Origin of the sequence: Microcoleus sp. bin38.metabat.b11b12b14.051, assembly GCF_013299165.1 — a bacterium.
GTDB lineage: Bacteria > Cyanobacteriota > Cyanobacteriia > Cyanobacteriales > Microcoleaceae > Microcoleus.
On record NZ_JAAFKD010000003.1, the window covers coordinates 234,395 to 292,065 of the forward strand.

The window sequence follows — 57,671 nt, forward strand, 5'->3', positions numbered from 1 at the left end:
ACATTACCAAAAGCGGTCAAGTTCAACTCACCGCCAAAATGCTCGACGAAAAAGGAAAAATTGAACAACAATTTACAACCACCGCCAGCGTTCAAGCCAAATTAATTCAAACAGTAAAATTGCAGTGGAACTGGCCCAATCCCCGCCTGTGGGATGTCGGCAAACCCAACCTCTACACCATGCAATTAGAAGTAAAAGGCAGCGGCATTGACACGCAATACGACCAACCTTTCGGCTTCCGCGAATTTTGGATTGAAGGCCGCAAATTTTTCTTAAACGGCACAGAATTGCGCCTGCGCCCCACCTTGCACGCAGACGGTGCTTGGGAAAGCGGCACAGTAGAAGTTACCGACAAATTAATTGAAGGCTACACAAAAGCAGGTTTTAACATCGCAGAAACCTGGCCTTGGGATCACGACGAACGCGGCAGGTGGCACTTTCGAGAACTCCTGTGCGAAAGGGCAGACATCAAAGGTTTTCCGATTATGGCCCCCACATTAAACGTTACATCTATCGCTTGGAACGGCAAGTGGAAAAACCCCAACTTTCTTAACCAGTGGAAATCGCGAATGGCAACAGAAATGCGCCGCTATCGCAATCATCCATCAGTATTAATGTGGGCGACAAGTCCCAATTTTTTCGGCAACGCTGACGACCAAAATCCGCGCCGCATCGGCAAAAGAACAATCGAAGGAACTCTCGGTAAGCTAGAAGACGAGCGATTGCGCGGCAACACTCCCTTGGGAAACGAGACTGTAGCTGCGATTAAATCGGCAGATCCAACCAGACCAGTGATGGTACACCAAGGAGCAAATTTCGGCGACGTTTATGCGCTAAATTCTTATTTAAATATGATTCCCCTCCAAGAACGGGAAGAATGGATTTCCGAGTGGAGCAAAACCGGGGATATGCCCTACATGATCGTCGAGTTTGGCACGCCGCTGTTCGCGACAATGATGCGAAATCGCGAAGGTTTCAATCAAGTGATTGTCAGCGAACCTTTGATGACAGAATTTGCCGCAATTTATTTCGGCAAGCAGGCCTACGAGTTGGAAAGTGCGGCTTATAAAGCAAAAATTCGCGAGCAATTTGTCAAGGATCAAAAGTACGAAAGCTGGCACCTGAAAAAAGAGTTAGATTTTGCACCAGCTTTTCAAAAGTTGCAGCATTTATTCAGTACCAACACCTGGCGGAGTTGGCGGACTTTTGGAATGTCTGGGGGGATGATTCCTTGGAGTGACGGACACGGCTGGGAAGTTTCCGAAGCTGGCAAAGTTAAGGTGGATATGGGGGGATTTCAAGCGGGACAGCGAGGAGTTTATTTGAAGCTTATCCCTAACCATTTTTTAAATTATTTTCAGCCGGAAGGTTACACTATTCATCCCGGCGGTGAGGCGATTATGAATAATAATAGCTCGACTTTGGCTTGGATTGCTGGCGCTAGTCCGGTGTTTACAGCCAAAGACCACAATTTTTTTGCAGGCGGCAAACTTGCCAAGCAAGTAGTCTTAATTAACGATACGCGAGATCCCCAAGAATTTGCCTTTAATTGGCGAGTTTCGGTGGGAGGGAAAGAAGTACGCAAAGGCGAATATAAAGGGACTATTCAGCCAGCAGAGACGCAGTTTTTCCCAATTGATGCAAAATTGCCAAATAATATTTTTAGCAAGACTGACGGCGAAATTAGCTTAATGGCACGAGTTGGCGATCGCCCGCATTCCGATACATTTGCTTTCCGGGTGTTTGCTAACCCAGTCAAAATCAAGGATTCCGTAGCAATCTTTGACCCTGTAGGCAAAACATCAGCAATGTTAAAACAGTTAGGTCATCAGCTTGTCCCGTGGAACGGTTCGCAAGTTTCATCCGTATTAATTATCGGGAGAGAAGCCTTTTCCAGCGGTCAAAAATTGCCGGGAAGTTTAGAAGATTTTGTGCGTAAAGGCGGCAAAGCAATCGTGTTTTCCCAGCGTCCAGAATGGCTGCAAAACACAGGTTTCCGGGTGGGCGGCCACGTCAGCCGCCGCGCTTATCCCGTTGACAGCAACCATCCGGCAATTATCGGTTTAGACAGCGAAGATATGCGCGATTGGATCGGAGAAAGCACGCTGGTTGAAGCTTATCCAAATACCCTGGAAAACAGGGCAAACTTTAGTCCGGCAAATATGCCTTGGTACGGATGGCATTGGGGAAATCGCGGCGGTGTTAGTAGCGCCACAATTGAGAAGCCGCACCGCAGCAGTTGGCGGCCAATTTTGGAATCTGAGTTTGATTTAGCTTATTCCCCGCTGATGGAATTAGATTATGGAAAAGGGCACCTAATTTTAAACCAATTGGATTTGGAAGACCATTATGCTGTAGATGGCGGGGCGACGCAATTAGTCCAGCAACTAATCGGTTACGGGATGAATGCTGCGGTGGCGGGAAAGGTGGATAAGGTAGTGTTAATTGGGGGAGATAAAGATGCACAGAAGTTGGACAGTTTGGGCGTAATTTATCAGCGGGCTAACGCGCTATCTCAGGATATTGGTTTAGCAATTGTGGGGCGGGAAGCTAATCTGAAAGATGCCGATTTGCGCGGTTATTTGAATGCTGGCGGGAAGGCATTTTTCTTGCCACGTCAAGCCCCCGTCGCGGGTTTGGGGGTAGGTTTGGAGCAAGCGAAGGATTTCGGGGGTTCCCTGGCGGTTCCAAGTTGGGATGAGGTGAGGGGGCTGAGCATTTCAGATTTGCGATCGCGCTCTTTTTATGATACTTGGTTGATTAAGTCTGGGGGACAAATCGGTGCTGAGGGTTTATTAAGCCGGGTTGCTGTAGGTAAAGGCGTGGCGATTTTCTCTCAGATTGACCCGGAAAGTTTGAATGCAGATGCTAAGACTTATTTGCGTTTTACTCGCTGGCGGCAAACGCGGGCAAATGCTCAAATTTTAGCTAATTTAGGGGCGAGTTTTAAGGCAGATGGCTCTATTTTTAACGGTGCGAGTCGGGATTTTTATCACTGGGATTACAAGACGGATTTCGAGAATGGTGACGATCCTTATCGGTATTATCGATGGTAAAATTTATAAGGTTTGTAGTGAGGACTTTAGTCCGCATTGAGGCAAAATTGTTAAGAACGGACTGAAGTCTGCACTACAAACGTTAAGAACGGACTGAAGTCCGCACTACAAACGTTAAGAACGGACTGAAGTCCGCACTACAAACGTTAAGAACGGACTGAAGTCCGCACTACAAACTGTCATTTCTATCTCGCTCAAACTAATATTACAGGTCAAAGTGTCGCTTAAAGCGCGGGTCTAATTTGTCGGTTTTCCTTTGGTTGCAGGTGCGGCAGAGGGTTTGCAGGTTGCTGATGTCGTTGCTGCCGCTGCGCGCTAGGGGGATGATATGATCGATCGTCAGTTCTGCTTCTAGTTTGGTTTGGCCGCAGCTTTGGCACTGGTATTTGTTGCGAGTGAATACGTATTTTCTGACTTCTGGGGGGATGCGAATTCTGGGGGTTTTAGTCATGATGTATTTTAACCGCAGATGTTTGATGGATTAACTGGCTGAGTTTTCGCGATCGAGAAGTTGGCGGCGCAAATCATCGAGGGGGGATTCTGGCTGGCTAGTTTCTGACTCGTTGTTTTCTGGTATTTCTTCTACTTCTGGTTCGTCGGGGCAAAACTCTATAGTGACATTGAGTTTGAGCTTCATCTTTCCTTTCTGCCAACCCTGAGCACCCACTCTGAGAATTTCACAATCTATACCTTCTCGAAACCATTGTTGGTATAAATAACTTCCTTTATTCTTATCATAATCTAAACCAATATCTAGTTTCTGCTCGCTTAACGACTTATTGAGTTTCTCTCCTAACGCATCTTCAGACAAAACTCGATTTACTGTTTCCTTGAGTTTTTCTACTTTAAGCATTGCGTTACCGAAAGAGAAAGCATCATCATTGTCGCAGTTGTGAAAATCAAATTTATCTTCCATATTAATATTTAAAACTTTTCAAATGTCATCCTAACTATTTTAAAGTAGTATCTCTATTTTTGCAAGAATCCCGGCGAATAGAATTCGCGGCTATACAAACAATGTCCGCACTTCGACAAGCTCAGCGACCACCTCCGCGGACTAAGAATCTCTCATTTCTTCAACCCGCGGAGACGGGTTTTGTCTGTGTAGTCACGATTTCCAATCGCCGTAATTTATAATTTTTGGGCAAGAATCCCGGCGACTAGAATTCGCGGCTATACAAACAATGTCCGCACTTCGACAAGCTCAGCGACCACCTCCGCGGACTAAGAATCTCTCATTTCTTCAACCCGCGGAGACGGGTTTTGTCTGTGTCGCCGCGAATTCTATTCGCCGGGTTCCTAATCGCCGCGAATTCTATTCGCCCGGTTTCCAATCGCCGCGGTTCCTATTCGCCACGATTTCCAATCGCCCGGTTCCTAATCATTCACAATCCACAACAACACTACTATTCTCTCCAATTACAGGCAACAAATGCTCGTGCAACTTCATCGCCTGCAAACAACTATTAATCCCAGAAACTGCCCGATCGTACTCTTGAATCTTGCCTTCATTCTCAGCTTGCAATCGCAAATTCTTAGCAATCTTCTCCTCAGCTTCCTGTGCTAAAGTTTGCTCCAAATAATCGCGAGCTTGACTGTATTTCTGCAAAATATCATCAGCTTGCTGTTCCGCCATCGGTAACAAATGCTCTTTCAGCGTTTGATTCACAGTTTGGCGGAAAGTTTGCCGAATAGTTCGAGATACTTTAGGCTCAAAATCTAGCCTCAACAATTGCCGAATTGCTGGTTGCGCGTCTACCATATTTTCGCAGTCAAAACCTTGGGATGTTTGCTGCAATGTTTCCCGGAATTGGTAAATCGAAAACGTGCCTTCATCGTAAAAACGCGGACTTTCTCGCACGTAGCGATCGCACTCCACGCCCGCTGCATTCACCAAAGCACGAGAAACCCGCTGCGATAACTCCTCCAATTGCTGTTCAATTCCGCCATCATTCCCCAACAACCGATAAAGCAATCGATAGTATTCCGATTTGCGAACACTGTCTTTCAAATACTGGAAATAATTATCAACCAGTGACTTAGTAGCCTCTATTAAAATATCTTCCAACTGATTCGCTAAATAATAAAGCGCTTCCACTAAAACCGCGATTAAAGGTGCTGTAGCATTGCGCGGATGAGCGATCAAAGTGCGTCCGTAAGCCGCCTCAACCGAAAAACCATCTAGCAATTCATCCAAACGGCGAATCATTCGAGATTGGAGTTGGCGAAAATCTGTATCGAAAATATCGCATCGGTTCATAATCATATCATTGACTTCTTTGGCGATATGTTCACGAAATTCCTGTCCGACTTGTTGCAATTCTTGATTTAGCCGCAAAAGTTCTTGGGCTTTCATCGCTTCAATTTCGCGCGGCTGGCTGTCCAAATTCCGCTGGATTGTTTGGTATTGTTTCCGCAGTTGAATGCACAAATCCTCTAAATCGTCAGCGAGATTTCTGAACAGTTGCGGGCGCTTTTCTTTTGTGAGATAATCAGTGATGGCTGTGCGGAAATCTTCGATACCGCTATCTTGAATTAATTGCTGGATTAATGGTTGACCTTGTTCCGCCAGAATCCGCACATAATTTTCGCTGGGCGTTTCGTAGCTGTTAACTGAAATCCGAAATTTGCTGGGAGATAGTTTACCGGAATTCGCACAGTAGCGGTTAAATTCGTTGACAAATTGCGGTGTTTCTTCACTATTTTCGCTGCGATTAACCGCCTTCGTGTCTGCATCAATCCGATCGCGATTCACGACAAATATGCTATCCAAACCAAAACGATCGCGCCCGGTAGTTTCTTTTTTAATCAAACTCCCGTAAAATCCCAACAATCCGCTGGTTTTGTACACTCTGGCGGTGTCGCGAAAGTCGGAATTAATCAGATTTTCTAGGCGCTGTCGCAGTTGCGCGTTGTACCAAGTTTCGTCAATGCGGTTGAAAATGTAAAACAGGCGATCGCGAATTCCGGGATTCGATCGCGTTTTCTCCATCAACTCCGTCTCTTCCGTCGTCATTTCCCCAGACGACGCAGCCTTCAACACGCAGACAACCGCCGAAGTATCAGGGCTTTCAATCTTATCATAGGTCAATTCCGCATCTTGTTTGACAGGCGCGTCAATTCCCGGCGTATCGATAATAATATTGCCATCTTGTAGCAGCGGATGGTAACAATAATATTCAACTCGCTTGAGTACAGCACTATTGCTACCGCGCCGCGCATAACTAGCAGCTTCCTTGAGATTGGAAAAATTAAACTGTTCCATCGAATAAGTAGCGTTTTCGACAGTTTGAATGCGATCGCGATTTGCTGCAAATCCTTCTAAAAGCAGAGTCAAAGCCTTCGCTTGTTTAGCTCGTTCCGATTTGTTTTCTCCACCTTCCTTTTCAATAATTATGCTGCATCCCTGAGCTAAAATTTTGACTACATCTGTGAGATTAATGTCAATTTCAGTTGTTAAATTCAACTGCTCGCAAAGAGCATAAGCTTGCTGGCGAATCTCAACTTCACTCAAAAAAGTGAGGACAACACGCTCTTTTTCAGGCGCTTCAGCGTAGGCGATATAACACTCAGTACCAGTGGCGTGTCCTTCTGCACTGTAGAGCAATTCTCGCTCCAGCAAAGCATTAATCAACATCGATTTTCCCGCACTAAAAGCACCTGCAAATACAATCTCAAATTCTGGAGAAATTGCCTTTTTTAGAGAAGCTTGTACCGCCGTGATATCTTGTTGTCGCAAAGACGATTCCTGACGCAGCAGTTGTAGTAGAGAATCAACTTGCTCTTGGAGATTTTTGCATTGAGGGGGCATTTGAGTCATCGCGGCAGAATGCTCCTGATTGTGGGAAAATTAGATTAAGGTTAATTTTCCGCTAATTCAGGAATAATTGCAACAGTAATTTTACTTATGTTATAGCATTTATAAAAACTCTTGCTACCAAACAAGTGTTGGGCTTGTTTTCTCAAGCCGAAGCGTAAGGTGCGTCGCTATCAAATTGTTGCTTTTTTTTGAGGGATTGTCTGTGGCGACGCACCCTACAAAAGACTGTTGCATAACTTTTTAAAATTGGTACGATCCAGGATTGCTCAAAATAATTAGTAGAAGGTGCGCCGAAGAGCACCCTACTACATTAAACCGACAAATCTTGACGCGGTTTGAAAGTCTCAATTTGCCGCAACTTCTCGTACAATTCCCGTTCTTCGTCGCTAATTTCCTTGGGAATTAACACCTGAATTTCTACTAGCTGATCGCCCCGATCGCCATTTCCCGTCGGATATCCCTTATTCGCCATCCGCAACCGCTTCCCAGACGTGACTCCAGGTGGGAGTTTCATCTTCACCAAGCCGTCTAGAGTCGGCACTTCAATATCCCCCCCCAGCACCGCTTCGCAGGGCGTCAGAGGCAATTCGCAGCAAATATCCGACATTTCCAAGCGGAAAAAAGGATGGGGAGAAACGGTGATTTTTAAGTACAAATCGCCGCCGCCAATACCTTGATTTCGCAGGCGAATTCGCTGGCCCGATACCATCGCGGCGGGCATATTTACCTCGATCCACCGCCCGTCATCTAACCGGATGCGCTCGGTACCGCCGGAATAAGCCCTTTCCAAAGGCAGAGTCAGCCTCGCGTCAATGTCTTGTCTGATTTCGCGATCGTCAATTTCTCTGGTTTCGCGTCGAATTTCGCGATCGTCCAAATCCCTCCGATCTTCTCTCCGATCTTCGCGAGAATTAGCAACATAACTCGTTTTCTTAGAAGCCGTACTCCACGGTTCCGAATCAGGAACTCGCGGTGCATCATTCTCTGTCGCCATCCTCACTTCCCGGCGTCTTCCCAGCACTTGGTCGAGAAATTTATTAAAATCTGAGTAATCGCTAAAATCGATGTCTTCCGATGATTTACGGCGGCTAGTTTTGTTGTTTCCCCAAGTCTTAAAATTAGGGATTTTGACGCCTTGTTTGCCTTGAAATCCTTTTTGTTTCCAGAATTTACTAAATTGGTCGTATTGAGCGCGCTTTTCGATGTCGGAAAGAATATCGTAAGCTTCATTAATATCTTTAAAGTTATCTTCGGCAGATTTGTCGCCCGGATTTACATCGGGGTGCAACTGTCTCGCTAGCCTTCGATAGGCTTTCTTGATTTCATCAGCCGTAGCGTCTCTGGGTACTCCCAGTATTTGATAGTAATTACGAAAGTTTTCCATTTTTTGAAGAAGAAGGAAGAAGGAAGAAGGAAGAAGGAAGAAGGAAGAAGGAAGAGGGAAGAAGGAAGAGGGAAGAAGGAAGAGGGAAGAGGTGTTATTCTGGTTTCAGTTTATTGATAGTGCTGACAATTAGTCGTGTGACTTCATCTACTTCTTTGACAACAGGTGATATTTGCTCGTGTTTTCCTAACCCCACTTTTTCCGAAATCACTAAATGAGTATCCAGTTCTCTCAGCGAACCGAGGGCTATTTGTAAATATCGAATATACTCTTTCGTGCTCACACGTCCATATCCCTCAGCAATATTAGCTGGTACTGATACAGATGCACGGCGAATTTGACTGGTAAGACCATATAGTTCAGATTGATGAAAAGATTTGGTTAATTCGTAGCAAAGTTGACAAAGATAAATACCCCGCTGCCAGATGTATTGTTCTCTATGGCTCATAAGATATACTTTTCTGCCTATCTGTGATAGTAACTGCAATTTAATTAAAAGAATTTTAGTCCTAGGCATAGGGAATAAAAATATTGGAGAAGTTGCAGGAAAGAGCAGTCATATATTCTTAGAATTAAAACCTGCTCTTTTCCTTCTTACTTCTTCCTTCTTCCTTCTTCCTTCTTCCTTCTTCCTTCAATTACAGCCAATCGTCGTCATCATCCCAGTCGTCGCTTTGATTTTGATAGGGGCGAGTCGGGCGGTTATTGCTGGTTCTGCGATCGGGCGTGCGATCGGGTGTGCGATCGTAAGATCGATCGTAGGATCGATCGCGATCGCCCATACGTTCACCCTGACGATCGTAGGGGCGATCGGGCATTGGATCGACAGTCGATCGCCTGTACGGCTTAGCATTTTGATAATAATTATTATCATCGGTGCGCCGCTTTGTGCTATCGCCCGTAAAAGTCCGCTTCACAGACTCAAAGAAATCATCATCATCGTCATCATCAGCAAAAGCAGAAACTTCGCGGTTCAAATCATAAAGAGCATCCTGTAAATCCGAGCCAACTTGATCGACTCCGCGCTCGTCGTTGCGCTCCAAACTGTCTCGCAATTCCCGAATTAACGTTTCAATCCGCTGGCGGCTTCTTTGAGCAAACTGCATTCCGCGATCGAGCGCCACCTCCCGCAACTGCCGCTCGGCCTGATAAGCCAAAGCCTCAGCGCGATTGCGTTTTTCCACCCTTTCTCGCTGCAACTTATCAGCTTGAGCAAACTGTTCCGCATCGCGAATCATTTGATTGACTTCCTGCTGGCTCAGAGTCGAAGCACCTTGCACAGTAATGCTTTGTTCCCTACCAGTAGTTTTATCCAAAGCAGTCACCAACAGCATCCCGTTAGCATCAATATCAAAAGCTACCTGTACCTGCGGAATCCCTCGCGGTGCTGGCGGAATTCCATTTAATTTAAACCGTCCCAAAGACTTATTATCTCTGCCTAATTCCCGTTCTCCTTGGATGATGTGAACTTCTACCACAGTTTGGTTGTTTTCCGCAGTCGAAAAAATGTCCGATCGCCTAACTGGAATAGTAGTATTGCGAGGAATCAGTTTTTTCATCACCCCGCCGATCGTTTCCAAGCCCAGCGAGAGCGGCGTCACATCCAACAACAGCACATCGCGGACATCCCCGCCCAAAATCCCCGCCTGAATAGCAGCACCCACCGCCACAACCTCATCAGGATTCACATTTTGATTCGGCTCGCGATCGATCAAACTGCGAACAATTTGCTGTACCAAAGGAATCCGAGTCGAACCACCCACCAACACAACTTCATCAATTCGAGAAGGACTCATATTGGCATCAGCCAAAGCTTGTTTCACCGGACGGCGCAGCCGCTGCACCAAATCGGTACACAGCCCCTCAAATTGACCGCGAGTCAGCCGCGTCTCCAAATGCAAAGGCCCATCTTCATTTGCATCAATAAACGGCAAATTAATCTCAGTGACACCGACTCCCGATAGCTCTATTTTTGCTTTTTCAGAAGCTTCAATCAATCGCTGCAAAGCTTGGCGATTTTTGCGTAAATCCACGCCTTCTTTTTCTATGAATTGTTCGGCTAACCAATCAACAATTTTCTGGTCAAAATCATTGCCTCCCAATTGAGTATCGCCGCTAGTTGCCTTAACTTCAAATACTCCATCTCCAACGTCTAAAATAGATACATCAAAAGTACCGCCGCCCAAATCAAAAACTAAAATAGTTTGACTTTCTCGCCGTTCCAAACCGTAGGCCAAAGAAGCCGCAGTCGGCTCATTTAAAATCCGCTTTACATCAAGTCCGGCAATTCTGCCAGCATCCCGCGTCGCCTGTCGCTGCGAGTCGTTAAAATAAGCCGGAACAGTGATCACAGCCCCCGTCACTTCTTGTCCCAGATAGCGGCTGGCTTCATCGGCCAACTTCCGCAACACCATCGCCGAAATTTCCTCTGGGGCGAAATCTTTTTTCAGGCGAGGGCATTTAATTTTGATGTTTCCGTTGTCGTCGCGGCGAGTTGTGTAAGGGACGCGCTTTGCTTCTGAAGTCAGTTCGGTATATTTGCGTCCGATGTACCGCTTGACGGCGTAAAAGGTGTTTTGGGGGTTCAGAACATTTTGCCGTCTGGCCATTTGTCCGACAAGGCGTTCTCCTTCCTTGGTGAAAGCAACCACCGAAGGAGTTGTCCGCATCCCTTCTGCGTTGGCAATCACAACCGGTTTGCCCCCTTCCATGACGGCTACTACTGAGTTTGTCGTTCCGAGGTCAATGCCAACTACTTTTCCCATACGTCCGTTGTCTCCTGTGGCGTTGTGTCTAGCTTTTTCAATATAAGCGTTAAGTTCGATCGCATTTATTGTACCTTGTCGAGCAACGGGGCTGCGGGGGGTTCTCTCACTCCGGGGCCCAAACGGTTCGTAGTACGGACTTCAGTCCGTAACAGGCTGCGGACTGAAGTCCGCACTACAAACGCGCGGCGGGTTGCAGGTGAGTGTAGGTTGGATTTGTGTGAACCGGCAGCTTTGTCGAATCAGCTTGATGTGTTGGGTTGCGTTTCAACGGCCCAAGCTAGGTTCTTTAAACTAGAATAGAAAGTAAATTTAGCGGGTTAATTATTATGCAAAGTATTAAAGTGCGATCGCGCGTCGGTGCGGACGGGATGCTGCATTTGCAAATCCCCAGTGGTATCAAAGATACAGATTTGGAAGTTATTGTAATTTTCCAGCCCATTGTACCTGCAACTGAGGCTAAAACACCAGGAAATTTAGGCTGGTCACCCGGTTTTTTTGAGAGAACTTTTGGGTGCTTTAGAGATGAACCTTTAGCGCGGGGAGAACAAGGGGAATTTGAGGAACGGGAGGAATTGCTGTGATTTATTTACTGGATACCAATACTTGCATCTGTTTGTTAAATCCAGACCGCAACTCAACTGAACAAGAGCCGCAAAGAGCCGATCGCACTCAGCAAGAATTAGAGCAATTGCGATCGCCAGGTTTGTAGTGAGGACTTTAGTCCTCTTCTCTAAAAGTTTCAGGACTTTAGTCATGACTGCGAACTTTATTTATAGCAATCCTAAATCATTATCCAGTCCGTTCATCAGTGTAATTCTTGTAGGGGCAACCCCCCGTGGTTGCCCTCTTTAGTTGACGCTCTTGGTAGGCCCGCACCATCCACTACCCCTACAAATATGTACAAATCATTTAGGATTGCTATATACGCAATTATCATAACATAAAAAAACCATGCCACGCATCTTTGACAACATCGAACTTCCCCTACTTCCCGCACTCCGAGAAACCATCAAACTCTCCTATCGAGCAGATTTTTGCGTTGGCTATTTTAACCTCAGAGGATGGCGGAAAATTAGCGAATCAATCCAAGCATATATGGGAAATCAAGGAGCGTGCTGCCGCCTTTTAGTCGGAATGCAAAGATTGCCCTCCGATGAATTAAATGCTAGTTTTAGCCTCCGTTCTCATCACAGCGGAATTGACAATAGTGAAATTAATCTGCTCAAAAAGCGAATAGCAGAAGAATTTCGGCAACAGTTGACAATCGGCGCTCCCAACGATGCAGACGAGAAGGGTTTGCAACAATTGAGCTATCAAATTAAAAGCGGAAAAGTCATTGTCAAATTATTCTTAGCTTATCCCCTACACGCTAAACTCTATCTCGTCCACCGTCACGATCCAAACAGTCCGATTGTGGGATTTTTGGGTAGCAGCAATCTAACTTTATCGGGACTTTCCAAACAAGGCGAATTGAATATTGATATTTTAGATAATGATGCTTGTAATAAATTGCAAAAATGGTTTGATAACCGCTGGGAAGAATACGGCTGCATTGATATTTCCAAAGAACTCGCAGAAATTATCGATCGCAGTTGGGCGAGAACCGAAACAATTCCACCCTACCACATTTACCTCAACATAGTCTATCACCTATCCCGCGAAGCCATTGCCGGTCTGGCAGAATTTCGCATCCCCAAGGAATTTAAGGGCTTATTTAGGTTTCAAGAAGAATCTGTAAAGTTGGCCGCCCGTCACATCACCAAACGAGGTGGCGTAATTATTGGCGACGTTGTGGGTTTGGGAAAAACTTTAGTAGGTACTGCAATAGCTAAAATCTTACAAGAAGATTGTCTGCTGGAAACCCTGATTATTTGTCCGAAAAACTTAGTAATAATGTGGCAGGAATATGCAGACAGATATCGCTTACTTGCCAAGGTTTTATCCATCAGCCTGGTGCAACAAGAATTACCTGAATTGCGTCGCTATCGAGTTGTATTGATTGATGAAAGTCACAACCTCAGAAACCGAGACGGGAAGCGTTATCGAGCCATTCAGGAATATATTAAAACCAACGAAAGTAAATGTATTCTACTTTCGGCAACTCCTTACAACAAAAGCTATTTAGATTTATCATCCCAGTTGCGGTTGTTTGTTCCAGAAGACGAAAATTTAGGATTGCGGCCCGAAGCTTTGCTGAATGAATTGGGTGGTGGGAGTCAAGGAGAATTGGAATTTATCAAACGCCATCAATGTTCGGTGCGCTCTTTAGCAGCCTTTGAAAAAAGCGAACATCCCGATGATTGGCGAGACTTGATGAAGCGCTATATGGTGAGACGAACTCGCTCGTTTATTAAAGATAATTATGCCGTAACTGATGCAGAAACCGATCGCAAATATCTAGAGTTTCCAGATCGCACTCGCTCCTATTTTCCCAGCCGCATCCCAAAAACCATCAAGTTTAGCTTAGACAACTCCGCAGCCAGCTTGTCGCCCCAGCCTGACTTTCAGGAAATTGTCGCAGTCATTAATGCCCTGAATCTGCCGCGTTACGGGCTGGGAAACTACATCGCCAAAAAGCCCAAACCAGCACCGACAGAAGCCGAACAGCGACAGTTAAATGCCCTTTCCCGCGCCGGCCGCCGCTTAATGGGTTTTTCGCGCACGAACTTGTTTAAACGGCTGGAAAGCAGCGGTAGTGCGTTTATTCAGTCACTTGAGCGACATATCTTGCGGAATTTTGTGTACTTATATGCGATCGACAATCAGTTAAATATCCCGATCGGCACCCAGGATGCAGACTTGCTAGATATTCGTAACATCGATGAAGATGCAGATTCTGTGATTGCTAACAGTTTTGAGACCGAAGAAATCGACGACGAGGCAGGCGAAACCTTAGATATCGAAGCCCAATTGCTATTAAGCGAAAAAGCTTTCAAACAGCGAGCAGAAGTTGTCTACCAAGAATATCAAAATCGTTACCAGCGCAGATTTAAATGGCTCAGAACCCACTTGTTCGACACCAAGAAGCTAAAACGGGATTTGCTAGCAGATGCTAGCTCTGTCATGCAAATTTTGCAAAAATGTGGCAACTGGCACTCTCAACCAGATGAAAAATTAGCAGCTTTAGTTAAATTGATCGCAGAAACTCATCCCGATGAAAAAGTATTAATCTTCACTCAATTTGCCGATACAGTGCGGTACATAACCGATAACTTGAAAGCCTTAAATATTACCAGAGTTGCTGCGGTGACAGGTCAAACAAAAGACCCCACAGAACTTACATTGAGGTTTAGCCCTGGTAGCAGCGGTAAGCGGCATACAATCTCGCCCGATCGAGAATTACGGATCTTAATTGCTACGGATATTCTCAGTGAAGGTCATAATTTGCAAGACTGCGGCATCATTGTTAATTATGACTTACCTTGGGCAATTATTCGGTTAATTCAGCGGGCGGGAAGAGTCGATCGCATCGGACAACAAGCTGAGCAAATTTTGTGTTATTCATTTTTGCCTGCGGAGGGAGTAGAAAAGATTATTAATCTGCGGGAAAGACTGCGGCGCCGATTGCAAGAAAATGCCGAAGTTGTGGGAACCGATGAATCATTTTTTGAAGATGATGCACCTCAAGTTATACTCGACATTTATAATGAAAAATCTGGCATCTTAGACGGAGAAGAAGATGCCGAAGTTGATTTGACTTCCGAAGCTTTTCAAATTTGGAAAAATGCGACTGACAACAATCCAACTTTGAAAAAAACCATTGAATCAATGCCGAATGTAGTTTATTCAACTCGCGCCCACACTCCCGCACCGATGCAGCCAGAAGGCGTTTTATTGTACATGAAAACAGCCGAGGGAAATGATTCGTTAGTTTGGGTCGATCGCAATGGAAATAGTGTCACTCAGTCGCAACTCGCCATCTTGAGAATTGCAGCTTGCGATGAATCTACGCCAGCCATTCCTAGAGATAAACAACATCACGAATTAGTCAAAAAAGGGGCAGAATTAATCGCAGAAGAAGAACAAAGTGCTGGCGGACAATTGGGGCGGCCTTCCGGTGCTCGGTTCCGAACTTACGATCGCCTAAAAAAATATGCACAGCAAATGCAGGGTACAATATTTGCATCAGAGGAATTGGTAAAGGCGATCGACCAAATCTACGGCTATCCCCTGCGCCAGTCAGCCATTGACACATTAAACCGACAGCTAAAAAGCGGTATTAGCGACAACCAGTTGGCAGAATTAGTCGTAAGTATGCGCCGCGATGACCGTTTGTGCATCGTCAGCGAAGACGACGAAAAACGCGAACCGATGATTATTTGTTCCTTAGGTTTGTTCGAGGGAACAGAAAGCTAGACTCAAGAAACCGGGTTTTTTACCTAATCTCGTGACTCCGCCCAAAATTCTGGGAAAAACCCGGTTTCTGGCCACCCCTACAAACCTAAACTCAAGAAACCGGGTTTTTTACCTAATCTCCCGACTCCGCCCAAAATTTTCGTAAAAACCCGGTTTCTGGCCACCACTACTAACCTTTAATCCCAAATCTTAAATCATATTATGTCCCTAAACATTCAACAAGCCCGCCAACTCATCCAAGACTTTGACTTTAGCAACTTATTCATCCGCGAACTCGGTTGGTCAAATCCAGCTTCCCATAAAACCGCATCCTTATCAGTAGACGGCGACACCTACACCCGCAAGCAAATCGCCCAACTTTTAGGAGTAGTTGTATTTGAAATTACCGCAGCCAACGGTCAAATTCCTAATAGCACCAAAAGACTCACAATTTATCGTGAAATCGTCCAAATATCCGGCGAAAACCTCTTGATATTTGTAGACAAAAACCGCACCCAAAGCCTGTGGTATTGGGTGAAGCGAGAGGGAACAAAACTGTATCCCCGCGATCATGTATATGTCAAGCGCGAACCCTGCGATTTGCTGTTGAGTAAAATCAGCAGTTTGAAAATTTACTTAGCTGAATTAGAAACTGTTTCGGTAATTGATATTGCCCAAAGATTGCAAGCTGGACTGGATGTCGAACGAGTTACTAAGAAGTTTTTTGAAGACTTTCAAAAGCAGCACATTGAATTTTTGAAAGTTATTCAAGGCATTGACAAAGAAAGCGATAGACGCTGGTATACTTCCGTTTTGCTCAACCGCTTGATGTTTGTTTATTTCTTGCAGCGCAAAGGATTTATTGACAACGGAAAAATGCTGTATTTGCAGGAAAAGTTAGCCGCCAGCAAGCAGCGGGGAACCGATTTATTTTACTCGGAATTTCTGAACGCACTGTTTTTTGAAGGATTTGCCAAACCCCTTGATTTGCGGCAGCCTGATGCTCAAAACTTGATTGGGGAAATTAAATATTTGAACGGCGGACTGTTTCTGCAACATTCCATCGAACAAGATTATCCCAATATTGCTATCCCCGATGCTGCTTTTGAGAAAATATTTGATTTATTTGAGCGATACTCTTGGAATCTCGACGATACAGTGGGCGGGAAAGAAAACGAAATTAATCCGGCCGTTTTAGGATACATCTTTGAAAAATACATTAACCAAAAAGCTTTTGGTGCTTATTACACGCGGCCGGAAATCACCGAATATTTGTGCGACAGGACAATTAATAAACTAATTCTCGATAAAATCAACCATGCCCTTAACTCTTCTTCCCATGCCCAATCCCCCATGCCCGATGCCCAATTCCCGATTACCCGTCAATTTGAAACAATCACCGAACTCCTGACTAATTTAGACGCGAATCTCTGCCGCCGCTTGCTAGAAGAAATATTACCAAACTTAAGTTTATTAGACCCAGCTTGCGGTTCCGGCGCGTTTTTAGTCGCGGCGATGAAAACGCTAATTTACATCTATTCAACTGTCATAGCGAGCAGCATTTTTGTAGCAGACGATTACCTCAAAAACTTACTCAAACAAATAGAGTCCGAACATTTGTCGCTCAACTATTATATCAAAAAACGAATTATTAGCGACAATCTCTACGGCGTGGATATCATGCCCGAAGCCGTGGAAATTGCTAAACTGCGCTTGTTTTTAGCTTTGGTTTCGGCGGCGCACGATGTCAGCGAGTTGGAACCGCTGCCGAATATTGATTTTAATATTATGTCGGGCAATTCCTTAATTGGATTGATTCGGGTAGACGAAGCAAGATTTGATACGGTGGGAGGTTCGCTGCAAGGAAATTTGTTGCAACCTTTAGCAGCCCAGGATTATCAGAAAATTTTAGCCGAGAAGAATCAATCGATTGATTTGTACAAAAAACACGCTTTTTTGTCGGGGGAAGAAGAGGGAACTTCTCAAGAATCGCGGCTGTTAAATTTGCGGCCGCATATTGAACAGTTAAATCGGGAGTCGCAAGCTAAGTTAAATCAGTTGTTGTTGAATGACTTTATCCGGCTGGGAATTAAGTATGAAGATGTGCAGTTATCGGGGAAACCTAAGAAACGAGCTTTGACGATTGATGATATTGCAAAGTTGCAACCGTTTCATTGGGGATATCATTTTGATCGAGTGTTAGCACGGGGCGGGTTTGATGCGATTATTGCTAATCCGCCTTGGGAAACTTTTAAGCCAATTGCTAAAGAGTTTTGCTATAAATTCGATCCTAATATTGAAAGACGCAACACTAATATTAAAGATTTTGAATCAAGATTTGCTGAGCTTATCAAAAATCCTAAAATTAAGCAGCAATACTTAGAATATCAAAGCAAATTTCCTCATCTCAGTGCTTACTATCGGTGTGCTGAACAGTACAAAAATCAGATTTCAATTGTTAATGGCAAAAAAGCAGGAACAGATATTAATTTGTATAAGTTGTTTGTAGAACTATGCTTTAATTTACTTCGCGATGGTGGTGACTGTGGGATTGTGATTCCTAGCGGTATCTACACCGATTTGGGGACTAAGCAACTGCGAGAAATGTTGTTTGAGCAAACTAACGTCACGGGTTTATTTTGTTTGGAAAATCGGCACACAATTTTTGAAGGTGTTCATCGCAGTTTTAAAATTGTTGTTCTCACTTTTGAAAAAGGTGGGATAACAACCGAGTTTCCGTCGGCTTTTATGCGGCTAGATGTGCAGGAACTTCAAGGATTTCCCAATGACGAGAGTTTAAAAATTAGCGTTGAATTGGTGCGGAAGCTATCTCCTGACTCTCTGTCGGTGATGGAGTTTAAAAATCTGGGAGATATTCGGATTGCTGAGAAAATGCTCCAATTCCCTTTACTTGGTGAAAAGATTGATGGTAAGTGGAATCTGCGGCTGACTCGTGAATTTGACATGACTAATGACAGTCATTTATTTAAGCAAGAAGCGGGGAATGGGAGACTGCCACTTTATGAAGGAAAGATGATTCATCAGTTTACCCACCTATATGCCGATCCCAGATACTGGGTGGATGAACAGGAAAGTAGAAAGGCTTTATTAGGGCGAGGTGGTACTGATGACAATCAAAAATTAGATTATCAATATTACCGTTTAGGTTTTAGAGCAATTACTGGTAAGACTAATACCAGAAGTCTTATTGTCGGAGCCATTCCAAAAAATGTATTTTGTGGTAATTCCATCCTAGTATCATCCGACATGGATAAAATATCTAGCCAAGAAATTATATTAGCTCAAACAGTTTTTAATTCTTTTGTGCTTGATTTTTATATTAGACAAATGATATCTACGAATATCAATATGTTCTACATATACCAGCTACCGATGCCGAGATTGAGTGCAGGCGATAAATACTTCTGGGACATCGTACAACGCGCCGCCAAACTCATCTGCACTACGCCAGAGTTTGACGAATTAGCGGCAGAAGTCGGCTTAACTTCCCACAAAGAAGGCGCTACCGATGAAACAGAACGGGCTAAATTGCGAGCAGAATTAGACGGAATTATTGCTCACCTTTACGGCTTAACAGAAGCGGAATTTGCTCACATTCTTACCACTTTTCCGATTGTGGAAGAAACCGTCAAACAAGCAGCTTTAGAAGCTTATCGCACCTTTGCACTGAAAACCGCTTGGGGATGAGATTTCTGATTTGTCGTTGCGTGGCCGAGAAACCGGGTTTTTTACCAAGTTTGTGGGTGAAAACGCCAGATTGTCGGAAAAACCAGGTTTCTGATTTGTCGTTGCGTGGCCGAGAAACCGGGTTTTTTGCGAAGTTTGTGGGTGAAAACGCCAGATTGTGGGAAAAACCAGGTTTCTGGTTTGTCGTTGCGTGGCCGAGAAACCGGGTTTTTTGCGAAGTTTGTGGGTGAAAACGCCAGATTGTGGGAAAAACCAGGTTTCTGATTTGTCGTTGCGTGGCCGAGAAACCGGGTTTTTTACCAAGTTTGTGGGTGAAAACGCCAGATTGTCGCAAAACCCGGTTTCTGATTTGTCGTTGCGTGGCCGAGAAAATGTAACGAGTTGTAACGTATAATTAAGGCGAAGCGAACAGAGGGCAGTAGTATTAAATGCGAGTTGCGATCGCCGGAGCCGGCCTAGCAGGGTTATCCTGTGCAAAATATCTCACCGATGCGGGCCACACCCCCATCCTCTTAGAAAGTCGGGACGTACTCGGCGGTAAAGTGGCCGCCTGGAAAGATGCAGACGGCGACTGGTACGAAACCGGCCTCCACATCTTTTTTGGTGCATACCCCAATATGCTCCAATTATTCAAAGAACTTGACATCGAAGACAGGCTGCAATGGAAACAGCACTCGATGATTTTCAATCAGCCAGAAACGCCCGGAACCTATTCCCGCTTTGATTTTCCCAATATTCCGGCTCCGTTAAATGGCCTTGTGGCTATCCTCAGAAACAACGATATGCTCACCTGGGGCGAAAAAATCAGTTTCGGCCTCGGTTTGCTTCCGGCGATACTTCAGGGCCAAAAATACGTCGAAGAAATGGATAAATACTCGTTCTCCGACTGGCTGAAAAAGCAAAATGTCCCCCCCAGAGTCGAAAAAGAAGTATTCATCGCCATGTCTAAGGCGCTGAATTTTATCGACCCTCACGAAATATCTGCAACCATTCTGCTGACAGCCCTCAACCGTTTCTTGCAAGAGACAAAAGGCTCGAAAATGGCCTTTTTAGACGGTTCCCCTACGGAGAGGTTGTGCCAGCCGATGGTAGACTACATAACTGAACGCGGTGGCGAAGTTCGGCTGAATGCACCCATCAGAGAGTTTTTGCTCAACGATGACAATACGGTGCGCGGTTTCCAGATTGGTGGGATCAAAGGGGCAGAGTCAGAAGTTCTGACGGCTGATCTTTACGTTTCGGCGATGCCGGTTGATCCGCTAAAGTTGATGATGCCGAAACCTTGGGGCGAAATGAATTATTTCAAAAAGCTCGAAGGTTTGGAGGGAGTACCGGTGATTAATGTACACTTGTGGTTCGATCGCAAGCTGACAGATATCGACCATTTGCTGTTCTCGCGATCGCCCTTACTCAGCGTCTATGCCGACATGAGCAACACCTGCCGCGAGTATGCCAACCCAGACAAATCAATGCTGGAACTGGTTTTAGCACCGGCCAAAGACTGGATCGGCAAATCTGACGAAGATATTGTCGCAGCCACAATGGTCGAGTTAGAAAAGCTCTTTCCCGATCAAATCCCAGAACCGGCCAAAGTGCTCAAATATCACGTAGTCAAAACCCCACGTTCCGTCTACAAAGCCACTCCGGGCCGTCAAGAGTGTCGTCCCTCCCAAACAACTCCGATTAGTAATTTCTATCTAACGGGGGATTATACAATGCAGCGTTATCTTGCGAGTATGGAAGGTGCCGTGCTTTCTGGTAAGCTGACAGCGCAGGCTATTTCAACGGCCAATAAAAAATGAAAAATTAAGAATTTTTCATAAAGACTGGGACTGACGCACGGGCGACCAGAAACCGGGTTTTGAGCCAAAATATTTGCTTAAAACCCTCAATCTCGGTTCAAAAACCCGGTTTCTTTGTTCAGATGCGTAAGTCCTCAAGACGTAAAAGAATCTCCCGTTGTCTCAACGAGAGAATGTCAGTTCTAATCTTTAAATTTCTTATTCTCGGATGCTGCAACTGTCAAAACTCCAGTGCATGAGAACTCTGGCCTCTTTGGATGAATCCTACGAACTGTGCCGCCAAGTCACAGCGAGTTATGCCAAGAATTTTTATTTAGGCACTCAACTCATGCCCGAAGCCAAGCGTCGGGCAATCTGGGCGATTTATGTCTGGTGCCGCCGCACCGACGAACTCGTAGATGGGCCGGGTTCTGAGGCTACGACTCCTGAAACTCTAAATTTGTGGGAAAAACGTCTAGAATCGGTGTTTGCGGGCCATCCCCACGACGATTATGATGTGGCGTTGGTAGATACGTTGTCTCGTTTCCCGATCGACATTGGGCCGTTTCGAGAGATGATTGCGGGCCAACAAATGGACTTGTACCGCAGCCGCTACGAAACTTTTGAAGAGCTCAATCTTTACTGTTATCGAGTAGCCGGCACTGTGGGGATGATGTCAATGTCTGTGATGGGCGTAGACGAATCGAACTCCGCCGCTAGCTGGAATTGGCACTGGGGAAACAAAATTCCCAAAGAAGAAGCGATATCTCTCGGTATTGCCAAGCAGTTAACTAACATTCTGCGGGATGTCGGAGAAGATGCGCGTCGCGGCCGGATTTACCTTCCTTTAGAAGACTTAGCGCTGTTTAACTACACCGAAGAAGATTTATTTAACGGTGTAATTGACGAACGCTGGCGGGAATTGATGAAGTTTCAGATTCAGCGAGCTCGCAAATTATACACCAGCGCCGAACCGGGAATTAAAGTGCTCAGTCCCGATATCCGCTGGACAGTTTGGGCTGCGACGATGTTGTACAGTAAGATCTTAAATGCGATCGAACGCAATCAGTACGACGTGTTTCAGAAGCGGGCCTATGTTACCAATTCTCAGAAACTGCTGTGTCTCCCCGCAGCTTGGATGAAGTCAAAAGTGCTTTAGCAGCGGGCAATTTGGCTGGCGATTCGGCAACAGGTAAGGGGTCTTTGTCAAGTTACAAATTATGTCATGTCCAGCAAATTGCATATTAGATGTGTAGGGACGCGGCAGTGCCGTGTCCTTAACTGTCGCGTGTTAATCTAAGTCAAGTTGGTGGTGTAGTGGGTGAATTTTTCAATTGGGCGATCGCGCGATCGAGCAATTCCTTTTCCTGTTGTAGTTTTGCCTCTAAATTTTGAATTTGTTCGCGGCGGGCTTCAACTTCTACCGATCGGCGAGACAATTCTTGACTCTGCAAAGTGAGAGATTGCCGCCACTTTTCGGCGTTGTGGGCTTCTTGCTGCAAAAAATCGGGAGTAAAACCCGTTGTTAAATACTTCTGAACTAATTCTAGCACCCAGTTTGTAGCTAATTGAATATCCAAGACCTGGCTATTTTTGCCAATATCTGCTAATACTAGCATCCCTTCATTTAAAATATTTTGAGCCAAATCTGGCGGTAGCCTCAACACAGTTTCTTCAAGAAGCATAGTCCAAGTATCATCAGAATTTTGGCAAGCCAGTAATTGCAGACTTGTCTCACCTGAAATTTCCTTTTTTTGGACTTGGGCAAAATATAGCATCACGGTAATTGGGAATTCCTAATTGGTGATTGGTGATTGGTAATTTCGGCAATAACCTCAGAAACCGGGTTTCTTTCGAGATGTCTCGTGACTCAACAGAAAATTTCTCAGAAACCCGGTTTCTCACCCCACCCGTGAATGAGTGGGCTGTCATAACCTCAGAAACCGGGTTTCTTTCGAGATGTCTCGTGACTCAACAGAAAATTTCTCAAAAACCCGGTTTCTCACCCCACCCGTGAATGAGTGGGCTGTAATAACCTCAGAAACCGGGTTTCTTTCGAGATTTCTCGTGACTCAACAGAAAATTTCTCAAAAACCCGGTTTCTCACCCCACCCGCCAATGAGTGGGCTGTCATAACCTCAGAAACCGGGTTTCTTTCGAGATTTCTCGTGACTCAACAGAAAATTTCTCAGAAACCCGGTTTCTCACCCCACCCGCGACAACTGCCAACAGTCAACAGTCAACCGTCAACAGTCAACTGCCAAATAACTCCTTAAAACAACTTTAGTCGATCGCGCAAAATCTCAGCTTGTTTTTCCGATTCAGCCAAAGCATCCCTCGCGCCCTGAACCACATCAGGAGTAGCCTTATCCACAAACTTCTGATTAGTCAAACGCGCCGCAGTGTGCTTAACTTCAGCTTCCACCTTCGCCAGCTTCTTCTCCAACTTACCACGCAAAGCCACCAAATCAACCACTCCAGCCAAAGGAATCAAAACTTGGACAGTACCGACAACCCCAGCAATTGACCCCCCTTGCCCCCCCTTACCAAAGGGGGAATTAAGGGGGGGTTCTGCATCCAAACTAGCTGTCACCGTCAGATTTTCGACTTTCGCCAAATCTTTGATATAAACGCTTCCATCCAAGAGAATTTGGCATTCCTTCTCATTTTCGCTTTGCAAAATCGCCGTCACCTTCACACTCGGTTTGATATCAGAATCTGCCCGCAAATTGCGAATAGTGCGAATTGTCCCGAACAATAACTCAAACTGCTGTTCTAATTCAGGATTAATTAGCGATGTCTCTGGTTCAGGATAAGCCTGCAAAGCCAAACATTGATCGTCACCTGTTTGAGTCAGAGTGTGCCAAATCTCCTCAGTAATGTGCGGCATAAAAGGATGCAGTAGTTTTAGAATCCCTTCCAACACAAAAGCAAAAGTTTGCTGCGCTACTTTCTTAGAATTGGGTTCAGCATCTTGTTGGAGGCGAGACTTGACTAACTCAATATACCAGTCACAAAAATCGCCCCAAATAAACTCGTAAAGTCCCTTCGCCGCTTCTCCCAAACCGTAATTTTCCAAAGAAGTGCGAGTTTGTTGTACAACTTGATAGTAGCGAGAAAGAATCCAGCGATCGCTAAGGTTTGTAGTAAGGTTTGTAGTAAGGACTTCAGTCCTTCCTAAATGCGGACTAAAGTCCTCACTACGAACCTGGTTTGTAGTAAGGACTTCAGTCCTATCGCCCTGCGGACTAAAGTCCTCACTACGAACCTGAGTGAAGGGTTTACCCAACTGCTGCGGAGTCTGTCCCTCCAGATTCATCATCACAAACCGGGCTGCATTCCACAACTTATTCGTGAAATTCCGGGAAGTCTCGACTGATTTAGATTCATCAGTTTTGCGATCGTACTCCATGCGAATATTCTGCCCGGCCCCAATCACTTCCTTAACCAAAGTGTAGCGCAAAGCATCAGTTCCGTACTTCGCAATCAACAACAGCGGATCGATACCGTTATTTTTGCTCTTAGACATTTTATGACCGTTTTCATCCAACACCAAACCGTGAATGTAAACAGTCTCAAACGGCATCTTTCCGGTAAAATGTCCAGCCATCATCGTCATTCTAGCCACCCAGAAAAAGATGATATCAAAACCTGTCACTAAAGTAGTTGTCGGATAGTAAAAATCCAAATCTTTAGTTTCGTCCGGCCATCCGAAAGTTGAGAAAGGCCACAATCCAGACGAAAACCAAGTATCTAATACGTCTGGATCTCTTGCTAATTCGACATCCTTACCAAACTTAGCCTCTGCTTTTTCCCTAGCTTCAGCATCAGTTTTTGCCACCACAAACGGCGTCGTATCAGTAATTTCGCCCTTAGTTTCGCTAACAGCATACCAAGCTGGGATTTGATGTCCCCACCACAATTGCCTAGAAATACACCAATCTTTTAGCTTCACCAACCAATCGCGATAAACCTTTGTCCATCTGTCAGGAACAAACACTGGTGAGTTACTTTGATCTAAGGCTTCCAAAGCGCGTTGAGAAAGCGGATCGATCTTCACAAACCATTGCGTAGATAGCAATGGTTCGACGGGAACTTTGCCACGTTCGCTGTAGGGAACTGTATGTTTGTAATCTTCGATTTTAACTAAAACACCGTCAGATTCTAAACGTTTGATGACATTTTTTCTGGCAACAAATCGGTCTTGTCCGTTGAACTCTCCGGCATTTTCATTTAAAGTGCCGTCCTTATTCATGATATTGATAAACGGCAAATTGTGACGCTTACCCATCTCGAAGTCATTCGGATCGTGGGCGGGAGTCACCTTGACACAGCCGGTTCCGAAAGTCGCATCAACTAACTCATCGGCAAAAATGGGAATTTCGCGATTGGCGATCGGCAAAGTGACAGTTTTACCGATAAGATGCTTATAGCGATCGTCCTGTGGATTCACAGCCACCCCAGTATCGCCCAACATCGTCTCCGGCCGAGTCGTCGCCACCTCCAAATAACCAGAACCATCCGTCAAAGGATAGCGGAAATGCCACAAATGCCCTTCAACTTCCTGCTGGTCAACCTCCAAATCCGACACAGCAGACTGACTCGCCGGACACCAATTCACCAAGTAATTGCCGCGATAAATCAGTCCCTCATCGTAGAGGCGGACAAAAGCTTCTAAAACCGCAGCGGATAAACCTTCATCCATCGTAAAGCGTTCCCGCGACCAATCGACAGACACGCCCAAACTGCGGAGTTGATTAGTAATAGTATTACCAGACTCAGCTTTCCATTCCCAAGCCCGTTCTAAGAATTTTTCTCGACCTAAATCGTGGCGAGTTTTGCCTTCTGCTTTGAGTTGTTTTTCGAGAATAGTTTGAACTGCGATACTAGCATGATCCGTTCCCGGCAACCACAGAGTATTGCGTCCAATCATGCGGTGATAGCGGACGAGGACATCGATGAGGGTTTCTTCAAAAGCGTGTCCCATGTGGAGGCTGCCGGTCACGTTGGGCGGCGGAATAACGACGCAGTAGGGTTCGCCGCCTGCTTCGGGGTCTGCTTTGAAGGTTTGGTTGTCTTCCCAGTATTTTTGCCACTTGGTTTCGGTGGCGCAGGGGTCGTATTGGGGCGGTAGGTTTGCGGTCATGGTGGCTTTGGATTTGTCTCTTATCCAGATTGTGCCACATCGGGGGGGGAAGAGAAGAGTTTTTAACCGCAGAGGGCGCAGAGGGCGCAGAGGGAAGAGTGTTGCGAGGGTTTTGGGTTATTATTTTGATATTGGTTTGAGAAGAGGATGGAAGAGTGTTGGAAGAGAATCTGAATGAGTTGACTTATGCTGTGATTGGGGCGGCTATGGAGGTTCACAAGGAGTTGGGGCCGGGGTTTTTGGAAGCGGTATATGAGAATTCGTTGCGTGAAGAACTCGCTCTCCGGGGAATTCCTTTTGATCCTCAACCTACAGTGAATGTCCATTACAAGGGTGTTGTGGTTGGGGAAGGCAGATATGATATGCTGGTTGCCAACACTCTGGTTGTTGAATTAAAGTCAGTCCAAACCATACTTCCTATCCATGAAGCTCAAGTTATATCATATCTGAAAATGACTGGTCATCCTCTAGCCCTTCTCATCAACTTCAACGTCCGCTTTTTAAAAGAAGGAATCCGCCGCCTCATCCTCTCCTAACAAACCTTCTAATCCCTCTCCCCTCTGCGCTCTCTGCGCCCTCTGCGGTAAAATCCTCTTAATCTCTATTTCACCTCTTTATAATCCACAGTTTCTCTCGTTTTGCTCGAATTGTATTAAATTGTGCAACAGGTGAGGGAAGAGAAGAGTTTTTAACCGCAGAGGGCGCAGAGGGCGCAGAGGGAAGAGTGTTGGAAGAGAATCTTAATGAATTAACTTATTCCGCCGCCTCATCCTCTCCCCTCTGTGCTCTCTGCGCCCTCTGCGGTAAAATCCTCTTAATCTCTACTTCACCTCTTTATAATCCACCCCATAACTCGTATCTCTCCCCGACAGATAAGTAGTTTTCCCCGTTAAAGTCTCTAAAGTTTCTCTCGTTTTACTCGAAGTAATCGTATTCAGCGGCACTCCCAACTTGCTAGCCAAACCCGCCGCCACGCCCACGCCTTGTCCTTGATAAATATTCACTGTGGCAATTCGCCCGACTGATACCGCCATACCGACATATCCGGACGATCGCCCGACGATCGCCAAATTACTCACTTTACTAGCCAAAGCGCTCTCTATCCCAAAATTATACGTCGGCAGTGGCGGAATTCTCGAACCTAAATCCTTGACTCCGCCCCGCAAGTCGAAATCATAGGAAAAACTGCCGATCGACTTTTCAGGTAATGTTCCCCCTTGAATAATCTCCTTCCCCGTCAGCGGATCTACTACATCGCGGACATTCAATGTTTGTCTGATATAAATCTCTTCCGGGATAAACACTCTGGCATCTTTACCAGACTTCTTTTGTAGCCATTCTTGGAGGTGCGACATTTCTTTCACCATCTCGGGAGTCGGTTTTCTGCCGTTAGCTTCCATCTTCATCAATTCGTCAACTTGGTATTTAAATAAAAACCCGTTCCACGACATGGAATTATCTTTGTAAACACAAACATTGGCTTTGTCAAAGAAGAATCCTTTATCTTGAGTAAAGGGCAAGTTTCTGTCTACGTGATATGCTGCTCCTATCGCTACACTTCTGATATTGTAGCCATCTTGATACGCTTGATAGATTGGACTCAAGAAATTTCTCATCCAGAATTCTGTACTTGCTGGATCTTTATATTTGGCAATGCTTTGTTTAATCTTTTCTACTAAAGGAGTATTGTAGAGAATCTCATCTTCTATTTTGCGGAAATCTCCCATTGTTAGCCCCGTAATAGTCGGCACTACAGATACTGCTAAAGTTTCATTTTTTGATTTGATATTTTGCGATTCATATCCTGTATAATAAGATAATCCTGCTTTTCTGGCAAGTTCCGCGTCTTGAGTTACATCAATGAAAGAGTTAGCTTGAATTTTGATATTGCTCTCTTTGACTTCGGCATATTCTATTTTTTGATTGACTACATGAGGAGTAAGAGTTGAATGGGAAATAACTTTAACTCCGGCTTCCGCCAGCATTTCTTTAAGAGCTTTGTCTGCAGTTTTTGGTTCCAAGCAAGATTCAGGAACATTTGCTTTATCTAGGAATTCCCGGAAACATTGGGCGTAGGGTTGGCGGTACCAATCGGGGATTTTATCTAAATCGACGTAGCCTAAGCCGCCGCGGGTGAGTACGCCGCCTAACATTGCGGTTTCATGGTTCGATCGCACAACAGCAACTTTACCCTTTTCACCTAAAGTCTTTTTTGCCCATATAGCCGCGCATATCCCCGGCACTTCATCACCATATACTACTACATCGAACTTTTGATCCGGTGATTTCTGCGGTTCTGTGGTGGCGGGGCTGCTGGCTTTTTGTCGCAGAGTTTCGGTATCTGATGTGGCATTTGCTGGGTTTCTGTGTGTGATATCATTGGCAGCTTTTTGGAACTGCGGAGAGTCAACTAAAAGTTTTATGACTACGAAGAAGATTGCGATCGAAGCTAATTTCTTGAAAGTAAAGGGCATTTAGTTGACTCGTTGATAATTTTGGCATACCTGAAGGCGCTGTTCAGGGTTTACGCAGTTGAATATAGCACTTTTAGGTAAGTTTGGCATAACTTTCGGATGTTTGTCAGGCTGCGTGCTTGTGGTTTGAGAAGGCAAGTCGTGGCGGTGGAGGCGATCGCACTTTTGACTCTCTGACTCCCCAATTTACTGGTAATGTGATATGTAGTGGCATAAAAGGGCGATCGCGACTTAGCTCAATACTGTCTAATAATGCAGCTACCTGATTAATTTGAGAGAACCGTAAGACAATGACAAAATATATACAGATAACGATCCAAGAAATTGACCATACATCCCCCCATTTAGAAACTGTTATAGCCCTAGGTGATGCCAATAAAAAAACTCTGGGCTTTTTTACAGAAGGTGCTTTTCGCGAAAGTGCAAGAGATCGCGTGATACTTATAGCACTCAATCCTCAAAAAAATTGCATTGGCTATCTGCTTTACCGACCAGTGCGTCGCAGCAACATTATTGTTATGGTTCATCTCTGCGTCGATCCTGCATATCGCGGTCGGGGTGTTACTAAACAGCTAGTCAATTCCCTCAGCCAAAAAACTCAGAATTTTTATGGAATTCAACTCAAATGCCGTCGCGATTATGGAATAGACAGAATGTGGGAAACACTGGGTTTTATTCCTCTCAACGATCGGCCTGGAAGAAGTAAGGAGGGTAAACTGCTTACTGTTTGGTGGCTAGAACACAATCATCCTACCATATTTTCTTATGCTGCTAATCAGAAGCTTGAATCTAAACTTTGTGCAGTCATTGATACCAGCGTTTTCTTTGAATTGCATGAAGATGAAGAGCTTAAAACTACAGAATCGGATTCTCTGCTCGCTGATTGGTTGCAGGATGACTTGGAGTTGTGCATTACCGATGAAATATTTAAATCAATAAACAAAATTGATTGTGCTAGCTTAAGAGATAGCAAGCGTTGGCTGGCCAATAGTTTTACTCAGTTAGTACATAATAAAACCCGAATAGAAGGTATTTTAAATACTCTCAATCAAGTGTTTGCAAAGCAAGCTTCAACTCGCGACGTATCCCTAATAAATCAGTTAGCTATAACCATCGCTTCTGATGCTCAAGTTTTTGTCACTCGTAACATAGAAGTCTTGAATTTAGCTGATGAAATTTATAAAAAATTCACACTGGAAGTAATTAGTCCAACAAATTTAATTTTAAAATTCGATGATATTCGCACAAATGTTGAATATCAACCTGTTCGCTTGGCAGGTACATCTATAAAGCTGAAACTCATCCAGAGATTTGAACAATCTCGCTTGATTGATAGTTTTAATGCTAGTGAAAAGGGCGAAATAGAGGGAGAGTTTCAACAACGGCTGCGCCACATTATTGCTAATCCCGATAAGTTTCAATGTTATGTTTTTTTAGAAAATGAAAATACACCCCTTGCTTTAATTGTTTTTGATCGACAGCAAACTTACGAACTAAAAGTGACAATTATGCGAGTTCGTCCAGGCGCTATAGCGGCTACGCTGGCACGGTATTTGGTTTTCTATTCTATATCACTCTCAGCCGATGAAAAGCGACAATTTACCAGAATTATTGACCCCTATCTGGAAGAAACTGTTTTACAAGCTATTCAAGAAGATGCTTTTGTTCGAGTCGATAATGGGTATTTGAAGGCGAATCTTGCTGTTGCACAAACATCCACAGAACTATCTAAGTACCTTACGGAATTAGGTAAGATGGGATCAGAATATAATTTTTGCATTCAGCTCGCAGAAACTCTTACTATCAGCGAATCAACTCAAGATATAAAGACTATATCAGAGATAGAACGTCACCTTTGGCCTGCTAAAGTTATTAATGCTGACTTGCCTACATTCATTATTCCTATTCAACCCAGATGGGCAAAAGATTTGTTCGACAAAGAGTTGGCTAACCAGTACCTCTTGGAATCTCAAACTGATCTAGCACTAAGACGCGAACTGGTGTACTATAAGCGAAATAATGGCAGTCTAAAACCTGGTGTTATTGGTAGAATTTTATGGTATGTTAGCTCCGATACAGCATTTACTGGGACACAAGAGGTTAAAGCTTGCTCTAAGTTAGATGAAGTTATCATAGACAAACCAGAAAAACTATATAGACAGTTCCGCCACCTAGGTGTATATAAATTAAAAAATTTAATGACAATAGCAAACAACAAACCGGATGAAGATATTATGGCTCTAAGATTTAGTTACACCGAAATTTTCAATAAACCGCTGACATTAAAGAGGATTCGAGAAATACGGGAAAATCAAACAACGGTTCAAAGTTTATTTAAGATTTCAAAGGAACAATTCGCAATCATATATAATGAAGGAACCGCGACCTAAATAAAGGATTGTAACCCATGTCAAGCATCTTGCTATTATCTATTCGACCGGAATACGCCAACCAAATATTCGACAGTAATAAAACTGTTGAATTGCGGCGCGTCCGCCCTCGATTATTGAACGAAGGCGATTTGGTATTAATTTACATTTCTTCCCCGACTAAAGCTGTATTCGGTTCATTCAAAGTGGATACTATCATAGAAAAACCAATTGCGGAACTTTGGGAGGAAGTTGAAGACAAAGCGGGCATTTCATCTGAAAAATTTTATGATTATTATCAAGGTACAAAAACAGGTATTGGAATTTTTCTTAAAGATATTCACAGGTTTAGCCAACCAGTAGACTTACACCGTTTAAGAAAAAAGTTGCCTGAGCTTAAACCACCACAAAGTTATCGTTACATCACGGATAAACAGTTGAGAATAGTCTATTCTCTAGGAGAGTGTTCGAGATAAATATTTACCACAATAATTTAGTAATCAATAGTTGGCAAGAGCAGTATGCTAGCGGAAAAAAAAGCTGAGTTCGTCAGGCTATTTCAGGAATTTGTCAGTTCATATCCCTACACTCCAGATGGGTTACGTCATAGGGCGGCTTACGACGAGCAGCGTCAGCAGGGACGTAGAAATTTTGAAGCGATCGCTTCTGCTGCTGAGTCTGGAAAAGATGTGACGGAATCCGTAATCTGGCAACTTCTACCTTACGAAGACTCTCATACTAATAGACAAAAAGGGGCCTGGGTTCATATTAATCCGTGCACAACACAAGGGTTATTATGGACTTCAAAATTGTCTAAAGATTTGTCATTAATAACACCAGTAAGAATTTCCCAATTAATTATCTATTTAGTCTGCTGTTGTAACGACGATCCGAGTCAGCTATCTTCTGCCTGTAGAAACTTTTCCGAAGAAATGCCAGCCTCCTTGTTCGGCGAGATAGGAATCTTAACACCTATCCTGAATGCTCTCCGTCCCGATGACTTTCTTGCGATTAATCACAAGTCAATACAGGTTATTAACTATTTCGCCAATACTTCGTATAGCAAAAAGCTAATAGACTACTCCTCTGCTAACTTCACCGGACACGAGCTGATTGAAGAATTAACCAAAGAAATGCACCAAAATGGCGCTCCATCTATTCGAGATGACGATCTATTTGATATGTTCTGCCACTGGCTTGTCGAAATAAAAAAATATGACTTTCCTTGTAACGAAGTGCCACTCGTAGATGAGGAAATTGTGTTTGAATACGCAGTAGAAGAAGTAAAGTTACAGCCGGAATATTCTTTGAACCAATGTGCCGAAGAAACTGGTTTTCAAACAACCCAACTAGCCCAATGGATACACACCATTAACCGCAAAGGCCAAACCATCATCCAAGGCCCGCCCGGAACCGGAAAAACATTCCTCGCCCAAAAACTTGCCCAACACTTAATCGGCGGCGGTGACGGTTTCTCAGACATTATCCAATTTCATCCAGCTTATACTTACGAAGACTTTATCGAAGGCCTCCGCCCAATAACTCAAAACGGACAATTAACCTACTCCATAGTTCCCGGTAGATTCCTCGAATTTTGCAAAAAAGCCGAAGCCCGTGAAGATACTTGCGTTCTCATTATTGATGAAATTAATCGCGCAAATTTATCTCAAGTCTTTGGCGAGTTAATGTATCTTCTAGATGACCGACAAGATACAAAACGTTTTATTACACTAGCTAGCGGTCAAAAGTTTAGAATCCCTACAAATGTCCGCATCATCGGTACAATGAACACCGCAGACCGTTCTATTGCCCTAGTCGATCAAGCCCTCCGCCGCCGCTTTGCATTCATCTCTCTTTCTCCTAACTATGAACTGCTACAAAACTATCATAGTAGAGAAGAAACAGGTTTTCCAGTTGATAAATTAATTCGTATTCTAGAAAATGTCAATCGGGCCATTAACAACAAACATTATGAACTAGGCATCTCTTTCTTTTTGACAAAAACCTTAGCTGGAGATATCCAAGACATTTGGAAAATGGAAATTGAGCCATACCTTGAAGAATATTTCTTTGATAATCAGGAAAAAATGGATGAGTTTCTCTGGGATAATGTGGCTCTCCTGATTTTGTGGTGATAAGCAAACCGCATATCCTTACTCAGAGCGCATCACAAAATCGCGAACAATTATGCTTTATACCGTATACACCATAAACCCAGGAGAGCCGATAAAGTCAAAGAGAAATTGAGCGATTGAGAATCTAACGCTATTATCAATAATACGGCGTCACAGCATCTATGAAACAATACGGGTAAGTTTAAGACAGTTCTTGAGGGAAAAATGTGTGAAAAATAGATACTGCGATTGCTTCGTTCCTCGCAATGACAACTACTAACTTAATCGTATTCCTATGAAACGAGAATTACCCCTAATTATTGAACTCACAGAATATCAATTAGCAATCTTTGACAGAGAGGCAATCCCGGAATTGGTAGGAGAGAAAATCTACCAGAATTATGCCAAGGAAATAGATATAGAGTTTCCCAACCCTAAAACTAAATATAAATGGCAATTAAAATCTAGAGGCGTTGTTGGCAATATTCCCATCACTCCAGAATTTCACATTGTCATCAAGCCAAAAGTTCCGATCGCAAATTTATTCGGAATGCTTGAGTATGCCTACGAACTTAAGATAAATTTTCCGAAAGGACAGATAGAGTGCGAATCTTTGGAACAAGTATATGAACGATTAGCTAACATCCTTGCTCATAAAATTCTCGAACGCTGTCGCAAAGGATTATATCGCGATTACTTACCCAAAAGAGAAAACCTTTCCTATATTCGCGGTCGGATTGATGTCCGGGAAGCTGTGCAAAAACCTTGGGAAGTTAAACTAAAATGCCACTATAACGAACAAACAGGCGATATCGAAGATAATCAAATTATGGCTTGGACACTTTTCATTATTGGGCGTAGCGGTTTGTGCCGCGAATCTGTCTCATCGACGGTGCGAAAAGCTTTTCATGCACTTCAAGGATTTGTTACTCTAAAATCTTTTAAACCTCAAGCTTGTATCGATAGAAATTATCACCGTTTGAATCAAGATTATCAAATATTACACGCCCTCTGTCGCTTCTTTCTGGAAAATACTGGGCCAAGTCATGAAAAAGGCGATCGCGAAATGCTACCTTTTCTGATAAACATGGCTAGTTTATACGAACAATTTGTCGCTGAATGGCTCAAGGCAAATACACCAAAAGGCTTTTTTGTCCAGCAACAACGGCGAGTCATACATGACGAAAATTATTCCGATCGCATTGACTTACTTCTGTGCGATATTGAAACAGCACAAGTTCAATACGTCCTCGATACCAAATACAAAGCTCCCGATCGAGTAGCCAGTAGTGACCGTCATCAAATAATTGCCTACGCAACAGCAGTAAACTGTAAAAATGCAATTCTCATTTACCCGCAAGACCTCAAACAGCCACTAGACAAGAAATTTGGGGATATCCAAGTTCGCAGTCTAAAATTTTCCCTAGATGACGATCTCAATGAAGCCGGAAAAACATTCTTAACCTTTCTACGTTGAAACATTCTCTCCTAATACCATTTTTATAAAGATGTGCTGATGAAGTCTTAGCCCCCCCAAAGCATCGGGGGGGTTGGGGGGGTAATATCTAGCGCTACTTTATGAAATTGGTATAACTCTTCTCTGCGCCCTCTGCGCCCTCTGCGCCCTCTGCGGTTCATTTTCTCACAAAAAAAGAGGCGCACTGGCGCCTCTCAAATCTTTCATGTCAGAGTTCTAAACACTAACAGCTACTTTTGATTCCTTCGCAGTCAACTTCTCGTAAGTCGCCCGCATCTTCAATCCCACCAATACTTGGAACAAACCAGTTCCATTGTTGGAACCGGGATATTCGCGGTGTTGGAGTAACAGGTGAGTCAACTCGCCTTCGTATTTCGCAGAAGTCTTGCTCAAATGGCTTTCGATGTAAATCACTTCTTCGAGATTCTCGAACTGGCCGTCTACTTCCAAAATCGAGACTTCGTGGCCGTAGAAAGCATCTGGGCCGTAGTACATCTTAATTCCGGGATAGGAACAAGTCAGTTTGCGGCCGCAAGGAACCCAGTTGATTGTGGAACCTTCGTCAAACAAGTACGCAGGTTCAAAGTTGGCGATGCCTTCGCGCTGGATCATTTGGACGCGCAGAACCTTCCGTTCTTTGTCATCTTTGATCAAGTTGGTCGGCAATACTTGAATTACCACGTCAGCATATTGCTTTTGTGGGTCGATGTAAGCCGTGAAATCTGGTTTGCGAGCATTGATCGCAAACAGCACGTCTTCGTAACGGTGGCCCCGTTCCGCCATGTCGCGCTGGATTTTCCAAGCAATTTTTACTTCGTCGCTGATGTCGAGGTAGACGCTGAAGTCGATGAGATTTCTCACTCGTTCATCGTAAAGGGGGTGCAACCCCTCAATCACAATCACGTGATTCGGCTCTACCCGCTCAGGAGGATCGAGCAGACCGGTTTCGTGGTTGTAAATCGGCTTGTCTATTCCCCGACCTTCTTTGAGCGCCTTCATTTGCTCGGCCATCAGGTCAAAATTGTTCGCTCTGGGGTCAAGGGCGGTAATCCCTGTTTCCTTGCGTTGCTTGCGATCGAGACAATGATAGTCATCGAGGCAGATTACAGTCACGAAATCTTCCCCGAACAAATCTGTCAATCGGCGCAAAAAAGTAGATTTTCCGCAACCGGAGTCTCCGGCTACGCCAATTAAAACCACGCGATCCGGCTTACTGGTCATAGTTTCCCTCTAACAAAATCACTGTTTACTAAGTATCTGAAGTCTAGATTCCACAAAATTTCAGCCCGCAGGTAGCGCGCTGGCTTTGTGCGGCTTTGCTACCCCGAGAGGATCGAGCACTCACCAGCATACAGCAGTCAGTTGACTGCCTGCCAGGGAAGACCGAAGCAATCTTCAAGGCCATTGACATACTCCCCACCCTCAAGGCATGGGGATTGTGGATTCAAACAGCAAACGCAAGCACAGCTTGTCTGATATTGCCTAGCCCGGAGGTTGATGTCCCAACCTCTTTGAGATTTTTTGGACTATGCAGTTGAGACCGGATTTTTACATCTCGCGCATCAACAATATATAGTTCAATCATCCAAGCCGTCCTGTAAGGACAGGGCTTTAGACCCAATTTTTTGGTAATTAATGCTAACTTTAGTGATTAATCTTACCAGAATGCGTCCGCCCCCTACAAGCTCAAGGTCATTTGGTCAAATCCTGCTTGAAGCTGTACTTCATTTAAATTGTATATTTCTTCAGACCCATTCCCCTCTTCGTTTTCCCAGTCTCCCCTTAAACGGCTCTCCCCGAATCCCATCTCCGGCTCTCCCCGAATCCCATCTCCCGAAATCAGAATGAGTTATCGGGGCCGATCCCCCGATCGGGTAAAATATTGCCAGTACGCAGACAACAATAGCTATAGGTCAACACCTGAACGCAGCCACGCTTGGGCCAAGCGGGGCGATCGGCTAATCGGGAATTAGAGGCGAAGCGATCTCAACTTGAAACTCCCGCTTGCGCGACGATGCCCAAAGATGCGCGCGGGCAATTAGTCCAGGTGACCTTAAGAAAAAAGTAAATTGAGTCTAACGTCACATTCTCTTTCTTTATAACTCTGTATCGTGAAGGACAAGCAACAAATGTACAGCCCAAGCATATCTGGTGTAGCGGCCAACTCAGAATCAGGCAGCCGCATCTTTGTTTACGAAGTCGAGGGTATGCGTCAGAGCAAAGCAACTGACGAAATAACTCACCCGATTCGCCGTAGCGGTAGCGTGTTTATCTCCGTACCCTACGATCGCATGAATCAGGAAATGCGGAGAATTGCTCGCATGGGTGGAAAAATCGTCAGCATCCGCCCCTTAAACGGCGCTCCCGAAACTACTAATGGCAAAGTCGCACCAGAAGCAGGGCTACAGAGTCAGAAATCTGGAGAAAAAACTAAGCCCATGACTCAAGCCAAAGAAAAAGTTCAGGTTCCTGTTAACCTCTACAAGCCAGCCAATCCCTATATTGGTAAGTGCATTTCTACAGAAGAAATGGTCAGAGAAGGCGGCGATGGCACAGTCCGTCACGTTAAATTTGACATTTCAGGAGGCAATTTACACTATCTCGAAGGTCAAAGTATCGGGATTATTCCTGATGGGACTGATAAAAACGGTAAACCTCACAAAATTCGGCTTTACTCGATCGCCTCCACCCGTCACGGAGACGATGTAGATGACAAAACAGTGTCCCTGTGCGTCCGCCGGCTCGAGTACAATGACCCAAAAAGTGGCGAAAGAGTATTCGGCGTTTGTTCGACTTTTCTGACAGGTTTGCAACCCGGGGCTGATGTTAAAATCACCGGCCCAGTAGGCAAGGAAATGCTATTGCCCGACGACGAAGATGCCACAGTAATTATGATGGCTACCGGCACGGGTATTGCTCCTTTCCGCGCTTATTTGTGGCGGATGTTCAAGGAAAATAATCCTGGTTACAAGTTCAAAGGTTTAGCTTGGCTGTTCTTTGGAGTTGCTTACACTCCTAACATTCTCTATAAAGAAGAATTGGAGCAATTGCAACGCGAGTTCCCCGATAATTTCCGATTGACTTATGCAATCAGCCGCGAGCAAAAAACTGAAGCCGGCGGTAAGATGTACATTCAAAACCGGATTCAAGAGAACGCAGACCAACTGTGGGAATTGGTTCAAAAGCCAAAAACTCACACTTACATCTGCGGTTTGAAGGGCATGGAAGGCGGCATTGATGAGGGAATGTCTGCGGCATCTAGCAAGCACGGCATTGACTGGGCTGGCTATCAGAAACAGTTGAAGAAAGAGCATCGCTGGCACGTTGAAACTTATTAATGTTTCAGTCAGTTGACTGTTGACTGTTGACTGTTGACTGTTGAGGGTGATCTCTCCCGGTCAGGAAGACGATTAGACTAATGAATAGTCTGATTTTAATTTCTCCTTACAAGGGAGAGGCTTTAAACCAATTCTTTCTGGTAAGGTGATTTAATCTGATTTGTAGGGCGGGCTTTGGCTCGCCCTATAATTTTTGCAATTGTTTTGAATTTCGATGCTAACTTCAGGTTGGCTGCGCCCTGAAAGTCGATCGATCTTTAATTTCTCCCTCTCTTCCCTTTTTGACTCATAGAGTGTTTTTTTAACCCGGATTTAGGATCGCGGGCTGATTCACCCAATACAAGTGTAAAATATACAGTAAGCTCACCGAAACAGGGAGATAACTGAAATGGTTCTAATTTCTACTCAAAAACTCACTTTTGAAGAATATCTGAACTATCAAGGAGAGTCAGGTGTTTGTTATGAATTATATCGGGGAAATTTGATTGAAATTCCAACACCTACAGGAATCCACATTAAAACTTGTCAATTTTTGGTTTACCAATTCCGGCGCTTCTTTGCGACACATAACCTACCGCTAGTGGCAATTGTGACTACCGCAGTCCGAACTGAGGAAAACTCTTCCCGCATTCCTGATGTGGTGATTTGCACTCACAGTCTGTGGGAACAAGTCTGCGCGCAACCCGGTTCTGCCGTGCTGGACTTTGAAGAAAAACCGCTATTAGTCATCGAAGTTACCAGTCAAAATTGGCGGGATGACTACATCCGCAAACGGGCAGAATATGACTTAATTGATATCCCTGAATATTGGATTGTAGACCCCACTAGACCGAAAATACGAGTATGCAGCCGTCCCGACAATGAAAGCAGTTATTCTCATCAGGAATTTTTGCCGGGAGATCAAGTCCAGTCTGTACAGTTCGCTGAATTTATTTTATCGGTGAATCAAGTGCTATATCCGCCCTTAGTAGAAGATTTAATTAGAGAAGAACAAGCACAGCTACAGCAACTAGAACAGCAAAATGAACAATTAGAACAGCAAAATGAACAACTAGAACAGCAAGTTAATTCAGAAAGGCAGCGTGCCGAAAGATTGGCGCAAAAGCTCCGAGATTTGGGGGAAGAGATCGATACAGAACTTTAAATTGCCATGCAAAGTCTGGATGAATTAGTGATATAGTATCCAAAGAATAAAACAGGTTTGTAGTGAGGACTTTAGTCCGCATTTAGCAAAAACTCGCATTCCGAACGATGGAACGGTTTATATTAGGAGTGATTGACCTGACATGATATGAGATAGAGTCAGATTTTTTAAAGAAGTCGAGCCTGTGGATATTCGGTGAATGCGCGCTTGTCATACAATGATGGTAGATTAAGTGATTTTCTACGGGTCAAAGTCGTGGTTTTCAAAATTGGTTTGCTAGGTTTAGGTACAGTTGGCGCGGGAACAGCAGAGATTTTGCTCTCTCCAGACGGCCGCCATCCGCTGTTGCAGGAATTGGAAATCTATCGGGTGGGAGTGCGCGATATTTCTCGAACTCGGTCTTTACAATTGCCAGAAAATGTGCTGACAACTGACCTAGAGGCGATCGCCACTGACCCGGAAATTGATATTGTAGTAGAACTGATTGGCGGATTGGAACCGGCGCGATCGCTCATTTTGCAAGCGATCGCCAACGGGAAGCACGTAGTCACCGCCAACAAAGCAGTTATCGCCCGCTACGGTAATGAAATCTTCGACGCTGCTAACGCCAAAGGCGTTTATGTAATGCTAGAAGCTGCTGTCGGCGGCGGCATTCCAGTGATTCAAACCCTCAAACAATCTTTAGGTGCAAACCGGATCAAAAGTGTCACCGGCATCGTTAACGGGACAACTAATTACATCCTGACGCGGATGCAGACAGAAGGTGCAGACTTTGCCGAAGTCCTGGCGGACGCTCAGCAATTAGGTTATGCTGAAGCTGACCCTACAGCAGATGTCGGTGGATTGGATGCGGCTGATAAAATTGCTATTTTAGCCTCGCTGGCTTTTGGGGGACGCATCAAATTAGCAGATATTCATTGCGAAGGTATTACACAAGTTAGCGCGGCTGATATTGACTACGCCGATAAGCTGGGATTTGTAATTAAGTTGTTGGCTATTGCTACAGAAACTAGCAAGATTTCCGAGCAAAATGGAAATGCAGAAGGGGAACTTCTCTCGATTCGCGTGCATCCTAGTTTTGTGCCGAAAGCTCATCCGCTGGCGAGTGTTAATGGGGTTTATAATGCCATTTTAGTTGAAGGAGATGCGATCGGGCAATTGATGCTGTACGGACGCGGTGCGGGGGCTGGGCCGACTGCGAGTGCGGTGGTATCGGACATTTTGAATGTGGCTGCTATCCTGAAAACTGAAACTGTGCCGATTCCCCATCCTTTGCTGAGTTGCTCTCACCAACATTACTGCAAAATTGCCGAAATGCAGGAACTTGTGACTCGCTTTTATGCGCGTTTCCTGACGCGGGATACTCCGGGGGTAATTGGTAAACTCGGTACTTGTTTCGGGAACCACAAAGTGAGTTTGGAGTCAATTGTGCAAACGGGAATTCACGGCAATTTAGCAGAAATTGTCGTTGTGACTCACGATGTTAGGGAAGGGAATTTTCAACAAGCACTTGATGAAATTCGGGCGATGGAAGCAGTGGATAGTATTGCTAGTACGTTGCGAGTTTTGTAAGGATTGCGCGAGGTTCGTAGTGAGGACTTTAGTCCTTCTTCATACGGACTAAAGTCCTCACTACAAACCTTTTTTAGTTTGTAAGAATTCCGTGAGGTTCGTAGTGAGGACTTTAGTCCTTCTTGATGCGGACTAAAGTCCTCACTACAAACCTTTTTTAGTTTGTAAGAATTCCGTGAGGTTCGTAGTGAGGACTTTAGTCCTTCTTGATGCGGACTAAAGTCCTCACTACGAACCTTTTTTAGATTGTTTTTAGTTGAGTATGAGATCAATAAAATTGGATGAGGTTCGTAGTGAGGACTTTAGTCCTTCTTGATGCGGACTAAAGTCCTCACTACGAACCTTTTTTAGATTTTTTTAGTTTATTATGGATCAATACAATTGGATTTTGTCGATCGCCCTACGGGAAGGCACTTGCTAGATTCTCTCTACGAAAAGTTTGCTAAACCCCAACTCCACGATACTCAGCAGCCCAGCAATCCGTCAATTTATGTTCGGCACGAACCGGGGCAAGTTGTTGATGGAAATTATACCATAGAAAAAGTCTTTGAAGATACTCGCAGTGGTTTTTATGCTGAAAGTCGCTTTCCTATTTCTGGGAATAATCCGCCCGTGCTGGTGATTCGCGGTTACGGTTCGTGGTATCCTTTCGATCGCGTTTTGGAAGATACGCCAGATGTATTTATCGCCAAAGTACAACGCCAGTTAACATCGGCGGAGACTAGCGGCGCTATTGATTGGCTGAAACAGCAATTTGACAGCGGAAATCCGGCTGATGTCATCGGAGAAAGTTTGGGCGGCAAGGTTGCTCAACAGATTGTAGCAAAATACCCGGATTATTTGCGATCGACTGTAACGTTTAATTCTTTGGGCGTTTCCCAAAAGTTAGCTGCAACTTCCACGGCTACCAATGTTTTTCACTACTTTACTTTAGGCGAAAGGTATGCTTTCTGGGCAAATGGAGGCGATTACATACCGGGAACGATTTTTGTGATTTCTCAGAAAGGGAACAACTGGTGGTATAAAATCGAAGAGGCGATCGTCCGCATGGCTCATTTTGAACGCAAGTTTCGCAAAAGGCGAGTCCTGGTGGTAATATTGGCTCAGTGGCTGTTGTTGAATCGGCATAATGCGATCGTCCTCAACCAGAAAAAGCCGGTAGTCGTTGAGATCGATCGCGCGCAACTGCAAATTTTCCGAAAAAACCGCTTTACCTAAACGCCTACCAAAGCCTTTGATACTGCCGGCGACTGATTTTCCCGCGCTGCGGCGGCGAGTACCAGACAAAGGGCTGCGATCGCTTTTTCCCACTCTTGCTTGACGGCGGTGGGTTGAACTTCATTAAAAGCACCAACCAAGGGAGGAATCGCTTTTTCTAATGCTTTGCTGGGAATCGATTTGTGCATTTCAACCAAACGAGTTAAACTTTCTTGATTCTTCAGAAAGCCGACTACCCATTTGGTAGCATGATCGGGACTGTCGGGGACGTTTTTAATTCCTAATTCAGTTTGCAACCAGTCATAAAAAGCTGGGAGTTTTTGGGATAAGACAGCGCCAGCAGTTGGCAAAGTTTCTTTTAGCAAACCAGTATCCAGACTTCCCAAGAGTTGATTTAATTCCGGTGAATGGATCAAGCTGGTTAATGAAAGTGAAAGCAGGGCTTCGGAAGCGTCAGGGGATAAGTTTAAAGTCCGTGCAAATGTTGGTATCATGATAAAGTATCTGGTAGAGATGACCTTTTTACTATGCCAGTGACACACAGGAATGAATATGAGCTAGCTCATATTAAGCTCAATAGGTTCGTAGTGAGGACTTTAGTCCGCAACGAAGAAGGACTAAAGTCCTCACTACGAACCTATATATGAACCTGTATTTGATGATTTTAAATAAATTTTCCTTAAAAAGAAGGACTGAAGTCCTCACTACGAACCTATATATGAACCTGTATTTGACGATTTTAAATAAATTCTCCTTAAAAAGAAGGACTGAAGTCCTCACTACGAACCTGTATTTGACGATTTTAAATAAATTCTCCTTAAAAAGAAGGACTAAAGTCCTCACTACGAACCTGTATTTGACGATTTTAAATAAATTCTCCTTAAAAAGAAGGACTAAAGTCCTCACTACGAACCTGTATTTGACGATTTTAAATAAATTCTCCTTAAAAAGAAGGACTAAAGTCCTCACTACGAACCTGTATTTGACGATTTTAAATAAATTCTCCTTAAAAAGAAGGACTAAAGTCCTCACTACGAACCTGTATTTGACGATTTTAAATAAATTCTCCTTAAAAAGAAGGACTAAAGTCCTCATTACGAACCTATATATGAACCTATATTTGAATATTTTAAATAAATTCTCCTTTCGCTACCATTAACACTTTACCTCCGACCAAAATTTCTATTTCTTCCTGATTTCTTTCTGCTTTCAACAACAGCAACGAAGGTCTACCAATTTCATAACCTTGTTCGACTCTCACATCAATCTCTGATTCCCCGCAATAAGTATATTCTACCAAATATCCAGCTAAACAGCCATTGGCACTCCCCGTTGCTGGATCTTCGGGAATTCCTAAGGAATGGGCGAAAACTCGGACGTTTAAATCGTTAATGTCGCTGTAAGTTTCTGGACAAAATATTAAGATTTCTTTCGCTTCTGTGGTTTTAATTAGTTCAAAGTATTTGTCTAGGTTGACTTTGGCTTTTTTGAGCGATGCCAGGGTTTTCAGCGGTACAATTATAAACGGTACTCCGGTAGAAACTTCTTGGCTTGGAAATCTAGAATCAATTTCATCGAGTTCTAAATTTAGGACGGTTGCGAGGCTTTCGGCTGATAAAACTTGACCGAATGTTGGTGGGTTTTGTCGCATCCACAAGATATCTGCGGATTCGTTGCGATAGTTAAAGGTGACTGGAATTTGACCAACTGCTAAATTGAGAATTACCCGATCGACCTTTTGGCCAATTATCTCTTGTTGTAACACAAACGCCGTCCCCAGCGTCGGATGACCGGCAAACGGCAATTCCTTCTTGGGCGTGAAGATTCGCACGTCGTAGCCGTTATTTTGGAGGAAGGGCGATCGAATAAACGTGGTTTCCGAATAATTGATTTCCTTTGCTATCAGCAGCATTTCGGCCTCGGAGAGCTCCGCAACTCCCGCACCGCAAAACACAGCTAGCTGATTGCCAGCATACTTTGACTCGGCAAACACATCAACTATATAAAAATTCATATTTCCCTCTTTTAAGATTAGAATACCGGGCGATTGAAATCGCGTCTACAAAAGCAAAACCCGGATGGTGCGCGGGTTGAATACCAGGCGGTTAAAATTACGTTATCTTCTTCAGTCCGCGGAGGCGGACATCGTTTGTGTAGGGGCGATTTCAATCGCCGACTCTTATCGACATCGACTCTTATTTTAAACCCAGACTTGCTACTTCAAACAGCGAATAGCCTGCAACATACCCCTGGCTTTATTGAGAGTTTCTTCATACTCCATATCTGGGTTAGAATCAGCCACCAAACCAGCACCAGCTTGCACGGAAACCGAATGTTTGTCACCTCCCTGCGATTGAACAACCATAGTCCGAATTGCGATCGCACTATTCAACTGTCCCTCAAAATCATAAAATCCGTAAACCCCAGAATATGGGCCGCGGCGACAACCTTCCAACTCGTGCACGATTTCCATCGCCCGAATCTTCGGAGCACCGCTAACAGTACCAGCGGGAAAACCAGCCTTCAACAAATCCCAAGCAGTCTTATCCTCTGCCAATTCTCCGATTACATTGCTCACAATGTGCATCACATGAGAATAACGCTCAATCCCCATTAATTCATCAACTTTTACAGTCCCGCTGCGGCAGACTCTACCTAAATCATTTCTGCCCAAATCAACTAACATCACGTGTTCCGCAATTTCCTTAGGATCTTGCAGCAATTCCGCAGCCAAAGCATCATCTTGTTGAGGAGTTTTGCCCCGGCGGCGCGTACCAGCAATCGGCCGCAAAGTTGCAATTCTTTTGCCGTCAGCAGTGTTTTCTGCTTTCACCATAATCTCGGGACTGGAACCGATAATCTGCCAATCTCCGAAATTGAAATAAGCCATATACGGAGAAGGATTGATCAGGCGCAAAGAGCGGTAAAGTGCGAAAGGATCGCCGCTGTATTCAGCTTGCAGCCGTTGCGAAATTACTACCTGAAAAATATCTCCGGCTTTGATATAATCTTTCGCCTTCAAGACATTGGCACAATACTGTTCGCGAGTGGTATTGCTGCTGTAAGCTGATTCTGTATTCTCACTTGTGGAACGGGCATCTTGCCCGTCGTAACTCGGCGGAGTCCATTCTAGGAGAGTAGATTGCTGTGAAAGTGGCGATTTTAGCTTATTTACTAACTGAGAAACCCGATCGCACGCCGCCCCATAAGCCTCTGCCAAATCCACACCAGTCTCGCGCAAATCCGCATAGCCTACAGCCCAGATTTTCCGCTTTACCTGGTCAAAAATCAGCAAATTATCAACCTGCATCCACAATCCATCCGGCAAATCATCCTCGCTCGCTGGATGCACCGGCACTCGCGATTCTATCCACTTAATTAACTCATAACCCCAAAAACCGAATAACCCGCCAATTCCCGGCGGTAACTGCGGCAATTTCACCGGTTTGTAAGGCTGCAAACACTCGGTTAAAGCCGCAAACGGATCGCCCGTAAATACTTTTTGGGAACCATCGCGGTAAACTTGAGTTGTACGATCGCCCCTAGCCTCCAAAATCCACAACGGATCGCAGCCTAAGAAACTATAACGCCCAACCTTCTCCCCGCCTTCCACCGACTCCAGCAGAAAACTGTAGGGTTGACCCGCGCACACCCGATACCACGCAGATACAGGCGTATCCAAATCAGCCACCCATTCTTGATACACGGGTACAAAATTGCCTTGTTTCGCCAGTTCCGAAAATTGTGAGAAATCGGGAAATATCATAAAGTAGAAGGAAGAAGGAAGAAGGAAGAAGGAAGAAGGAAGAAGGAAGAAGGAAGAAGAAAGAAGGAAGAAGGAAGAAGGAAATAGAGAAAGAAGAAGAAGAAAGAACAAATAAGAAGAAGAAAGAACAAAGAAGAAATACACACCAACCTTTTTATCCATACATATTGTATGTTTAATTAAGTTGATTTACTTACAATCAATAAACAAAAGACGGAAACCAACAGCCCTCGGGTGGCCGGTACTCGCCAACTGCCATCACCGCCATCGGCTTGACGGCCCGCAGCCCGGATTGCAAGCACCAGCGAAACAAACTTGCGTACCTCAGCGGCAAGTGAAAAGCTAGCACATCTTCGGAACTGTACGCAGCAGCCCCCAAGAGCAAAACCTGCATATCTGTCTCGGTTTCGGCGACGCTGTGACCCAAAGTGGACACCGCACAAGTATAAGCCACAATCCGACCTTGCTGGCAAGCAACCAAGGGAGAATAGTTATTCAGGGCGTATTCAATCTCGGAAGTTCGATCGCACCCACAGACTTTTTCGCACAAAGCCACGCATTCGCCAACATCCTCACTAGCCATCGGCCGTACCTCAAACCCATACTGTGGCGGGCTGTGAAACTTCCCCTCCATTAACACGAAAGGTTCCTTCACCTCAAAACCCAGAGAAGCGTACAGCGACAGCGAAGCCATGTTGAAAGATTCTTGCACCAAACGGATGCCCAGAGCGTCTTTTCCCTGTTCCAGTAAGGCTTTCATGATTTCGCGCCCTGCGCCGCGGCCTTGAAAAGTGCGATCGACACTCACAGGCCCAATACCGCGAATCGGGTTGCGTTCGTCCATAAACCCGCAGCCGACAACCGCACCCTCACTCTCGGCTACAACGCCGAAATACGAAGGACTTTCGATCCAAAACCGAGTGATTTCGGCAGCCAGCTCTACTGTCAGAAAATCTGTATGAGGGAAGCAGTGGCGATCGGAAATATCTTTAAAAGCTTCATAATTAATGCGAGCGCAAACATCGATATCAGAAATCTGCGATCGCCTGATTGCGACATTCATTTTTAATTTAACGATTAACTTTTTAATTAAATTCGATGTTTGCAGTAGCAGTCGGGCGCGGCCCATTCCTTTCAACTTAACCCTAAAACCATTGATAAATCTCGCTTTTCTCCGAGTCCAGATCCCCCTCAATCCCCCTTAAGAAGGGGGAGGAAAGAGAATACTCTTGTCCCCCCCTTCCTAAGGGGGGCTAGGGGGGATCTGTCTTAACTAAGCAGTTCGAGGCAATATTACCTATGTCTTGCTCAGCAATGCAGCGATCGCTTAAGGATCGTAAGTCTTCTTACCAGTAAACTTCACCTTAATCGGATTTGGATTGCTGCCAATATTGCGAGGGACACTACCGTTGGCAACACGACCTTCGTTCACCTTCTCAGGGAACACGCCATCCTTGGGATGCAGGTACTCATTAGAACCGTCGGGAAATACGCGGTAGATTTTGTAGTTCGAGATTTTGAATTTCGCCCGCAGTTGCTGGCCGCCCAAAGCGATGCACTGCTCCTTCCGGGGCAGATACAGCAAATTGTCGCCTTGACGCATAATCGCAGCGCCACCCGAAGGCATTTCAAACACTTGTTCCTTGGGGCTAGTCCAAGTGATAGCATACTTCTCTTCAACTAGCGCCTTGGTCAGCAAGCCGCCGGTGCTGCCGCCGAAGATGGGGGGTTGTCCAGTCAGTTCTTCTGCCATAGATATATCCAAAGGATTTTCCAGGCATCGTATCATCGAGACTGTACCCTGTTCTCGAAATTGTAAGGAAAATTAACAGTTTTTTGGCGATCGATCTTTTTTGATAATTGGTAATTAGTAATTAATAATTGATACTTGGTAATTTATAGCAACCTTATAAAATAAAATTCTCGCGTTGCGAATCAGCCCAAAATATCGCCAAAAACATGAATGCTTCGGATGCGCTACCAGCACCCGAAGCATCCCACATTCCCGCAACTCCCCCCACACACGCGATCGCACAAATATCGCCCCATCTTCAATGCAAAAATCGAAAATCCTATCAACCCTAAGGAATGAAAATTTAATAACTTGCACAAGTTTGTGGGGTGGGCGGGAGAGCCCGCCCCTCTTACAAGGGCGGGCGGGACACCCCACAATAACAATTAAAATTGTAAGTTATTTAATTTGCGATCCTCAGTCAAGAACCAATTCGGGTCATAGCCGCGCGGAATTTGACTCAAAGCAGCCCAAGTTTGCCGATCGACAATCCCGTCGGCCTTGAGCCCAAAGCTTTTTTGAAATGCGCGAACAGCCCCATCAGTCAAATTAGAAAACACGCCGTCAATCGAGCCGCCGTAGTGCTTGGAAACCTTCAGCACTTCCTGAACAGTAGCGACTGCTTCCCCAGAACAGCCCAATTTTACTACCGGCATATTAACAGGACTTTCAGTATAAAGCGCCTCCCAAGTCAGCGGCCCGACAATCCCGTCCGGCGACAAGAAAACCCGAAACTGAAATAATTTCACAGCAAAATCAACTGATGAGTTAAAAATTCCTTTCGCAGGTTGGCGGTAAACGCGCAACTTGGTTAGCATTTGTTCGAGTTCCAATACTGCTTGACCTTGAGAACCTAATTGCAGTTGCGGTTTGTTGGCGATTGCTCGGGTAGATTTCATCTTGGTTATCAATGACATAATAAATTTTGCTCACCTCTAGGTTTGAGTATTCCGATCGCAAAAAACTCTTTCCGGGCCAAATATTGGCATTCTCAACTTTTCACGAATCCACACTAGCGCCCGCCCGTGTCTCAACAGATTCGATCGACTTTTACCCTCTCAGGAGTTCTGCGCCTCAGACTTCTCCTCAAAATATCCCCGTACTCCATTCGTATCAAAACCCTAAATTTTGCCTGAAAACTGGGTTTAAGAGGCAAACGCATCTTACATCTGCTTCAAGATTTTTCAATCCTAATACCCAACACCGCCCGATCGCATCACCTGCAAGGCCGATATCGCAGCGCGAGTCGATTTGAGCTTTGAGATATCAGATGATGCGAGCCCGCAGATTAATCTGCCGCTAGCAACAGGCGCCAGCCCCTCGTCCGTCGTTGAGTCGAAAATTTGGCGCTATTGACGGCTTTTGTCGCACAGCAAGAAGTATCCGTTGCTTGGGCGGAGGCGATAGGGATATGGTGGCGGCGGGTTTTAGTGTAAAAAATTTTCTGTGGTATCCTGCATCGATCGAGAATTACGCTCCCAAACGCTCTAAAACCAGGTTTTTTAACTTAATTACACGCTTTTAATCAAGTATTCTCCTTAAAAAAGCGAGTTTTTTCGCAATTGTTATTAAGCAAGCGCCACGAACTGCCGACAACCAGAGTTTTTAGCTAAGTAATCTCACCAGCATCCACCAGAAAAGGAGATTTTACACCTAAGTAATATCCGCAGCATACACCTAGAATTATATGATTAGGCAAACAAAGCGCCCTTCAAGACTCGTATAATAATAAGCTATTTATGTGATTACTTGTGGTGTCAAGCAATCTGCCAATTCTGCAATTGCTTGCGGCACCTCGCCACGACTAGCTCCCGATCTATGCGCTCAGTTTATATTCTAAAAGTTTAATAAAATAATTTACAACAATCCGCAGGATGTTGTACTATTTCAGTTAAATCCTGTAACACTTCCCCAGGGGGAAAGAAAAATCAAGGGTTGCAACTTCTAGGTCGAGCGACCTATTCAAACAAAAACACCTGTCAATACGTAAGTAATTTTAAATTTGTGCGATGTATCGATACATCGCTTCAATCTCCTTTTTTGCTACTTGTTTGCCACATTGCGATCGGCGCTATTCATCTGGGTTCCATCTGTGCCATTCTAGAATTGGAAATTAATTTATAATAAACCGGGAAAAATCAACTATGCTGACAGCTTCAGAGCTTTTTGGTTACAAATTACAAGAACTAATTCACCAAGGAACTAACACAGTTATCTATCGGGGCATATCCACAGCAGAAAAACAATTAGTCATTCTCAAAGTTTTAAACACCGACTGTCCAACACTAGAACAGGTCGCCCGTTTTAAACACGAATATCAAATCACCGAACATCTCGACAGTGAGTATGTCATCAAAGTTCACCGACTGGAAGCTCATCAAAATAACTTGGTATTAGTGTTAGAGGATATGGGAGGTATCTCGCTGAAACAATGGATAAACACGCTAGCAAAAAAACCGCAATTTTCCTGTATACCAACCAATAGTCCAGCAGACAAGCCCCAAAATTATTCCTTATCCACAAACGATTTTTTAGACACGGCTTTACCCTTGGCAAAAGCTTTAGTATTCCTGCATCAAAATCAAATCATTCACAAAGACATCAAACCGCATAATGTTATCATAAATCCGCAAACAAAGCAAGTAAAACTTGCTGATTTTAGCATCGCTTCCCGGTTAAGAAAAGAACAAACAGACCTAAAAAATCCTGATCGCCTAGAAGGAACCCTCGCCTATATGTCGCCCGAACAAACCGGGCGCATGAACCGCCATTTAGACTACCGCAGCGATTTCTACTCTCTCGGTGTCACGTTTTACGAATTGCTGACAGGACAATTACCATTTACCAGCAGTGACCCGTTAGAAATGGTGTACTGTCACATAGCCAAACAACCCCCTCCCCTGCAACAATTAAACCCACAAATTCCGCCAGTTTTGACTCTGATTGTAGCAAAACTCATGGCAAAAAATGCCGAAGATAGATATCAAAGTGCCACAGGATTGTTAGCAGATTTAGAACTCTGCCAAAATCAAATCGATAATTCAGGTACAATTTCTAACTTTATCCCCGGACAACTAGATGCCCTGAGTCAGTTGTCAATTCCTCAGAAACTCTACGGGCGAGAAACGCAAATAGCCCAACTATTACAAATATTCGATCGCGCCAGCAAAGGCAGCAGCGAAATTGTCCAGATCGGCGGCTACTCCGGCACCGGGAAATCTGCATTAGTACATGAAATTGTCCGCGATATAACGCGAAAACGCGGCTATTTCATCTCCGGTAAATTCGACCAATTTAAGCGAAATGTTCCCTACGCTTCTTTCACTCAAGCTATCGGTAGTTTTGTGCAGCAAATCTTAATGGAAAGCCCTACTCAGCTAGCAGCATGGCGGCAAATACTCCTAGATGCTTTGCAGGAAAATGCTCGAATAGCGATCGATGCTATCCCGGAATTACAATTAATTTTGGGCGAGCAACCTCCCGTACCAAAACTCGGTGCTATTGAGTCTCAAAAGCGCTTCAACCGAGTCATGAAGAAGTTTATCCAAGCAATTGCTACAGCCGAACATCCCTTAGTAATGTTTCTCGATGACTGTCAGTGGATAGATGCTGCCACAGTCAACTTATACCAACACAATTGCACCCAAAAAAACCCTTATTTGCTGGTTATTTTTGCTTGTCGAGATCACGAAATCAGTCCGACACATCCCTTCATGCTGTTAATTGAGACAATTCGTACCGCAGGAATTTCGATCGCAAATATTGACCTAGAACCCTTAGCAACTTTTGAGGTAAATCGATTAGTTTCAGAGACTTTAAATTGTTGTCCAAGAAAAGCGGCCTTTTGGGAAAAATTGCTGGTAGAAAAAACTCACGGAAATCCCTTTTTTTTAAAGCAGTTATTCAAATCGCTATATCAAGAAAAATTGCTGACGTTTAACGTCAATGCTGCCGAGTGGGAGTGGGACATCCAACAAATTAAGCAGCACGATCTTTCGGAAAACGTGGTGGATTTAATGGTGAAAAAAATTCAGCATTTGTCAGAGCCAACTCAGAAAATTTTACAGTTAGCGGCCTGTGTCAACAACCAATTTACTTTAGAGATATTGTCAGTATCAAGCGAACAATCTTTGACTAAAACAGCACAAGATTTGTGGGAAGCGCTGGAAGTAGGATTGATTTTGCCTGTAGATGGCGCCTATCGATTACCGCAAGTATTGGAGCAGCAAGAATTAGAAAAATTAGGTAAAATAGCGAGCAAAGTGCGCTACAAGTTCTTGCACGATCGAGTACAACAAGCTGCTTATCTGATGATTCCTGACTCGCAAAAACAATCCGTGCACTGGAAGCTGGGACGCTTGTTGTTGCAAGCAAGCAATGAAGCGCAACGTCAAGAACAGATTTTTGATATTGTCAATCATTTGAATTTTGGTCGCAATTTGATTGCAAATCCTGAAGAGTTGTATGAATTAGCAGAATTGAATTTACTAGCAGGTAAAACTGCAAAAGTGGAAGCAGCTTTTGCCGATGCACTTACTTTTTTTCAAGCCGGGTGCGACTGTTTACCTGTGTCAAGTTGGCAAGATAATTATGCCTTAATTTTCACCCTAAATTTAGAACTGGGCGAAGCGGAATATTTAAACGGCAATAATGATGCAGCCCTAGCCATTTTAGACAGGATTTTACCCCAAACCCAGACTTTGTTAGAACAATCTGCGATCGCTGAATTAAAAATAACTTGTCTGCGGATGAAGAATGATTTATTGGCAGCTTATCAGCTAGGGATTCACACATTGAAAATTTTGGGGGTTGAGATTGAACCTTACCCAGATGATGACTTTTTAGCCGGGGAATTAGTTCAGACTAAGAGGATGATTGGCAGCTCCGTCAATAGATTAGCAGATTTACCAGAACTTACCGAGCCGCTGCAACTCGCAGCTCACCGCATTTTGAAAGAACTTTTCCCGATCGCCTATTTTACCAGTCCCAACGCTCAATATCTCTGCGCCATGAAGTTTGTACAAACGAGCATTCAATACGGCAATTCCCAACTTTCCGCCTTTGGTTACACTTTGTATGCGTTTACTTTGGTCAATAAATACCGCGAAATCGAGGCCGGTTGCGCCGCCGGAGAACTCTCGCTCAACCTCTACGAAGGCTGCGACAATAAAGAGTTAGGTGCTTGTATTTTCCATATGTGGGGCGCTTTAACTTTACATTATATGAAATATATCGACGAATGCAAGCCTTTTATGCTAAAAGCTTTCAATAGCGGTTTAGAAACAGGTGCTTATCAATGGTCGGGATATGCTTCGATTAATTATCTGTGGGTCTGCTTTTTTGGGAACGAATCTTTGAGCAAAGCTACAGAAATTTCAGATAAATTTATTCCCGTGCTCTCAAAGGTCGATCGCAATATGCTAGCTTATCACTTGCTGAACAAAAATGCGATCGCCCAACTCACTAGCCCGCCCGAAACCTTTGCAAATCCCGAAACCTTCATCAACGAAGAGCAGCTTTTAGAATTTGCACAATCCTCTGCCGATCTGACCACTGCTTTTGTAATTTATCTTTACAAGCTCACCCTTGCTAATTGGTTTGGCGAGGTCGATCGCGCCTTAGAATATGCTCTAACAGGCGCGCAATTTTTGAAAGGGGGCGCCGGACATTTTGTCAACCCGGTTTTTCAGTTCCATCACGCGATCGCCCTAGCTGCTGCTTGCACAACAGCCGGTGATAGCGAGTCCCAACTCTACCGAGAAGAGCTAAATATTACTCTAGAGAAGTTTCGAGATTTAGCAGAGCATTGTCCTGCAAATTATCTGCACAAGTATTCACTAATTCAAGCAGAAATCGCGCGGCTCTCAGGAGACAGTTACACAGCAGCACAACATTATGATTGGGCGATCGCCTCCGCCCTCAAAAATGGCTTCGTCCAAAATGCTGCCCTAGCCAATGAACTAGCTTCCCGATTTTTCCTAGCACAAAATCGTTCCAATCTCGCTAAAATTTATCTGAATGACGCCCGGTTTTGCTATATGGAATGGGGTGCAACTGCCAAAGTTCATCAATTAGAACAATCCCATCCGGATTGGTTTAACACAATCAGCGACGAGCAGATAACCATAACTACAACTGCAAGTACGGCCGCCGATACCAACATTTTTGATTTAAAAACAGTAATCAAAGCATCTCAGGCGATTTCCAGCGAAATCGTCTTAGAAAAATTGTTAAAAAAACTGCTGCATATTATTTTAGAAAATGCAGGCGCCCAAAACGGATGTATTCTTTTAGAACGAGACGGGTACTTATTCGTCGAAGTGTCGGATACCGACCCGCAGGATTATGCAATATTTGAAGAATTGCAGCCTGTAAAAAAGAACTGTCAAGTGCCTCTTTCTATCGTCAATTACGTGGCCAGAACTCAGGAACCTTTGGTTTTAGTCGATGCAACTCAAGAAACACTTTACCAATTCGACACTTACATTCAAAATACTCAACCCAAGTCAGTTTTGTGCGCGCCCATGATATATCAAGGAAAGTCCATGGGTATAGTTTATTTAGAAAACAACTTAGTAGCAGGAGCTTTCACTCGCGAAGGTTTGACACTTTTGGAAATACTCGTAGCACAAGCAGCAATTGCGATCGCAAATGCGCGCTCCTACGCCAGCGAACAAGATAAATCCCGCCAGCTAGCAGAATCCCTAGAAAACCTGCAACAATCTCAAGTCGAACTCACCCAAAAAGAAGAAGAGTACCGCACTATTTTTGAGAGTGTAGCAGACGGACTTACCTTAGTAGATTTGGAAACAGGAAAAATCGTGGCAGCAAACCCCGTAGTCTGCGAAATGTACGGTTATTGTCGGGAGGAATTCTTGAGCTTAAATCCCTTAACTCTCCTGCACCCAAACTACCTACATCTCTTCGACGAGTTTATCGCAACCGTCAGCTCGCGCCAAGAATTTTATTCTCAAGCTGTGGTGCGGCGCAAAGACGGTACGGAATTTGACCTTGAGGTAAGAGCAAAATTTTTTGAATACCGAGGTAAACCCCATGCTTTGTCAATTTGTCGCGATATCAGCCAGCGTAAAGCATGGGAACAAACTCTACAAACATCAGAAGCTCAACTGAGAGAAAAAGCTGAAAATTTAGAAGCCATCTTGATCGAACTGCAACAAACTCAAGCACAATTAGTTCAAACTGAAAAAATATCCCAACTCGGACAACTGGTGGCTGGAGTTGCTCACGAAGTTAACAATCCTATTGGCTTTATTTCTGGGAACTTGCACCACGTTCAAGAATATATTGCTGATTTAATTAAGTTGGTGAATCTTTATCGAACAACTTTTCCCGAAGCTGGTATAGAAATTGAAGAGGAAATTGCATCGATCGAGCTAGAATATCTATTAGCCGACTTGCCCAAAACTACGGCGTCCATGAAGATGGGAATCGATCGCATCCGCGACATTATGCAATCTCTGCGAAACTATTCCCGCACCGACAGTCTGGACAAAAGAGCAGTTGACATCCACGAAGGCATGGAAACTACTTTAATGATTCTGTCTCATCGGCTCAAAGCGAAAAACAGCAGACCAGCAATTCAAATTATTAAACATTACAGTAATTTACCACAATTAGAATGCCATCCGGGACAAATAAATCAAGTATTTATGAACTTGATTGCTAATGCGATCGATGCTTTGGAAGAATCTAACGCGGGCAAAACCTACGCTGAAATTGAACAAAATCCGAATACGATTACAATTTGTACTGCGGGTGTTTGCCAGCTAGAACCGGACATCATCGACACAATTGTGATTCAGATTGCTGACAACGGACTGGGAATGACGGAATCAGTCATAGAAAAATTGTTTACACCATTTTTTACAACGAAAGCAGAAGGGAAAGGTACGGGATTGGGACTGTCTATTTGCTATCAGATAGTCACTGAAAAACATGGGGGAACTTTAAACTGTTTGTCTTCCCTAGACACTGGGACAGAGTTTGTCATTGCTCTGCCGATGTAGTCAGTTGTCAGTTGTCAGTTGTCATTTGTCATTTGTCAGTTGTCATTGGTCATTAGACCTCTTGCAAAAGTCTTTTTGATCAACTTTAGGAACAGGCTCTTCGGCCCGTTCCACAAAAAAAATATCTTTGTGGAACAGGCATCTTGCCTGTTCCTAACTATTTTTGCAATCTTGTCTATTGGTCATTTTTCTTGAATTACCAATCATAAAAACGGTTCGTAGTGAGGACTTTAGTCCGCACAATCAGAGGACTAAAGTCCTCACTACGAACCTATTTTATTATCGTCGAGCGATCGGACTAAATACGATCGCTGATTAGTCAAACCATTGGAATGGTAAAGTGAAATTCACTTCCTCGGTCTTTTCCTGGGGAATCTACCCAAATTTTACCGCCCCAGCCGGCGACAATCTGCTTGCAAATTGCCAATCCCAAACCCGTACCGCCGGCGCTGCGCCGCAAGGCTCCTTCTTCTTGATAAAATCGATCGAACACTACTTTGAGACTGCTCGCCTCTATTCCCCTCCCCGTATCGGCTACCAGCACTTCCACCATCCGAGAACCGTTGCATTTTGCTCGCACCCTCACGCTTCCCTGCGGTGTGGTGAATTTGCAAGCGTTGTCTAGCAGTTTGGACAGCACCTCCACTAGCCACTCGCCGTCTGCTTGCACTAATGGCAATTCTGAGGACACTTCGGCGATAATTTCTGGTAACTGGCGATCGACTCCGCCGCGCGATCGCACGCTGCTGAGGGCCAAGTCCACGCATTCTTGCAGTGTCAGCGATTCTACATTCCATTTAACTCGCCCGCTTTCTAAGTGAGAAAGTGTTAAGAAATCTTGCACGAGTTTCCGCATTCGATCTGCATCGCCTAGGGCTGTTTCTAACATGATTTTCCGCAATTCTGCGGGCATATCAGGTTCAGAATTCAAACTTTCTAAGCACACTTGAATCGTAGAAAGTGGTGTGCGGAGTTCGTGACCGGTGATGGCAATTAGATTGCTGCGAGTGCGGTCTAATGCTTCTAATTGTTGGTTGAGTTCTTCTAAGTGAGCGTAGGTTTCGGCTTGAATTAACGCTGCTCCGAGTTGGGTGGCGATCGCCTCTACGAGAGCAATTTCGTCTTCTTCCCAAGGCGAAGTCGATCGGCACTGGTGCAGTTCCACCATCCCCAAAACCCGCCCCTGATAAAGCACTGGCACCATCAACCAAGAAACTATTTGCCAATTTTTTACAGTTTCTGCAAGGGATTTTGTCTTGACAATCTGCGGGTGTTGTGCTGTTTGTTGGATGTAAACTCGCTCTTCTCGCGCTACTGCGTCACTCCATATGGGATTTTCCTGCAACGGCCAAGTCTGATTTATTAGAGAAATAGTCCCCTGACGCAAAAACTCGCGATCGATTTTGACAGAAATATCTGTAGCTTTGCAGCGATAAATCAAACAGCGGCTTGCTGACAAAGCTGTTCCCAATTCTTGGACTGCAACTTCGACGATTTCTTGCGGGTTGAGAGACTGCCGCATGGCGGTTGTGATTAAGTTGATCAGGCGTTCTTTGCGCTCTTGGGCGGCGATCGCGCTGTATGCTTTCAGCAGTTTGTGCTGGCCTGATTGCAAGTAGGTGACTAAGCGTTGGGTAAAAGCATCGCTCAATTTGGGATTGGGAATTTTTGAGTCTTTTGGCGCAGGTTTCTCGGGTTTGGCCGCTTTGGAAGCTGCCGATTTCCGCGTTTTTTTCGGTTTTTTACCCAAATTGTAAGTTGTGCGCGCTCGATCGATCTTTTCTGCCAATTCCGGGCGATATTTGACAATTTTGTCGAGCAACAATTCGGCAGCTTTGCAGCTTACCTCGCGATCGAACGTCCAGATTCCTTCAAATCTGCGACCTTGATCCATCAACTCCCCGCGATCGTCTTGGTTGTCGATCGGCACAATTTTTTCTTGACAAATCAGACAAGTTGAGTAGTGTTGCCCGAGTACCACTAAGTGCCACTCTTTACTTAATGCGTCCTCCGGTGCAAACGCCACAGTTTCGTGAGATTCGGAGGAATTTTTAAACTCAGTTTCCGGTGCTGCTAGCACGTATACCTGAGACGAGCGATCGGCAATGCGCCGATAGCGGTGAGCTTCTTGGCGGTAGAAGCGCTCTTGCTGAAAGCTAGCAATCACTAGGGGTTCGTCGTCCGAGCCCACCAAAACCAAATCTTCCATCGCGTGAGACAGCGCTGTCATGGAAGATTTGTAATAAATTTGTGCCCGCAGTTGGGGCAAAGCTTGCAGAAGTTCTGCCAGTAACGAAATTGGGACGATCATCTAGCCTTAAACGTGCATTTTTGCCGATGATAAAACAGGATCGATAGGAGGTTTAGATCGATCCCTTTTTA

Annotated in this window: 36 protein-coding genes (1 of these 36 cut by a window edge); 19 read left to right on the top strand and 17 right to left on the bottom strand. The window is 44.5% G+C overall.

Going from position 1 to position 57,671, the window contains the following annotated elements:
- Positions 1 to 3,056, top strand: partial view of a glycoside hydrolase family 2 protein gene (locus QZW47_RS05385; protein WP_293124789.1) — the 3' portion only. The gene continues 760 nt to the left of window position 1, outside the view; 3,056 of the gene's 3,816 nt are visible here — the last part of the coding sequence; the start codon falls outside the window, past its left edge; it ends in the stop codon at positions 3,054 to 3,056.
- Positions 3,057 to 3,261: 205 nt separating this feature from the next.
- Here the strand turns inward: QZW47_RS05385 and QZW47_RS05390 are convergent, their stop codons facing one another.
- The 6 genes from QZW47_RS05390 to dnaK all read right to left on the bottom strand — a co-directional run bounded on the left by QZW47_RS05390 (position 3,262) and on the right by dnaK (position 11,025).
- Positions 3,262 to 3,507: an HNH endonuclease gene (locus QZW47_RS05390; RefSeq protein WP_293124790.1), complete on the bottom strand. Its 246-nt coding sequence runs from the start codon at positions 3,505 to 3,507 to the stop codon at positions 3,262 to 3,264.
- Between the two features lie 30 nt (positions 3,508 to 3,537).
- Complete coding sequence (locus QZW47_RS05395; RefSeq protein ID WP_293124791.1) at positions 3,538 to 3,972, bottom strand: KGK domain-containing protein; 435 nt, start codon at positions 3,970 to 3,972, stop codon at positions 3,538 to 3,540.
- A 465-nt stretch (positions 3,973 to 4,437) separates the two neighbouring features.
- Positions 4,438 to 6,867 carry a dynamin family protein gene (locus tag QZW47_RS05400; RefSeq protein WP_366930809.1) on the bottom strand — a complete coding sequence of 810 codons (2,430 nt, stop codon included), beginning with the start codon at positions 6,865 to 6,867 and terminating at the stop codon, positions 4,438 to 4,440.
- Between the two features lie 319 nt (positions 6,868 to 7,186).
- Positions 7,187 to 8,260 carry a DnaJ C-terminal domain-containing protein gene (locus QZW47_RS05405; protein ID WP_293124794.1) on the bottom strand — a complete coding sequence of 358 codons (1,074 nt, stop codon included), beginning with the start codon at positions 8,258 to 8,260 and terminating at the stop codon, positions 7,187 to 7,189.
- A gap of 94 nt (positions 8,261 to 8,354) precedes the next feature.
- Positions 8,355 to 8,708, bottom strand: coding sequence for a four helix bundle protein (locus QZW47_RS05410; protein ID WP_293124796.1), 354 nt, complete (start codon positions 8,706 to 8,708; stop codon positions 8,355 to 8,357).
- Positions 8,709 to 8,898: 190 nt separating this feature from the next.
- Complete coding sequence (gene dnaK / locus QZW47_RS05415; RefSeq protein WP_293124798.1) at positions 8,899 to 11,025, bottom strand: molecular chaperone DnaK; 2,127 nt, start codon at positions 11,023 to 11,025, stop codon at positions 8,899 to 8,901.
- Positions 11,026 to 11,049: 24 nt separating this feature from the next.
- Between dnaK and QZW47_RS05420 the strand changes: the two genes are divergently transcribed.
- The 7 genes from QZW47_RS05420 (at position 11,050) to crtB (ending at position 22,011) form a co-directional block, all read left to right on the top strand.
- Positions 11,050 to 11,328: a hypothetical protein gene (locus tag QZW47_RS05420; protein ID WP_293124800.1), complete on the top strand. Its 279-nt coding sequence runs from the start codon at positions 11,050 to 11,052 to the stop codon at positions 11,326 to 11,328.
- A 26-nt stretch (positions 11,329 to 11,354) separates the two neighbouring features.
- A complete protein-coding gene (locus QZW47_RS05425; protein WP_293124802.1) occupies positions 11,355 to 11,609 on the top strand; it encodes a hypothetical protein in 255 nt (84 codons plus the stop codon).
- Entirely contained in the window at positions 11,606 to 11,737 is a 132-nt protein-coding gene (locus QZW47_RS05430; RefSeq protein WP_293124804.1) for a hypothetical protein, read from the top strand. Before QZW47_RS05425 ends, QZW47_RS05430 begins: the two co-directional genes overlap by 4 nt.
- A gap of 242 nt (positions 11,738 to 11,979) precedes the next feature.
- Complete coding sequence (locus tag QZW47_RS05435; protein ID WP_293124806.1) at positions 11,980 to 15,384, top strand: helicase-related protein; 3,405 nt, start codon at positions 11,980 to 11,982, stop codon at positions 15,382 to 15,384.
- Between the two features lie 201 nt (positions 15,385 to 15,585).
- Positions 15,586 to 19,071 (top strand): DNA methyltransferase, encoded by a 3,486-nt coding sequence (locus QZW47_RS05440; protein WP_293124808.1) that lies wholly within the window; start codon positions 15,586 to 15,588, stop codon positions 19,069 to 19,071.
- A gap of 428 nt (positions 19,072 to 19,499) precedes the next feature.
- Positions 19,500 to 20,873, top strand: a complete 1,374-nt coding sequence (pds, locus tag QZW47_RS05445; protein ID WP_293124810.1) for a 15-cis-phytoene desaturase — start codon at positions 19,500 to 19,502, stop codon at positions 20,871 to 20,873.
- Positions 20,874 to 21,081: 208 nt separating this feature from the next.
- Positions 21,082 to 22,011: a 15-cis-phytoene synthase CrtB gene (gene crtB, locus QZW47_RS05450; RefSeq protein WP_293124812.1), complete on the top strand. Its 930-nt coding sequence runs from the start codon at positions 21,082 to 21,084 to the stop codon at positions 22,009 to 22,011.
- 142 nt (positions 22,012 to 22,153) lie between these two features.
- Here the strand turns inward: crtB and QZW47_RS05455 are convergent, their stop codons facing one another.
- Both QZW47_RS05455 and QZW47_RS05460 read right to left on the bottom strand, forming a co-directional pair.
- A complete protein-coding gene (locus QZW47_RS05455; protein WP_293125063.1) occupies positions 22,154 to 22,630 on the bottom strand; it encodes a hypothetical protein in 477 nt (158 codons plus the stop codon).
- Between the two features lie 494 nt (positions 22,631 to 23,124).
- Entirely contained in the window at positions 23,125 to 25,998 is a 2,874-nt protein-coding gene (locus QZW47_RS05460) for a valine--tRNA ligase (RefSeq protein WP_293124814.1), read from the bottom strand.
- Between the two features lie 155 nt (positions 25,999 to 26,153).
- On the opposite strand from QZW47_RS05460, the gene QZW47_RS05465 reads away from it, so the two are divergent.
- Complete coding sequence (locus QZW47_RS05465; RefSeq protein WP_293124816.1) at positions 26,154 to 26,534, top strand: GxxExxY protein; 381 nt, start codon at positions 26,154 to 26,156, stop codon at positions 26,532 to 26,534.
- Between the two features lie 285 nt (positions 26,535 to 26,819).
- On the opposite strand, the gene QZW47_RS05470 is transcribed toward QZW47_RS05465, so the two are convergent.
- Positions 26,820 to 28,472: an FAD-dependent oxidoreductase gene (locus QZW47_RS05470; RefSeq protein WP_293124818.1), complete on the bottom strand. Its 1,653-nt coding sequence runs from the start codon at positions 28,470 to 28,472 to the stop codon at positions 26,820 to 26,822.
- A gap of 290 nt (positions 28,473 to 28,762) precedes the next feature.
- Between QZW47_RS05470 and QZW47_RS05475 the strand changes: the two genes are divergently transcribed.
- From QZW47_RS05475 to QZW47_RS05490, 4 genes are all read left to right on the top strand, one after another.
- A complete protein-coding gene (locus tag QZW47_RS05475; RefSeq protein ID WP_293124820.1) occupies positions 28,763 to 30,862 on the top strand; it encodes a GNAT family N-acetyltransferase in 2,100 nt (699 codons plus the stop codon).
- Positions 30,863 to 30,879: 17 nt separating this feature from the next.
- Complete coding sequence (locus QZW47_RS05480) at positions 30,880 to 31,317, top strand: ASCH domain-containing protein (RefSeq protein ID WP_293124821.1); 438 nt, start codon at positions 30,880 to 30,882, stop codon at positions 31,315 to 31,317.
- A gap of 45 nt (positions 31,318 to 31,362) precedes the next feature.
- Positions 31,363 to 32,976 (top strand): AAA family ATPase, encoded by a 1,614-nt coding sequence (locus tag QZW47_RS05485; RefSeq protein WP_293124823.1) that lies wholly within the window; start codon positions 31,363 to 31,365, stop codon positions 32,974 to 32,976.
- Positions 32,977 to 33,250: 274 nt separating this feature from the next.
- Positions 33,251 to 34,432, top strand: coding sequence for a restriction endonuclease (locus QZW47_RS05490; protein WP_293124825.1), 1,182 nt, complete (start codon positions 33,251 to 33,253; stop codon positions 34,430 to 34,432).
- 216 nt (positions 34,433 to 34,648) lie between these two features.
- On the opposite strand, the gene QZW47_RS05495 is transcribed toward QZW47_RS05490, so the two are convergent.
- Positions 34,649 to 35,653, bottom strand: a complete 1,005-nt coding sequence (locus QZW47_RS05495; RefSeq protein ID WP_293124827.1) for a phosphoribulokinase — start codon at positions 35,651 to 35,653, stop codon at positions 34,649 to 34,651.
- A gap of 908 nt (positions 35,654 to 36,561) precedes the next feature.
- Here QZW47_RS05495 and petH point away from each other — a divergent pair.
- The 4 genes from petH to QZW47_RS05515 all read left to right on the top strand — a co-directional run bounded on the left by petH (position 36,562) and on the right by QZW47_RS05515 (position 41,704).
- Entirely contained in the window at positions 36,562 to 37,770 is a 1,209-nt protein-coding gene (petH, locus tag QZW47_RS05500; RefSeq protein WP_293124829.1) for a ferredoxin--NADP reductase, read from the top strand.
- A 388-nt stretch (positions 37,771 to 38,158) separates the two neighbouring features.
- Positions 38,159 to 38,914 carry a Uma2 family endonuclease gene (locus QZW47_RS05505; RefSeq protein ID WP_293124831.1) on the top strand — a complete coding sequence of 252 codons (756 nt, stop codon included), beginning with the start codon at positions 38,159 to 38,161 and terminating at the stop codon, positions 38,912 to 38,914.
- A gap of 255 nt (positions 38,915 to 39,169) precedes the next feature.
- Entirely contained in the window at positions 39,170 to 40,486 is a 1,317-nt protein-coding gene (locus QZW47_RS05510) for a homoserine dehydrogenase (protein WP_293124833.1), read from the top strand.
- Positions 40,487 to 40,867: 381 nt separating this feature from the next.
- A complete protein-coding gene (locus tag QZW47_RS05515) occupies positions 40,868 to 41,704 on the top strand; it encodes a hypothetical protein (RefSeq protein WP_293124835.1) in 837 nt (278 codons plus the stop codon).
- On the opposite strand, the gene QZW47_RS05520 is transcribed toward QZW47_RS05515, so the two are convergent.
- The 5 genes from QZW47_RS05520 to QZW47_RS05540 all read right to left on the bottom strand — a co-directional run bounded on the left by QZW47_RS05520 (position 41,701) and on the right by QZW47_RS05540 (position 47,223).
- Positions 41,701 to 42,198, bottom strand: a complete 498-nt coding sequence (locus QZW47_RS05520; protein ID WP_293124837.1) for a hypothetical protein — start codon at positions 42,196 to 42,198, stop codon at positions 41,701 to 41,703. The two genes, QZW47_RS05515 and QZW47_RS05520, sit on opposite strands and share 4 nt — an antisense overlap.
- 635 nt (positions 42,199 to 42,833) lie before the next feature.
- Entirely contained in the window at positions 42,834 to 43,718 is an 885-nt protein-coding gene (locus QZW47_RS05525) for a PhzF family phenazine biosynthesis protein (protein WP_293124839.1), read from the bottom strand.
- Between the two features lie 201 nt (positions 43,719 to 43,919).
- Entirely contained in the window at positions 43,920 to 45,470 is a 1,551-nt protein-coding gene (trpE, locus tag QZW47_RS05530) for an anthranilate synthase component I (RefSeq protein WP_293124841.1), read from the bottom strand.
- Between the two features lie 199 nt (positions 45,471 to 45,669).
- The gene (locus QZW47_RS05535; RefSeq protein WP_293124843.1) at positions 45,670 to 46,533 is read right to left on the bottom strand and encodes a GNAT family N-acetyltransferase; all 864 of its coding nucleotides are present in this window, start codon (positions 46,531 to 46,533) and stop codon (positions 45,670 to 45,672) included.
- A 264-nt stretch (positions 46,534 to 46,797) separates the two neighbouring features.
- Positions 46,798 to 47,223 (bottom strand): photosystem I reaction center subunit II PsaD, encoded by a 426-nt coding sequence (locus QZW47_RS05540; RefSeq protein ID WP_293124845.1) that lies wholly within the window; start codon positions 47,221 to 47,223, stop codon positions 46,798 to 46,800.
- Between the two features lie 206 nt (positions 47,224 to 47,429).
- Here QZW47_RS05540 and QZW47_RS05545 point away from each other — a divergent pair, with 206 nt between their 5' ends.
- The gene (locus QZW47_RS05545; protein ID WP_293124847.1) at positions 47,430 to 47,555 is read left to right on the top strand and encodes a hypothetical protein; all 126 of its coding nucleotides are present in this window, start codon (positions 47,430 to 47,432) and stop codon (positions 47,553 to 47,555) included.
- A gap of 93 nt (positions 47,556 to 47,648) precedes the next feature.
- Here the strand turns inward: QZW47_RS05545 and QZW47_RS05550 are convergent, their stop codons facing one another.
- The gene (locus QZW47_RS05550) at positions 47,649 to 48,179 is read right to left on the bottom strand and encodes a peptidoglycan-binding protein (protein ID WP_293124849.1); all 531 of its coding nucleotides are present in this window, start codon (positions 48,177 to 48,179) and stop codon (positions 47,649 to 47,651) included.
- A 1,227-nt stretch (positions 48,180 to 49,406) separates the two neighbouring features.
- On the opposite strand from QZW47_RS05550, the gene QZW47_RS05555 reads away from it, so the two are divergent.
- Positions 49,407 to 55,289, top strand: coding sequence for an AAA family ATPase (locus tag QZW47_RS05555; protein ID WP_293124851.1), 5,883 nt, complete (start codon positions 49,407 to 49,409; stop codon positions 55,287 to 55,289).
- Between the two features lie 319 nt (positions 55,290 to 55,608).
- On the opposite strand, the gene QZW47_RS05560 is transcribed toward QZW47_RS05555, so the two are convergent.
- Entirely contained in the window at positions 55,609 to 57,600 is a 1,992-nt protein-coding gene (locus QZW47_RS05560; protein WP_293124853.1) for a DICT sensory domain-containing protein, read from the bottom strand.
- Positions 57,601 to 57,671 lie beyond the last annotated feature (71 nt).

Coding starts and splice junctions, on each gene's coding strand:
- QZW47_RS05495 (WP_293124827.1), bottom strand. CDS start 35,653: ATGACCAGTAAGCCGGATCGCGTGGTTTTAATTGGCGTAGCCGGAGAC.
- QZW47_RS05550 (WP_293124849.1), bottom strand. CDS start 48,179: ATGTCATTGATAACCAAGATGAAATCTACCCGAGCAATCGCCAACAAA.
- QZW47_RS05545 (WP_293124847.1), top strand. CDS start 47,430: ATGAATGCTTCGGATGCGCTACCAGCACCCGAAGCATCCCACATTCCC.
- QZW47_RS05490 (WP_293124825.1), top strand. CDS start 33,251: ATGAAACGAGAATTACCCCTAATTATTGAACTCACAGAATATCAATTA.
- QZW47_RS05505 (WP_293124831.1), top strand. CDS start 38,159: ATGGTTCTAATTTCTACTCAAAAACTCACTTTTGAAGAATATCTGAAC.
- QZW47_RS05485 (WP_293124823.1), top strand. CDS start 31,363: ATGCTAGCGGAAAAAAAAGCTGAGTTCGTCAGGCTATTTCAGGAATTT.
- QZW47_RS05525 (WP_293124839.1), bottom strand. CDS start 43,718: ATGAATTTTTATATAGTTGATGTGTTTGCCGAGTCAAAGTATGCTGGC.
- QZW47_RS05475 (WP_293124820.1), top strand. CDS start 28,763: ATGACAAAATATATACAGATAACGATCCAAGAAATTGACCATACATCC.
- QZW47_RS05435 (WP_293124806.1), top strand. CDS start 11,980: ATGCCACGCATCTTTGACAACATCGAACTTCCCCTACTTCCCGCACTC.
- QZW47_RS05520 (WP_293124837.1), bottom strand. CDS start 42,198: ATGATACCAACATTTGCACGGACTTTAAACTTATCCCCTGACGCTTCC.
- QZW47_RS05470 (WP_293124818.1), bottom strand. CDS start 28,472: ATGCCCTTTACTTTCAAGAAATTAGCTTCGATCGCAATCTTCTTCGTA.
- QZW47_RS05540 (WP_293124845.1), bottom strand. CDS start 47,223: ATGGCAGAAGAACTGACTGGACAACCCCCCATCTTCGGCGGCAGCACC.
- QZW47_RS05555 (WP_293124851.1), top strand. CDS start 49,407: ATGCTGACAGCTTCAGAGCTTTTTGGTTACAAATTACAAGAACTAATT.
- QZW47_RS05405 (WP_293124794.1), bottom strand. CDS start 8,260: ATGGAAAACTTTCGTAATTACTATCAAATACTGGGAGTACCCAGAGAC.
- QZW47_RS05400 (WP_366930809.1), bottom strand. CDS start 6,867: ATGCCCCCTCAATGCAAAAATCTCCAAGAGCAAGTTGATTCTCTACTA.
- petH (WP_293124829.1), top strand. CDS start 36,562: ATGTACAGCCCAAGCATATCTGGTGTAGCGGCCAACTCAGAATCAGGC.
- QZW47_RS05535 (WP_293124843.1), bottom strand. CDS start 46,533: ATGAATGTCGCAATCAGGCGATCGCAGATTTCTGATATCGATGTTTGC.
- QZW47_RS05410 (WP_293124796.1), bottom strand. CDS start 8,708: ATGAGCCATAGAGAACAATACATCTGGCAGCGGGGTATTTATCTTTGT.
- pds (WP_293124810.1), top strand. CDS start 19,500: ATGCGAGTTGCGATCGCCGGAGCCGGCCTAGCAGGGTTATCCTGTGCA.
- crtB (WP_293124812.1), top strand. CDS start 21,082: ATGCTGCAACTGTCAAAACTCCAGTGCATGAGAACTCTGGCCTCTTTG.
- trpE (WP_293124841.1), bottom strand. CDS start 45,470: ATGATATTTCCCGATTTCTCACAATTTTCGGAACTGGCGAAACAAGGC.
- QZW47_RS05480 (WP_293124821.1), top strand. CDS start 30,880: ATGTCAAGCATCTTGCTATTATCTATTCGACCGGAATACGCCAACCAA.
- QZW47_RS05395 (WP_293124791.1), bottom strand. CDS start 3,972: ATGGAAGATAAATTTGATTTTCACAACTGCGACAATGATGATGCTTTC.
- dnaK (WP_293124798.1), bottom strand. CDS start 11,025: ATGGGAAAAGTAGTTGGCATTGACCTCGGAACGACAAACTCAGTAGTA.
- QZW47_RS05455 (WP_293125063.1), bottom strand. CDS start 22,630: ATGCTATATTTTGCCCAAGTCCAAAAAAAGGAAATTTCAGGTGAGACA.
- QZW47_RS05440 (WP_293124808.1), top strand. CDS start 15,586: ATGTCCCTAAACATTCAACAAGCCCGCCAACTCATCCAAGACTTTGAC.
- QZW47_RS05460 (WP_293124814.1), bottom strand. CDS start 25,998: ATGACCGCAAACCTACCGCCCCAATACGACCCCTGCGCCACCGAAACC.
- QZW47_RS05560 (WP_293124853.1), bottom strand. CDS start 57,600: ATGATCGTCCCAATTTCGTTACTGGCAGAACTTCTGCAAGCTTTGCCC.
- QZW47_RS05425 (WP_293124802.1), top strand. CDS start 11,355: ATGCAAAGTATTAAAGTGCGATCGCGCGTCGGTGCGGACGGGATGCTG.
- QZW47_RS05390 (WP_293124790.1), bottom strand. CDS start 3,507: ATGACTAAAACCCCCAGAATTCGCATCCCCCCAGAAGTCAGAAAATAC.